Raw genomic sequence first — 57,671 nt, forward strand, 5'->3', positions numbered from 1 at the left:
CAGTTGGCAGAGGCATCGGGCGCATTGAAAGTCGAGGAACTTGATGTCGAGATAAGGGGCGCTATCCAGATTGTGTCCAAACGCGATGACGTTCATGGAACTTCTCCTGTTCGTAAGTGGATGTCCCAATAATATGACAGTCACCAAATGGGGCTGCAGGCTGCAGCCCTACCGACATCAGGTTGAAAAAACGACACATTCCTGCCGCCCGACCTATCCCGTCTTGTCTCAGGGTGTCCCGCCCGGTATTTTGCCCTGAAAGCCGTTCATGCATGCCGCAGCCGCCACTTTGACGGCGCATTTCCCATGCACGGGACATGAGTACGCAAGGAGCAATTCAGAGGCTACTTAGCAGGGAGCTGAAATGACAGACAGGGAACACGAAGGCAATTCTTTTATAACGCCTTTGTTAGGATTTGATCAATCCAACGGAAAGAACGTTGACAATATCGCGGCTGGTAGCCCTAGTGGTACTTCGCGGCCCTCCGCTCCGGTGGCCAATGATGGCTCTCGTTTTGATGAGAGCTGTTGTCGGAATGGTAAGTATACGGTTGGCGAAAAGGGTGATGAGAGACTATTCGTCAGCTATTCCAAAGCATTGGATTTCCTTCGATCCATGCCGGTCGCAAAGTGGCGTCGACCGAATGACGCGGGTAATTGGGGAATCGTCAGCGCTGCCTACTGGGAGGGAGAGCAACCTGAAGTAGAGCCACTAGCCAAATCCCCTTCACGTGTAGACAGCCAGATTGCTCCTCATATAGAGGAATCAGCAATGCAGCCTAAGGCGGATTTTATCGGCAGCGCACTCTCGAGATCCCGAGCAGGGTGTTGGTTAAAGGATTTTTTAGAAAGTAGGCATCAGGCTGGTCCCGATGGGCGGGCCTTGTACCTTTACCGCGTTGAGAGCGCTGAATATGATGCACTTCGCAGAGATTTGGCGGGTTCGAAGGTAGAGATTGAGCATCCGATTTACGGAGTATATTGGGCTGCGGCGTTTTGCCTTTTTGTTTCTGAAACTTACAGGCGTGATTACCCTGATTGGTCTTGGGCACCATTTGAAAGGCCATTGTCCATTGAATTAACCTCGGTTCAACACGCTAACATAGTCAAAAATGGTCTTTCATTTTGGCGACGTGAACTGAGAGTGCGGGATTCTGGGTCCCGCGATTATCTCGGTACCCTGTTTGACGAGGGCGGATTACCGTGGCGCCTCGTTCAGAGTGATAGTCACGGATTCGCGCGGGCAATTCGCGGCACCATTCGTCAATACTATACCAGCCAGCGCGATAACCGAGATCTGGTTTCAGTGGTGGCTGCTTACGCGCAATACTTCCCGCAAACCTTCCAGACGCTAGAGAAGTATCAGCTTATCGCTTCGGTTGCCCAGTGGATGGTCGGCTTGGCGGAAGAGCATCCCATTCAGGGCGAGGAAGACCCTGCCGATTATCTGGATAAGCACGCTCCTGAATGGCGAATTCGCTCTCCGTTGCCAGTGGGAGAAGAGAATGCCCGGCGTTTATTGAATGAATGGCTGAAGGATGCGGGTAAAGCCAAGGCCGAAAAGGCGTCGATGGAAGCCGATGCTCGCAATTATACCTGTGAGCACACCTTACTGGGCGACTACAGCGATTGGCATATCTCGACATTAGCCTTCTTGCCGAGTGAAATAAAAATCCAGCTTGAGGACTGCGGTATCAAAAGCACCCGGCTGGAAGTCGCCTTCTACGAGGGGGACTCACTTCTTTCCCGAGCAGGCATTTTGTATGGTCAGGTCAATGAAGATCGAACATCCATATCCGCTAAAATAGACCAACGCACAGTTGCTCTAGACCGCAAGCAGCCTGATCTTCCTCTCATTGTTCGATTTCTATCCAATGGCGATTGTATAGAGGCCTGCCATTTTGATGGCAGCGAAATCGACTATCATCATACGCCCCTCGTCTTCATCAAAGATGACGGGCAGGTAAAGCTTAGCCCAGTTTCTTCTGGAAGATTTCGAGGCGAAGCAGCCTTGGTTAGCATTCCGGAATCAATCAATATCATTTCTAGCGAGGGCTGTACTGAGCTTGGTCGTGACCAGTATCGGCTGACCTGGGTTGAAATTACCTCTAGCCTTTCTTTGTCGGGCAATGGCAGTACTTTCAATATGGAGCTCAGTCCGTTGGCTCCGGCGTTTGATCTGGCACTTTACGGTGCGCTTTCAGAGTTGAGGACACTGCCCAATGTGGTCTACCGAGGTTGGCCGCGTCTTGAGTCCTCTGGGTTGGACGTGAAGACCTTGTCGATAACGGCAAATGGAGAGCGTCTTGTCACAGCCGATTATCGGCTAGAGCGATTTGGGTGCTTCAATTGTGTGGTGCAACTTCCGGATTCAAGCGTTTTGATGCGTCGGAAGATCGGTGTACTGCCGCCGGATTTGAAAATTTCGACTGTCGCTGGTGCCCGAAATAAGCCAGTAAGACTTGTTCTTAACACCCGGTATCGTATCCATGCGGCGGTAGAGGATCACAGGGTTCATGTCAAGTGTCTTGCTGAGCCTGGCCGCATACAGTTTCTTTTGGAGCCCAAATTAGGAGGCTCTCTCCCCGACATCATCTCGGTGTCTGTTCGTGAGGTTAGGGATTCTACGCCTGGGGTCACTATTCGAGTGCCAGCCCCGGTAATTGGCGCTACCCTCCTGGATAATTACGGCAACTGTTTCAACGCTTCTAAATTACTGCTCGATAAGCTCATTGAAACTTCACTCCTTTTAACGCCTCGGCCTGGCCGTCGAGAGCAGTTCTTTTTAGATTTTGAGTTAGTCGGCGACGGCCAAGTAGGGATAAGACGCCACTATCAGCTCGAAATTTACGGGAATAGTCGTCAAATTAGCCTTTATTCCTATTTTGAAGACATCTGTCAGATGCTGGCGACGACCAATAATCAGGATGCTGCAATACGCTTAAGAGTAGAGACTGATGTTGAACACTTGCGCTTGGAAATAGTTAGACACAATGCATATCTTGATGGTCCAAATGAGGATAGCTATTCGCTGATTGGGGGGGCTGTTTCCTCTAGCCAGAATGAATTGCAGGTCCATTGCATTAAGCTCTCAGACCCGGCCTGTAAGCCCGTGATTATCGATGAAGTAGCCTCAGAGGGGGTTGGTATTGGCCGCTTCCAGATCCCTTATAAAATGATGAAGGAAGGGCCTTGGCTTTTGGTTCCTGAAAAGGGCAGCGAAATTCGCTTTCGGCCCGCCTTGTATCTGACGGAGGATATGAAGGAATTGTCGATTCAGACGGCAACTTCCCTACACGATGCGGCTAGACGATATCATCCAGTGCAGAATCCTTATGCGTTTGTGGATGCCGTCGAGCGAATGACGTGTGACTGGGGTGATAGCGGGTGGTCGTACTTATCGAGTATTAAGGATCGTTATAGTCATCTTCCTTTGTCATCCTTTGAATGTTGGAAGGCAATCGTAAGCAATGAACGCGCACTTGCTGGGGTGTGTTTTCGAATGGACATCGATACCCAATTTTGTGCCCGGATGGTGAACGAACTGTCTGTGATATGGGAGTCTGTCTCTATTGGATCCTGGCAGGCTGCGGCGGTACGTTACCGCGAGTATCTGAAGGAGAATGGTATCGACGATACGTTTGTAGAATCGCTTTTGGAGCGGCGGGTCGCGTTACTATCTTCATCGATACCTTGCTTTAAGTATCTTGCGAAACCTTTACTTTCTTCTGATTTTTCGGCGCTTCCTGCACCTCCCTTGGAGGTTGTACTGCCTCTTTGGTACCAAGGCTTGCGGCGTAGACATGCCGATGACCCCAGGTGGCCAACTTGGTTTGCCGATGAGCTAAATGGCTGGATTGCTGCATCTGACTTTCCACCTAAAGTTAAGACAATGGTTGATGTTCCATTCGCAATCGCAGTGGCTTGTACACCAATTTTTATGGCCTGCCTCACAGCAGGCGTGGTTCAGTTGAGTGACCTCGCCCCTGAAACTTCGGGGACGCGCTTCGCGATTAAAGTGCTTTCAGAATTTGACAGAGAGGGCTGGTTCGAACCGGTGTATTCAACCACTCTGTCAAATATTTTAATGAAAAGGATTTAGGGAATTTCATGAGCGGTCATTACAAGGATCTTATTAATCAGTCATTAGACAGGACCCGCGAAGCCACGCTCAGTATCTTGGGGGTTGGTGAGAAAGGCTTGCGAAGCCATCTAGGCAAAGCCATGCACAATCGCCTAGGCGAGGACGGCTGCTTTTTGGCCTCGCCGGTTTTCGAGCACACTTTCGGATGGCAGACTGCCGAAATAACGTTCGCAGACCTGCGCGGCAGCTTGTTGTCGCCTGAGCTTGTCGATGCATTATCGAATGCTGAGAACGGAGATTATCAGTTCAAGCCAACGATAAAGCCGTACGCGCACCAAATTCGAAGCTGGAAAACACTGCTGGCGAGCGAGCCTAAATCAGCAGTGATTACCACGGGTACCGGTTCAGGGAAAACGGAATGTTTTATGGTTCCGATTCTCCAGGACCTTATTGAGGAGCATAAGGCTTCACAACAGCCCCTCGTCGGCGTGCATGCACTTTTCCTTTACCCTCTGAATGCGCTTATCAACTCGCAGCGAGAGCGACTTCATGCTTGGACCGCCCCCTTTGGCGATAGCATCAGATTTTGCTTATACAACGGCAACACGGAAGAGAAAAAATCCAAGGTAAGAAAGGAGCAAAGTGAACGTAAGAATCAGATTCTGTCGCGGGAAGAACTGAGAGATAACCCCGCTCCAATCCTGATGACCAACGCTACCATGCTGGAGTATATGTTGGTCAGACAGGTCGACGACCCTATCGTCCAAAAATCTAAAGCCGCCCAGTCCTTGCGCTGGATTGTGTTGGACGAGGCACATACCTATGTGGGCTCCCAAGCTGCCGAGCTATCGCTTTTGCTACGCAGGGTTGTCGAGGCATTTGGAAAACAGGCCTCAGAAATTCGTTTTGTCGCGACATCGGCCACCATTGCAGACGAAAAGGCAGAAGCTCGCCTGCGGACTTATCTTGCTGGCCTTGCAGGCGTTCCTGAGAGCCAGGTAGAGGTAATAGGAGGTAAACGTAGTATTCCTCCTATTACACTAACTGGGCCTGAAAATGGATTATCTCTGGAGCAACTAACGGCTATCGATCGCGGAAACGCCGTTTCGAATGAACGATTTACTGCGTTGTCTGGGTCTATCATGGCTCGACGTATCCGTGACCGAATAGTGAATACCGATGAACGTGTCACGCTGGAGGACATTGCAAACGATTTAGGCGACTTGCTTACGGCTAGATCCTCAAGCGAGAAGCAGCAGGAACTGCTTAGCTGGATAGATTTGCTCACCGATACCAAGAAAGACGGTGACTCTGAGCCCTTCCTGAAATTAAGGATGCATTTGTTCCAGCGAATGCTGCACGGTCTTTGGAGTTGCATCAATCCTGAATGCGCTGATAAGCCAGCAGACCTTTCAAAATGGCCATTCGGCAATGTCCACCTTCACCAGCGTTCCCGTTGTGACTGCGGTGCACCCGTCTACGAGGTCGCGTTCTGTGACGAATGTAAAACGCCGCATCTGGTAGCTGAGCAGGTTCATCCCTATCTTAGACAATCCAGTCCGTATGTGAGTGACGAATTTTCACTCCAAGACGACGATGATAGTGAGGATTCAGCTGATAGCGGTACGAGTGTCGGGAAGACAAGGCGTCACCGCTTGGTTATTTCGCCAAGAGCTGACGAGGCGTACCACCGAGAAGGACTCGATCTGGATACAACAGAACTGGGTTCGCTGTTAAGTAAAGCCAGCATTGACATCTATCATTCAGAGGAATCAGGCAGCCGTTGTGTCGGATGTGGCAATGCGGGACACCGGCCGGCAGGTTTCTTGAGAAAGGCCTATTTAGGCGCTCCGTTCTATGTGGCGAATGCCGTTCCGACTGTCCTGGAGTTTTGCCCGGAGCCATCTAAGGACGACTGCGGCGGGAATGACCCCGTGACGCTGCCTGCTAAAGGTAGAAAGCTGATTACCTTTACCGATAGTCGTCAAGGTACGGCCAGAATGGCCGTTCGAATGCAGCAAGAGGCTGAGCGGTCGAGATTACGTGGGGTGCTTTATAGCAATCTTCGAAATGTTCAGGCATTAGAGGATAGTGCGCTTGGGGGTAACCCTCACGGTAGCGTGGAAGACAACCTGGAGCGGGCTGCTCGAATGGAGGCGGCGGGATTAAAGGACGACGCAGCCTATTTCCGTAAAATTGCGGAAGACCTTATTGGTAAAGCAGGCGAATCTAGTTCTGTAGCCATAGATTGGACCTCTATGGTAGAAAAAATTGCAGCTAGTGATGATATTCGTCATGCAATGCTCGATTACAACCGATACGCAAACCCGCAACTCTTCCATGGTGACGGAGGCGCCTTTACGCTTGCGAGGGTACTGCTAACCCGTGAGTTCGCTCGTCGTCCCAAGAATCAGAATAGTGCTGAAACCCTTGGTTTAATCAAAGTTGGCTATCGGGGCTTAAATAATATCAGCGTGATTCCTGATCGCTGGGGAGGAACCAAAGCACCTGCCGCTAGCGGTGAGGGTTCCAGCCTCCTCACATTGGCGGATTGGAAGGATTTTCTGACGCTGGCGCTGCACTTCTACGTAAGAGAAAACAGCTTCTTTAAACTAGACGATGCAGAGCGATCTTGGATGGGCACCCGTTTCGCACCGAAAAGGGTTTATGAGCCCGGCACGGAGGTTTCCGGACCAAGAGCTAAATCCTGGCCGCAAATTGGGTCGTCAGCAAGGCAGAGATTAATCAAGATTCTATCGATCGGGATTGGCCTCGATGTGGGTATTGAGATTAATAAGAATAAAGTCAACTCATGGTTAACCGCCGCGTGGAAGGCGTTGGTTGGCGCCCAAATTCTCCAGACTGATGGAGAGGGTTATGCATTGAACCGCGAGGCTCTCACGTTCTCGCTTCCATCGACCGGTTGGATATGTCCAGTAACTAATCGTTTCCTGGACACTACGTTCAGAGGGCTGACTCCCTATCTGCCAGATAGAGCTGATCGAGCGCTGTATCGATGTAGACCAGTTAATCTGCCTGACTATGTGTCGCTGTCCCCAACGGGAGAAAGTGTCGGTGCGGTCAGGGAGATTCGGGGACTGGTTGCTCGTAATGAACGGATTGCAGAACTAAGAGCGGAAAACCTCTGGACGGACATCTCAGACCGCACTGTAGAGGGAGGGTTTTACTACCGAACTGCCGAGCATTCTGCGCAGCAAGCATCAACTCGACTTGAGCGATACGAAGATGACTTTAAGCGCGGGAAAATCAATGTATTGAATTGCTCAACAACGATGGAGATGGGCGTAGATATTGGCGGCATATCAGCCGTTGTGATGAATAACGTTCCGCCACATCCGGCAAACTATCTTCAGCGTGCTGGCCGGGCGGGTCGGCGTAGCGAGGCTCGTGCGGTTGCTTATACGCTTTGTAAGGCAGATCCACACAATAATCGCGCATTTATGAATCCGAAATGGCCTTTCGAGACCGCTATTCCAGCGCCCGTCATAACATTGAGTTCTGGGCCGTTAGTACAGCGTCATGTCAATTCGCTTTTATTGGCAAAATTTCTTCAGGCTGAAATGGCTACAGAAGATGACCGGCTGAAGCTTAACGTACATTGGTTTTTCGGTGGTGCGCCGTCAAATAGTGAGCGATTTTGTGAGTGGTTGGACGAAACTGCAGTTGGAGATGAAAATGATCACACCGTGCTGCAGGGGGTTAGGAGGATTGCATCGAAAGATACTGCCCTGGGCACGGCCAGCATTGCATCGCTTTTGGGTGACGCCAAAGATGCAATTAAAGGTTTGGCAGATACTTGGCGAGATGAATATCGAAAACTAAATGATCGACATCTGAATACTAAAGATGGCGATCCATACAAAAAGGCGATTGAATTGGAGAGAAAGCGTCACGAGGAAGAATACCTGCTACGAGATCTCGCCGCACGCGCCTTCCTTCCTGGTTATGGTTTTCCAACCGGTGTTGTGAATCTGAATACTTATAATATCGAAGATTTCAAGCAATCGGCAAAGAGCAGAGAAAATAGATCCCGAGAGGACAATATTTATTCGCATAAAGAACAACCTTCTCGTGATCTTCCTGTAGCTATTCGAGAATATGCTCCGGGCGCGCAGATTGTTGTTGATGGTCGTGTCTATCGATCAGCTGGAGTTTTACTCAAAAATTACAGTAGTGGACAAGAAGGCGGCCAGCGTTTTGACTTAGCCTGGAGTTGTGGGCATTGCGGTGCGCATGGGTTTAAGGAGCTGGCCTATGTCAGTGGAGAAGAGCTCTCCTGCACTCAATGTCATATGTTAATTGGCCTCAATGAACGCAAGAAAGTACTGCGACCGCTTGGGTTTACCACAGATTTTTATGAGCCTACGAGTAATGATGTCTCCGCACAGAAGTTTATTCCTGTTGCAAAGCCTCAAATAAGTGTTAACGAAAATGTAGCGGCGCTTCCTGATGAGCGTTGCGGTTTTATCCGCTATGGCCAGAAAGGTACGGTTCTCTATCATTCTGGTGGCGAACACGGTACCGGATACGCGGTTTGCCTAGCGTGTGGAGTTGCGGGTTCAATGGCACAAAGTGGCGAAGTACCTGAGAGCTTGCGGCCTGATAAATTCCATCGCCCCATTGGCGGAGCATCTGGTAGCCACAAGGATAGAGAGTGCTCCGGTGAAAGCGTTGCGAGAGATATCTATCTCGGTTACCAAGCGCAGACCGATGTCTTGGAACTCGTACTGAGAAAACCCCGGTCAGGAGAGTGGATACCCGCTAATGAGGAAGGCGCTGTCATTGCGATGACCTTGGCCGTCGCCCTGCGAGATGTGATCGCTGACAAGTTAGGTATTTCCGCCAGCGAGATGGGTTTCGGAACACGTCAAGATCGAGATTTAGATACCGGAAGCATTCGCTACGTTATCCAGCTCTATGATGATGTAGCAGGTGGTGCGGGCTTCGTCTTGGCTGGCCTAGACGATATTTCTGCGCTCATGGGTGCAATGATTGCGAAGTTGGAGTGTCCCGTAGAGTGTCAAAATATTTGCTCATCTTGCTTGGCAGGCAAAGATAGTCGTGTCGAATTCAACGAGCTTGACCGCCGCGCAGCGCTGAATTGGATCAATGAGAGTGCTCTTCGTTCACATCTTCAACTACCTGCGCCGTTTTCCGCAATCGCTGGTGCAACATACTGGCCATACGATGCCCAGCGGTTTGTTAGGTCTGCGTTGAGCGAAAACGCTGCTGTTATCGTGCTCGCCCTTAGTGGTGATGCTATGGAGTGGGAGCTAGGAAGCCCAAGTTTTAGACGCCTCGTCATGGGCTGGAAGGTAATGCATCAAAAGCAGGTTGCAATTCTTGTTGAAAAATCAGCAATAGTTTCTGATGAAGTCAAGCAAGACTTAGCCTTGCTAGCGAGCTTGGGGGTGTTGATCGCAGAATACGATGGGAAAACACTCTATCCGGGTGTTTGTGCACCAGTGCAAGTCGGATACAACGATGGCTCAAGCAAAACCCTTCTGGGAGATAATTTAATTGCCGCTTGCCCTGGCAGTCACTTTCTTGAGAGTGATGAGCAGTCGATGTGGGTGACAACTGATCAGTTTTCAGGATATCGATTCCAGAAAATTGATACTGCGCAATGGCAAACGCAGCGAAATGGCGCTGAAGTGGTAGAAGTTCATACTGAATTGAATGGTGCAGCTCGAAATATGTCGTCGCGTTTTGTCAGTTTGCTCGAGCAAAAAGCGCCTTCCTTTATCAAAGCTATACGAGTTGAAAAAATCAGTCGGCTCGTTTACGAGGACCGATACCTAAAGTCTCCATCATCGGTCATTATTCTGGCTGCCATGCTTAGAGGTTTTGCTTTGGATGAAAATTGCGCTGTCGAAGTCCTAACTTCTAGAGCGACCACTGACAGAATGGGGCGTTTTAATTGGCATGATTGGCTGAACGAGGAAGATCAGCGGGTAGTCACCCAAGCATTTTTGAAACTGAGTTTAAGAGATAGCGAAGAGAGCGGCCCAAAGATCCATGTCAGCGTGGCTGATTCGGTTAAGGAGCTCACTCACAGGCGTGTGTTAACCCTGGAATTGACGTCCGGGGCTAAGTTTACGCTGGCGTTTGATCAGGGCGTTGGCTACTGGGCAACTAAGTCTGAGTATCGGTACAGGGGGTTCGATTTCACGGATGACCCAAAATCTCAAATTACTAGGATGCTGGAAATTGGTGCCGCCTGTGATGTTGTAAACTCGGGAGACTGGTCGACGGATATCACGATTTATTCGCCAGAAGTACGAACGTGATTCTGCCCGGATAGAAAGGATATTCACAAGCCCCGGAGCACTAGTTGTAAAACAACTAATCTCTGAGTCTTCGAGCGCCAAACTGGCCAGATTATGCTTACATTATCACCATGGTTTGTCCAAAACGGCCAAACTATGGTTACAAGAAAAATGTTCGTGTAGCCATAAGTTGGCCGGATTCTGATGGCATAGTTTGTCCGGCCCTTAAGGGGGCTGTTATTGCGGGTATGTGAGTGCTAACAATTGTCGATCTGATAACCTTTGAATTTCTATAGCCTCAGACAGTAACGGCAAGCCCCGCGACCCAGAGAAAAATCCAAGTCCATATTATGTTGAAGGTTGTTGAAGCTTTTCACATAAGTATCTAAAAAGGCTGAGTAATTGTTATCTAATTTTTAGTAAATAGTAATTTACTAATTATGATGTCCCGGTGTTTGTTATTTATGTAAAGGGCCCTGCTCATCAACAAGATCTGGAGTGAACAATAATGACCCAAAGGATTTTTCATAATAGAAGAGTGGAATGGCTGAGCAATGCTTGATTGCATGATGAAATAGCTTTTAGCAATTAAGAAGGATGCCGATTTTATCAATGTGTGTTTAATTGATATTAAATGTTAAGCGGGGTTGCCGCGGGTAGATTGTAGGCCAATATTTGTTTCCCCTTTTCGGGAGCCTCGTTTGATTCAATATTCTCATAGAAATGAGACCGATGAATCATGGAGGTATAAAGAATAACGGGTAAGCGGATTAAATGGTTGATCTTACCTTTGCATGAGAGTGAGACGGACCGGCATCTCATCGGATTATCTGGTTGATGCTTCACCTACTGCTGGTGCATGTTTCCTTCGCTAATTCCAGCAAGAACCCCACACGCCTCAACTTCCCGGTCATCGTTGCAGCTCGCTCTCAGTGAAACGAGTTGTTTCTCAAGCGCTTGCAGAGCGGTTATCTGCGACCGCACATGAGAGATGTGATCATCGAGCAAGGCGTTGACGGCGGTACAAGGCTGATGAGGGTCGTCCTGATAGCTCTGTAGTTCGTGAATCTCAGCCAGTGACAGGCCCAGGATTCTGCAGCGACGGATGAAGGCCAGCCCCTCACCATGCTTCTCGGTATAGACACGGTAACCGTTGTCCTGCCGATCAGGCGGCGGCAACAAGCCCTGCTGTTCATAGAAGCGGATCGTCTGTGTTTCGACCCCTACCAACTGCGCCAACTGACCAATGCGCATCAGCCTCCTCCCCAACGGATTCTTTACTCTATTGACCTTATAGTAGCTTTATAGTTTTAAATGGTACCACAACATTGTTCAAGTGGAGTCGTATCATGAGCAAATCCTGTGGTGGCGCCTGTGGCGGTGATGCAACGTCCGCAGCGGATACCGATATACAGGCCTCCTCCGAGGCGCCAGGGAGATGGGTCAGTGTTTATGCCGTGCCGAAGATGGACTGTCCATCAGAAGAACGAATGATTCGCCTAGCCCTGAACGGCTTTGAGGAGATTCGGGCGCTGTCCTTCGACTTGTCGAACCGCCGGCTGAAGGTCGTGCATGACGGCGAGGTCGAGCCCGTCACCTCGAAACTGAAGACCTTGGGGCTAGGCGCCTCGCTTCAGGAAACCGTCGCTGCAAATCCGGAGACCATCAAGGCCGCCGAGTTTTCGGCAGCTTCTGCTAAGCAAGAATCCGGGACCCTGCGCTGGTTGCTCGGCATCAATGCACTTCTGTTCGTGGTGGAAATGACTGCCGGTCTGATCGCCCGGTCCACCGGCCTGATTGGAGAATCCCTGGACAATTTTGCCGATGCGGCGGTGTACGGGCTTGCCCTTTATGCGGTTGGACATAGCGTGAAAATGCAGGTACGTGCCGCGCATCTTGCTGGTGTACTGCAACTGATCTTGGCTGTGGGCGTGCTCGTAGAGGTGGTGAGACGCTTTGTATTCGGTAGTGAGCCTGAATCGCTGGTGATGATGGCTATCGCATTCGTCGCATTGATTGCCAATACCAGTTGTCTGCTGCTCATATCCAAACATCGGGAAGGCGGGGCGCACATGAAGGCAAGCTGGATATTCTCGGCCAACGACGTGGTGATCAACCTGGGGGTCATCACCGCCGGCGCCCTGGTCGCGTGGACCGGTTCCAATTATCCGGATCTGATTATCGGCACCATCGCGGGGGGCATTGTACTTAACGGTGCCAGACGCATTTTGGCGTTGAAGGGTTAAATAATGCTCATTATTGGCAAAAAGCTCTCGCCGTATGCCCTATTGTCCATATCGGGCCTGCTGGCAGCGTCTGATCAGGCTGTAAAGTGGCTGGTGCAGCAATCAATGGCCTATGGCGAGTATGTTTCGGTGACCCCGTTCTTTAACTGGGTGCACCTATGGAACACCGGTGCCGCATTCAGTCTTTTTGCGAATGGTGGAGGCTGGCAGCGCTACTTATTTATCGGAATCGCGGTAGTGGTCTCGATTTTTCTGATCAAGCTGATCCTTGAAAATCGTCATAAAGGAGAAGCCATCGCTTACAGTCTTATCCTCGGTGGCGCCATGGGCAACCTGATTGACCGGGTCTTTCGCGGCTATGTTGTGGATTCCTTTGATTTCTATTGGCGAGACTGGCATTGGCCGGCCTTCAACCTGGCTGATATTGCAATTGTCCTCGGTGCCTTACTTTTCGTTTCCAGCAGCTTGTTGGGTAAAAAAGCAAACACCAATGCCGAGCCGGATGGATCTGACTGACACCTACGCCTATACAACACCATGACCGAACTTCCCGACAACATCCTTCACCTGCCGCAATACCAAGTACTGGGCTGCAAATCAACCGACGACGAAATGCACTTCCAGGTGGACGTGCCCGATCCCATCGCCTGCGAGGAATGCGGCGTGCAGGGTGAGTTCGTACGGTTCGGCAAGCGTGACGTTCCCTATCGTGATCTGCCCATCCACGGCAAGCGGGTCACTCTCTGGGTGGTCCGCCGCCGATACACCTGCCGGGCCTGCAAGACAACATTCAGGCCCCAGCTACCGGAGATGGTGGACGGATTCCGTATGACACTGCGGCTGCATGAGTACGTGGAGAAGGAATCCTTCAACCACCCCTACACCTTTGTGGCGGCACAGACCGGCCTGGACGAGAAGACGGTGCGCGACATCTTCAACGCCCGCGCCGAGTTCCTGGGGCGCTGGCACCGCTTCGAGACGCCCCGCATCCTGGGCATTGACGAGCTATACCTGAACAAGCGCTACCGCTGCATTCTGACCAACATTGAGGAGCGAACCCTGCTCGACCTGCTGGCCACCCGCCGCCAGGACGTGGTGACCAACTACCTGATGAAGCTGAAAGACCGGCAGAAGGTCGAGATCGTCAGCATGGACATGTGGAACCCCTACCGGGCAGCGGTCAAGGCTGTGCTGCCCCAGGCCCGTATCGTGGTCGATAAGTTCCATGTGGTGCGCATGGCCAACGATGCCCTAGAGAGAGTGCGCAAGGGCCTCAGAAAGGAGCTGAAACCGTCCCAGAGCCGGACTCTCAAGGGAGACCGGAAAATCCTGCTGAAACGCGCTCACGAAGTCTCAGACCGGGAGCGCCTCATCATGGAGACCTGGACAGGCGCGTTCCCGCAACTGCTGGCCGCCTACGAGCACAAGGAGCGCTTCTACGGCATCTGGGACGCCACCACACGGCTCCAGGCAGAAGCCGCCCTGGACGAGTGGATAGCCACCATCCCGAAGGGCCAAAAGGAAGTCTGGAGCGATCTGGTCAGGGCAGTGGGAAACTGGCGCGAAGAGACCATGACCTACTTCGAGACGGACATGCCCGTCACCAACGCTTACACGGAGTCCATCAACCGACTGGCCAAGGACAAGAACCGTGAAGGGCGCGGTTACTCCTTCGAGGTGATGCGGGCACGAATGCTCTACACCACGAAGCACAAGAAGAAGGCCCCGACTGCGAAGGTCTCTCCGTTCTACAAGAAAACCATCGGTTACGGACTGCCGGACTTCGCAGAAGAACTCAACTACGGGGTCGATCTATCAACCATCTGAGGATGATCTCAGGTTGGTGGGGTGGGGGTGCCCCATCAACCATTAAATCCGTATACCCGTTTGATCATATTGATCATGAGCTATTGCTCAAGGCTCTTGACCACCATTGCTCTGAATCCTGGGTGCTGCTGTATGTGAGGCGCTGGCTAACGGCACCGATGCAGACGAAAGATGGTAAGCAGGAACGACGGAACGTTGGCACACCACAAGGTGGCCCGTTATCGCCAGTTCTGGCAAACCTGTTTCTGCATTATGCATTGGATCGTTGGCTGACCGTTCGTCATCCGGATATCCCATTCTGCCGATATGCAGATGACGGAATACTGCGTTGTCGAAGTGAGCGTGAGGCTCAGTATCTGCATTCCCAGCTAGATATGCGTGAGGTGGACCCAATAGCTATTCACAGAGATGCCCAACAAACGAGTATACTGGCCTGTGTTTGTCCAGGCTGCTCGGATAAATCACCATCAGCTCCTTGCTAAGGCCAGGCTCACTCACGGGAATAGCCACCAGACTTCCATTTTGGACCTCCTCCCGTACAGAACTTTCAAGCACCAACGATGCGCCAAGTCCGACCTTAACCGCTTGCTTGACGGCTTCGGTGCTACCCAGCTGCATAGATACCGTCGGAAATGGCCCATGCTCACCGAAGTAGGTCGCCAAAAGCCGGCCAGTGCCGGTGCCGGGTTCGCCGCCGATCAGAGCCATGTTAGACAGCGTATCGCGGTCGATATCGGTTCGACGGGCTAACGGGTGACCAGGCGGAACGATTAGAACAACGGGCTCGTTACGCCACGCCTGAGCATGGAATCCGGGTAGATCATGCCACCACTCCATAATCGCCACGTCCAGCTCACCGTCCGATAAATGCCGTGCAATAGTCGGATTGGAATCTATTACCACATCCACCTCGGGCCCTACGCCCAGCTCCTTGTAACGACGGATGTAGGGCTGGAGCATATAAATCCCAATATTGGAGCTCGCCCCAACGCGAAGTCGAGCCTCCATAATGGAAGATCTCGCCTGCTCCTCCAGCCGGAGCAGACTTCGGGCAAAAGGCAACAAGGTTAAGGCAGCCCGGGTTGGCTCACAGCCAGAGCGCCCCCTGTGGACCAATAAAACGCCAAGTTGGTTTTCGAGTTTTTGAAGGTGCTGGGACAGTGTGGGTTGTGCGATGTCCAACTGGCGGGCTGCGGCCTGAAACCCGTTGTGGTCCAGCACCGCCACGAAACTCTTCAGCCAGACAAGATTCAGCATGGGCCGCTCTCGCGGCCACTGGGATCATTGATCGCATCACCCGGCCGCTCACCCCGAAGCACTTGCAGAATGTTCCGAGCAGCGCGTTGCTCGATAGCCAGACGCACCTGGCTGACTGCCGATCCGATGTGAGCAGTAAACAGCGTGTTGGGGTGGGCCCTGAGCCCCTGGGCGATCTCCCTCGGACGATCTTCTCTCGCCCAATCTTCCATCTCAAACACATCAGCGGCGTACCCCCCCAACTGACCGGATTGAAGCGCTTGCAGAACACTACCCTCATCCACCACAGATCCACGGCAGGGATTGATAAGGAATGCGCCCGGTTTCATTCCTGTTAGCGTTTCGCGATTAATGGTGTGGAGGGTTTGCTCATTGAGCGCCAGTGCCAGGATCACAATATCTGACTGGGCCAGCAGCATCTTGAGGGGAGTATGGGACAAACCCAGTGCCTGCTCATGCTGCACGGGTAAACGTTCCGGCTGGGAATAGATTAAATCCGCTCCCCATCCGTTCAGGCGCTGCGCCACCGCTTGGCCGATGGCCCCCATACCCACAATACCAATCCGTGAGCCTTCGATCCCCTGCCCATAGAAGCGTGGTGTCCAGCCAGTAAATTCACCGGATCGAACGAAGTGGTCCGCCGCCTTGACTTGTCGGGTGAGACTGATCGTCAGCCCGACCGTTAGCTCTGCAGTAGGCACGGTTAGCAAATCCGGTACAAATGTCAGCCAAACCCCATGACGCGTGCAGGCATCCACATCAAAGTTGTCATAGCCTTTCAGGGCTGCACCAATCACCTTCAAGCGCGGACACCCCTGTAGGAACTCCACTCCAACTCGGTCTGGCATGAACGCCATCATCGCATCAGCGTCTGCAACGCGCGCAGCCACTTCCTCCTGGGGCAACGTGGCGCCGGATTGGTTGGTGACCAGCTCGCAATCTTGGGCAAGTTCATCCAGAACACTGTCATGGACCTTATGGGTTATCACAACCTTGGGTTTCATCGACGCTCCTTATTTGAATTTCTTACGAAGGCGGCCACTGAGACTGTCCACGACGGTGACCATCAACAAGATGACAATGAGAATGGCGCTGACTTCCTGATACTGCATGATTCTCAGCGAGCCCATCAATTCGAAGCCAATACCACCGGCACCCACCATGCCCATTACGGTCGAGGCACGGAAATTGTATTCCCAGCGATAAATGGACACGTCCGCGAACTGAGGAAGTACTTGTGGCAGCACGGCGTGATAGAGCACCTGCAAGCGAGTAGCGCCGGCAGCATCGGCCGCTTCCACTGGCGCCTCATCTACATGCTCAATCGCTTCGGCAAAAAACTTTCCAACCATGCCAATGGAGTGAAGACCGAGCGCCAGTACGCCAGGCAACGCCCCAAAACCAACAGCAGCCACGAAGATGATGCCCATGATTAGTTCCGGGACTGAACGCAAACCGTTTAAAAGGGTTCGAGTTACTTGGAGCACCACCGGATGTGGAGAGGTGTTGCGCGCAGCCAGGAATGCCAGTGGCACAGACAAGGTTACTGCAATGGCAGTACCGGCAATACTCATCGCAAGCGTGTCGATTAACGGCGACACCCAGCTGGCCACATTGGTGAAGTCAGGTGGAAGAGATTCGCCAATGAGTGTGCCTATGGCTGGCACGCCATTGGCAAGTGTATTGAAATTGAGCAGCCCTACGTACCAACTTGCGACAAAAATGATGAGCAGCACTAACAGCGACTGTCCGAGTTTTTTCCGCCAGCCTTTCGCGTGCTCATCCAGCACGGAGGCCGACGGGGCCGGCGACAGAGTCGCCGGTTCCGTCGTTGTATAGCTCATGGGGCACTCCTCACATTTTTGCGAAATCAAGATTGAGCAGGCCACCCATAGCGCGGATGACATCGTAATCTTCGTCGGTAATTGCCGCGAATCCCTCAGCCTTCAGGTTGTCGAGAATCTCCGGGTCATCGATCTGCAGAAAGGCTTTCTGAATGTTGCTCTTCAGCTCAGGGGCCAGGTTCGAACGCAGGGCCCAGGGGTATTGAGGAAAGTCACCGCTGTAGCCCAGCACCTTGACCTTGCTCCGATCAATCAAGCCGCGGTCCATCACATGCTCGAAGATAACTTCGGACAACCCTCCGGCGTCGGCATTGCCATTGGCGACGTTAACCGCAACAGCGTCATGGCTACCGACGAAATGAGCCTCATAGTCCTTTCCGGCTTCGAGCTCTGCCTTCTCAAGGAGTACGGTCTTGGGGATCAGGTGGCTGGAAGTGGATGCGCGGTCACCGTAGGCCATTTTCTTGCCTTTGATATCCGCGAAGGAGCCAACGCCAGAGTCCGCATTGGCAATAATGATGGAGCGATAAGTCGGCTTCCCGTCTACCACCATGGCGGCAAAGGGTTCAATGTCACTCTTACTCTTGGCCATCACATAGGACAACGGACCAAAGTAAGCCAGGTCAATTCGGCCAAAACGCATGGCTTCGATCATGGAGGAGTAATCGGTGGTAACAATCAGTTCTACTTCCTTACCAAGAGTGGTTTCCAGGTAATCCTTCAAAGGTTGGTTTCGCTTGATCAGTTCTGACGCGTTCTCATCCGGCAGCAAGGCAACTTTCAAAAGATCAGGGTCTGTATCTGCGGCATGGGCTGGCCAATGGATGCCGAGCATCATTATCAGAGCCAGCAAAGAGTGAATCATTGTCTTCATTGTGCTATCTCCAGTACGTCTGTCGTTATCGGGGTGGTCTTAGGTTTATGGATGGCTGGTTTGCCTTCCGCAGCTACCACGCTGGGTGAACGGTGGTAAATCTCGTCCAGGTGTTTCGATTTCAGGTTTTCAGGAGCATCGTCAAAAACGATATGAGCGTTCGAAAGGCCGATGATCCGGTCTGCAAAACGCTGGGCGTATTCCAATTGGTGCAAGGAAATAACCGCGGTGATTCCATCTTCCTGACAAATATCGCGCAGTAGGCCGAGTACCTTTTCAGAAGTGGCCGGATCCAGGCTGGCAACGGGCTCATCGGCAAGAATCATGGATGGTTGCTGCACCAATGCTCTGGCGATTCCAACCCGCTGCTGCTGGCCGCCGGACAACTGATCTACTCGGGAAAGCGCTTTGTCAGCCAGACCTACGCGGTCGAGGCATTGCAGAGCCAACTCCAGGTCCTGCCGGGGCAGGGGAAGCAGGCTTCGCCAAGTACCGTGATACGCAAGTCTGCCTGTCAGCACATTCTGTAACGCGGTGTATCGTTCGATCAGCTGGTGATGCTGGAACACCATGGCGGTGCGGCTGCGGTGCTGTCGCAGGATTCTACGGTTGGTCAGTTCACCAAACTCGCCAGACACAACCTTCCCGGTTGTGGGCTTAACCAGGTGATTCAGTGAACGAAGCAGAGTGGATTTACCCGCGCCTGAAAGTCCCAGTAGCACGGTGAATTCGCCCTTGTGAAAGTGAACGTTGGTGGGTTTGAGCGCGAGGACGTTTCCCGGGTAGGTTACGCCCATACTCTCGACTCGAAGCATCACATTGGTTGATTGAGTTGGGGCCACAGGATCACCTTTTGCAATAAATAAGCTCGCCGTATTGCGAGTTACAATTGAACGGTAAAGCTGAGGGATGACACCGTCGTGTCACTGACGTGACAGGTTGATGAAGTGCTTTTGGTTCGCAAGGATTTTCCGAAGGGCTCTGTGAAATACATGGAGCTCAGCCAAAGTGGAACGTGAAGTGGACCCCATCCGTTGGACCACCTGACAGACGATTTAAGCTCTGACCGGACCATCATCAGGCGTCAGGCCGCCTGGGTCAGTGGTTGAGCGAAGTACACCTCATCGGGTGTCGCATCGTCCAGCCCTTGATGGGGCCGCTGACGGTTGTACCAAGTGAAGTACTTCCTCAGCTCCCGGCGTAGGTGGGCACCATCTTCGAAGGCCTTCAGATAGACGCACTCGTACTTCACGCTACGCCAGAGCCGTTCGACGAAGATGTTGTCCCGGTAGCAGCCTTTTCCATCCATGCTGATCCGGACGCCATGGGCCTTCAGTACCTCGGTGAACGCCTGGCTGGTGAATTGGCAGCCCTGATCGCTATTGAAGATGCTCGGCGGCCCATAGCGCTCCAGGGCCTCCTCCAGTGCGTCAATGCAGAAGTCCGTATCCAGGGTGTTCGATACCCGCCAGGCCAGCACACGGCGACTGTGCCAGTCCATGATGGCCACCAGGTACATGAACCCTCGCGCCATTGGGATATACGTCACATCAGTGGCCCAGACTTGGTTGGGACGATCGATGACGCGATCCCTGAGCAGGTAAGGATAGACCCGATGCCCCACGCCAGACTGGCTGGTGCGCGGCTTCGGGTACACCGCGTGCAGCCCCATCTGCCGCATCAGGCGACGGATCCGCTTGCGGTTCACCGTGTGCCCCAAGCGGTTGAGATGGGTCGTCATCCGCCGGGAGCCGTAGACCGGCGTCCGCAGATGCTCCTCGTCGATCAGCCTCATTAGCATCAGGTCCTCGGCGAGTAACTCACGGCGCTGGTAGTATAGCGATGAGCGACTGATACCGAGCAATTGGCACTGCCGGCGCAGGCTGGGATTGTCGGAGGATGGCGGCTCGATCAAGGCCAAGCGCTGAGCCCGGCTCAACGATCGAGCCTGCGCGACAAAAAATCGCGTTCCACCGTCAGCTTGCCGATCTCGCGGTAAAGCGTGTCGATCTCCTCCTGGCTCTTCTGGGCGGCTTTACCATCCTTGCCTTCGAAGACGCCCGTGGCGTTGTCCAGGAGTTCACGCTTCCACTGGCTGACCATGGTGGGGTGGATCTCGAAGCGGGCGGCGATCTCCGACGTTGTCTGATCGCCCTTGAGGGCTGCGAGAGCCACCTTGGCCTTGAAGTCACTGCTGTACTGCTTGCGTTTCCTGCTCATGATTATCGTCTCCAATCGTCATGATCAGAGCTTAACGCCTGGTCCTGATTTCGGGGACCACCTCACTCCTGGTCGCACTATGTCTCGCTTCAGTGGCGTTGTGGCTGCTATCCGCATTGGCAGGCGGGCTCGGGCTGCTGGGCACGACGCTATTGCTGATCCTTTGGGGTGGTGCAATTGCCGCTGTTCTGGTGGGATTCCAAACTTGGATTCTCAAGGAAGCGGGCGCTGACGCGCTGCCGGCCTCTGCAATCTATGTGGCAATCTTCAATGGCGCGATTGGTCTTGGCGCAGTGCTTGGGAGCTATGTTCTCACGCTGGCCGGTCTCTCACAGATCTTTTTGATCGCGGCCATGGCAACAGCAATGGGGACGCTAGCCATTTTGTTGTTAACTTATCCGGCTACAGTTCTTAGCTCTGTAGAATAGGCAGGCACGCTCTCTGACACTTCGAAAATCTGGACAAAGTAAGGAGGCTATGTGGCCTGCGAGCCCGCGAATATTCTCCATCTTCCGAAATACCAAATTCAGGGGACCAAGGTAGAAGAGCACGATCTCCATTTCCATTTAGAAGCTCCTCACCCTATAGCTTGTGAGGAGTGCGATGTAGAGGGAGAGCTTGCCAGATTCGGAAAGCGCGACGTCGCGTACCGTGATCTCTGAATCGCCACCAGTTTGCTAGACACCTTTCAGCCATCCAAAATGGCAACCAGAGAGGTATCTATGAGCAGCAAGCGCTATCCCGAAGAATTCAAGATTGAGGCGGTTCGTCAGGTGACGGATCGTGGTCACAGTGTGGCCCAGGTGGCTGATCGACTTGGCGTCACCACCCACAGTCTGTACGCCTGGATCAGGAAGTTTGGCCCGGATTCCGAGCAGCATCAGGCCAATGCAGATGACCAATCCGAGATCCGCCGACTCCAGAAAGAGCTCAAGCGCGTTACCGAAGAGCGAGACATCCTAAAAAAAGCCGCGGCGTACTTCGCAAGTCAGTCCGATTGAGGTACGCCTTCATTCAGGATCACAGCGAGCGGTGGCCAATCCGCTCACTGTGTTCCCTGTTGGACGTTCACCCCAGTGGCTTTTATGCCTGGCAGAAACAGCCTCGTTCAGCTCGTGCAATTGAGGACGAGCGCCTGTCCGGGCTGATCAAGCAGTTCTGGCTGGAATCCGGAGCGGTGTATGGCTACCGGAAGATCCATACTGATCTACGCGAGTATGGCGAGCGATGCGGGCCCAATCGAGTCCACCGCCTGATGCGCCACGCGGGAATACGAGCGCAGGTTGGTTATCGTAAGCCACGCCATAGGGCTGGGGAGCTACACAAGGTGACACCGAATGTCCTGCAGCGGCAGTTCAATCCGCAAGCACCAAACGAGAGCTGGGTAACGGATATTACCTATATCCGCACACATGAAGGCTGGTTGTATCTGGCGGTTGTTCTGGATCTGTTCTCAAGACGGGTGATCGGTTGGTCAATGCAATCCAGGATAACCAAGGAGCTGGCGCTGGATGCGCTTTTGATGGCTGTCTGGCGTCGCAAGCCTGAGGGCAAGGTGATTGTGCACTCCGACCAAGGCAGCCAATACACCAGCCACGACTGGGAGTCGTTTCTGAAGGCGCATGACCTGGAGGGGAGCATGAGTCGGCGCGGTAACTGCCACGACAATGCTGTTGCTGAGAGCTTCTTCCAGCTGTTGAAGCGAGAGAGGATAAAGCGAAAAATTTACAGAAGCCGGGACGCCGCCCGAGCAGATATTTTTGATTATATCGAGATGTTCTATAACAACCGGAGACGCCATAGTTCTAATGAGCAGTTATCACCAGTAGAGTATGAAAAGCGTCACCAAGAACGGCTGAGGCGTGTCTAGAGAACTGGTGGCGATTCAACTGGGCCTTCCAGAGCAGGGAAAACGAAGCTGATTACTGAACTGGTTGGTTTGTTGTGCGGCGAGATCGACTTTGAGCGGGACGGGATTCTTCCCGCTGTTATCGTCGATGCGGAAAACACCGGTCCTCATGGACGGTTTTCTACCAAAGCATTCACACTAAAGTTGCATCAGGCAGTCAGGCACCCCATTTATGGCAGCATAGGGGAGGAATTCAATGATGGGCCCGCGAATACCAAGGCTGAAAGGACCAATGAGCCCACGCTCCGTTTTGCACTGGAGAATGCCTTTCGCCTGAGAAAGACCCGATTCTTGTTTGTGGATGAGGCCCAACACGTCCGTTATGTAAGCAAGGATTCTCAGGGCGGCTACGCGGTAATGGACTCATGGAAATGCATGGCGAAAACCTGCGGGCTTGTGCTGGTTGTGGTGGGAGCCTATCCCATCCTCCAGGTAATAGGTCATTCACCGCATATGATCGGCAGGAAATCCCAGGTCCACCTCCCTCGATACTATGCAACGGATCATGATCTGGCGGAGTTTGGAAAAATCCTGGCCACCTACGACCAGATCATTGCGGACATTTCCTCAGAGCAGGTGCTGACTCATTCCGCTGAGATGCTATATCACGGTTCCCTTGGTTGTATCGGCCTCCTCCGCAATTGGCTTGGCCGTGCTGTTGCGCGTTCTCATGCAACGGGGAAGCAATTGTCACCTGCCTTGCTTAAGGAGGTCATGTTCTCCAAAGCTGATTTAGCTGCTATCTCCGAGGAGATCTACCAGGGTGAAAAGTTGTTCGAGCCAGCAGATGCACACTCGCAGTCATCCCGTGACCGAGCAATGAAGGTGATGCCACCAAAGAAAACGGGAAAACCATTTCAACGTAAGCCCAAGCGTTACGCACCGGGCAATCGGACAGGGGGAGATGGCTGATATGTTATTTCCAATCGAGCTAGAGGGTGCTGGAACCTGTGATGTTGAATCTCTGGCTTCCTATGTGTACCGGGTGGCGTATGAGCATGGAATATTCGTTGGCGAACTGCTGCGGCACATCAACAAACAAACGTCAGCGCTTACGCATCCTGATACTGAAACACAGCCTGTTCCCGCTTTTCTAAAAACCGCTGAGATGGTGAGAAATAATCGCTCCAGCGCAGCAATTCAGGGCGCTCTGGAGAAGCTGACTGGGCTGGAATTATCCCAGTCTCGACTCCTATTCATGACCAGCGATATTGGTAGGTCCCCCAATGAGGTTGCTCCAGGCTTCCGGTGGTGCCCTGAGTGCATGAGTGAGTGGCAGGCCCTGGGGCAGCAGCCCTTCTTCAAGCTGATCTGGCATCTGTCAGCTATTACTCACTGCCCGAGTCATCGCACCGAGCTGATATCCCAATGCGCATTCTGCAGTTGTAAGCAGACTGGCTACATAAGGAAAAGGGGGATTGGATTCTGTCAGCAATGCGGCAGCCACCTCGGCACCCGAAACCCGGACAAACCCGCGCCTGAAATTGCTCGTAGCTGGGAAATGAAAGGTGCAGATGTTCATCAGTTGTTCGTAGATATGGCGCAGTACCCTGTTTCAGATGATTTGATAGGCGGGATTTGGCGTTCTCTACGGGACTTGTTTGACCACTATTGGGGGAACGGTAAGGAGCTGGAGCTATATCAGGCATTCCCAAGAGATGAATGGATCAGCCTGTACCATAAACAGAAGCCCGTCAGCTTCAGTACGGCAAGGCGGCTTTGCTATGGGCTGGGGATTGATCTCTATACCCTGATATCAGGCAATGCGATCAATTCAACCCAGGTGCTGAGCCAGAAATGGCTGTGTGAGTTACCGGCGGGATTCTGCGAACGAAAGTCCAGGCAGAAGCGAAACCACGATGCGATTCAGTCCAAAATCCGTGGATACCTGGATCCCAGTGTCAGGCCGAAGCCGATGAAGGAAGTGGCGGCTGAGCTTAACGTCTCGGTTGGGTACCTTGAGTACCGCTACCCCACTGCAGTCAGTGCATTGGTCAAACGCCACCAATCGATGATTGCGGCCCAGCGACAAAGGACTCGAGAAAAGGCGCTGAATTCCGCCTTGCAGTATTTCACGGATTCATCCTACTCGGGGTATCCAAAATCCAGGAAGCAGGCCTACCTATACCTCAGGGAGGAAACGGGGCTGCCGAAGTTCCTGCTCAAGGGCGCGATTGGGGAGGTCTATTCGGTTCTCTATACATAGCTGTAGATATTGAGGAGCGGAATGCCCCTCAAAATACACGGATTAGCCCAGAGTTTATTTCAAAGACAGGCCGCTCAGAACTTCCCGGAAGCTGTTTAACCCAGCTTCCAGGTTTTCAATGATCTCTTCTGCGAGATCATCAGGCTCAGGCAAGTTATCCAGATCAGTCAGGCTTTTGTCTTTTAGCCAGAATAGATCCAGGCTGGTTTTGTCGCGTGCGAGCAATTCGTCAACCTTATATTTCCGCCAGCGTCCTTCGGGGTTCTTTTCCGGGTGCCAGGTCTCTTTGCGCTTGCTCGGACTTGCAGGGTTATAGCACTCTATAAAGTCAGCCAGATTCTCAAACCGCATTGGCTTTTTCTTTAGGGTGTGATGGATGTTGGTTCGGTAATCGTAAAACCAAACCTCTTTTGTCCATGCCTTGGGGCTGGCAGGCTGATTATCGAAAAATAACACGTTTGCCTTAACCCCCTGTGCGTAAAATATGCCAGTTGGTAAGCGCAGAATGGTATGCAGGGTTGTATTCTCTAACAGTTTCTTGCGAATCGTTTCACCTGCACCGCCCTCAAACAGTACGTTATCCGGCACGACAACAGCGGCTTTGCCAGTGGTCTTTAACATGCTACGAATATGCTGAACGAAATTGAGCTGTTTGTTGGAGGTTGTGGCCCAAAAGTCCTGGCGGTTATAAGTGAGCTCATCAGTCTCTTGCTCACCCTCTTCGTTGGTAAAGCTCATAGAACTTTTTTTGCCAAACGGTGGATTGGCGAGCACATAGTCTACGCTAACGGGGCTGGCCGCGATTAGCGCGTCATTAGGGGATACCAGACTATCGCCATCAATTTCCCCGATGTTGTGTAAAAACATATTCATTAAACACAGGCGGCGGGTATTGGCGACGATTTCATTGCCATGGAAGGTGCTGTGCTTCAGGAATTGCTTTTGCTCTTTGTCGAGAGAATAGTTTTCTGAATTGGTTAGAAAGTCGTAGGCTGCCAGAAAAAATCCACCTGTGCCGCATGAAGGGTCGGCAATGGTTTTGCCAGGTTCTGGCCGAACGCACTCTACCATGGCGCGAATCAATGCTCTCGGTGTGAAATACTGGCCCGCACCAGACTTGGTATCTTCAGCGTTCTTTTCCAGTAACCCTTCATAGATATCACCTTTGACATCTGTACCCATCATTATCCACTGGGTGCTGTCGATCATATCGATCAGGCGGTACAACTTGGCTGGGTCTTGAATCTTGTTCTGCGCTTTGGTGAAAATTTGGCCAAGCATGCCTTTCTGCTTGCCCAGCTCACGCAACAACTCCACATAAAGCACCTCTAGCTCCGCGCCTTTCTTACTGGTCAGCGCCTGCCAGTTGTACTTTGCAGGAATACCCACATCACGGGAATAAGGTGGCTTGGCGTATTCATCAGCCATCTTCAGAAAGATCAGATACGTCAGCTGTTCAAGATAGTCGCCATAGCCCACGCCATCGTCGCGAAGGGTAGTGCAGAAGCTCCAGACTCTGGAGATAATGGTTGATGTATTCATCTTTCTTGCTCTCTTATTAGTGGCATCAACGCCACTTAAATCTTTTATTCGATACCAACCGGTATGCCAATCTGGTTCGCAATCGGTGTGTATAAATCCACGTCAATATCTGGCGCATTAATTGATACGACCAGAGAGTACCTGATCCGTTGATCATATCGTTCAAGTACAGGTCTTGTTTTCCACCAACCCAGCGAGGGGTAAACTGCAATGGCACCTCGACTCGCTAGCTCTGCCGCACTGCCTTTCCAAATATCTGAATGCAGCGAACCTTTATGCCGGTTCTTCTTGCCAATTACCCAGCTAGGGTCATTGTCGTTTCTATTCACACGCTCTTCATCGTCTCTGGCAGCGGCATTGATTCGGGCGCGGAAGTCAGCCTCACTTTCCAGCGGGCGTTTTACATCAAAACGAAGGCCGTGGGACTCATACCGATAGCGCGAGGTCACGCCACGGGCAGAAGGGTTGGGCTCGATAAAGTAAGACAAGGTTACCCGCATTTCTACCTGCGCCTCACCTAACGCCTCAAGCTCTGCCAATGGCCATGGTAATTGGTGCAGGTTCATATCTCGTAGCTGCGGTTCTTTGCCCCGTTCGCGTTTGAATGGATGTAGAAATTCCTCGCAAATCATGGTCAACGAGTTGTCGGCGCTCCATAGGGCTCTATCGAGGTTTGGCTCCCCGAATCCACAGTGTCTCACCAATTCGATTGTTTGAGCCTTGGTTGGAGCCCCTCTTGCGGGTAGAAACATACGCTTCATCGCGTCAGTCCACTGCGCGGAATGCACGATCAGTCCGCGAATGCTTTCTGGCCAAAGGTTAGAGTATCTGGCCATTAACTGGGCCGCCATTCGTGCGCAAAGGGCTGAAGCGGCACTGGTGGCATTGCTCGTGGTCAGCAGGCGTTCAGCTGGATTTGCATGGGTTGTCAGCAGACTTAGGCTTGGCATCCAGGCGGCACCTAAACCGTCCTTTGCCACATTGCCACCTTCGAACACCACATCGGGCTTTAATGGCCAATGTGCTTGCCATGTTTGCGATGTAGTACTAAAAGGGCTTAATCCGCCAACTTCCGCTATAGGAGAGTAGTGATTCGCATCTGCCTCTGTGATTCTTGCCTGGTTGGTCATGGCACCCACAGTCAAAGCATTCCATGCCTGCGCCGGATCATGAATGCCGTCGGAGCCATTGCTGTGCGGGTATTCCATCCAGGCATTAGGATCTTTAATGTTACCGGCAGATATCACAAATAATTTTGACGTCTCGCCTTGTGCGTCTGCATCATAGGCAAGCCGATCGATGGTTGCGGACCAGGCAGAAGGCCGCCCCCGGTCGCGATTGTCTCTGGCGGTAATCGCCATACTGAAAACCCGTTTGCGGTGTGGCGCAGTAACCGCTGGCCGATCAACCGCCTCTGAGGTCAGGTAGCCATGCAGAATGGCGTCACCGCCATTGGCTCCATCTTCTGGCAACAACTTAACCGATTCCAAGCGATGAGAAACCGATACTGGCATCTGAGTTGAGAGCGCGTCGGTCAGATTGCCCAGCAGGGCAAGGCCTGCCATCTCTGTACCATGCCCCTCGCCATCATCTAACCCCCAGGCAGGTTCAACACTGTGTTTATCCGCATTAGTGATTGCTTGTTGCAATAACGGGTGGCCATTGTTTACCCCAGTATCAAGCAGGCATACATAGGGCACCTCAGCACCGTCAGCGGGCAAGGTTAAGCGGTCGTTTAACTCATTAATCCACTGTGGCTGTTCTTCTGGATTTAAAGAATCAAAAAATTCTGCTGTTTCTTTAGCTCGACGCAATTCTGCGATGCTGTTTAACGCCATCATCGAGCGCTTCATTTGACCGACCGAGCCATATACCAGCAGTACAGAGCGTTCTGGGAAAAAGAGCTCGCCAGGCGCAATGCGGAAGTTCAGGCCAGTTGCCGTTTTCCGGAACTGATTTACAACACCTTGGCGATCGCCTCGCGTCGGCAGCCACACCTCCCACCAGAGGTGTTCTTCGTCTGCCGTTGGCATAGCCTCGGGTGAATCAGTCCACAGGGCTTGCAATGTGGCCGCACGAATATCCGAAATAGCATTCAGTAACTTGCTATGTGCAGGGCCACTCTTTTTGTCCTTGCTGTCATCCAAATAGGAAGTAATGAGTTTCTCGAAGAACTCTAGCTTGCCATCAGGCACAAAGACCGTAGCAAATGTCTTATGGCCGTCGTGGCGGACATTGCGAAGTTCGATACCTGATCGTTCGCGGGCAAGGGATTCAAAAGCCAGCTCAACATCCGGGAAGCTTTCAAACTCAATTTGCAGACCGAATCCTTCGTCAATCCCAGCTTCTCGCTGTTGATCCGCCGCTTCGGCTAACACCGGCGTCAGTTGCTGTAGCTTACTCTGAAGGGCACTGCCATGGGCTGCCCGGTCTCTATCAGGTATCTGCTTACCACCACCGCCTTTTGAAGGCGATGTAAAGCTTTCGGTATGTGCGCTATTTTGAAAAATAAAATGCGGGTGGTTATTCGGCTCCCTTTCCGCCATGCGATATCCTTATCGTTAACTGCTTTTATTCAATCGGTTGGAAAGCCTGCGGCGTTCTTCCAGCGCTTGCGAAATATCTTGTTCGGATATTTTTTCTGCGCGCTCAATTAGCGCTGTTTTCAACACTTCATCAGCGGCACGAGTGAGCTCTGCATAGCTCAAGCCAAGTGCTTTATCGGCCAAACGTTTCCAAGAGGTATTTTTAACTGCCAGGCGGGATAGGCGCGATTTCAGCACACTGGCAATGTGTGCTTCATCCGGCAACTCGTAATGCAGCAGATCATCAAAGCGGCGGAACAGGGCGTTATCCAGAATATCCGGGTGGTTGGTGGCTCCAATGATCAGGCTATGCGAGTCATCTTGCTCAATCATCTGCAAAAAGCTGTTAAGAATACGACGCACCTCGCCCACATCATTTGCCAAACCCCGTTGCGAGCCGATGGCATCGAACTCATCAAAGAAATACACGCCGCGAGCATGGAGGGTAGACTCGAAGATCTGCCGCAGTTTGGCGGCGGTCTCACCCATAAACTTGGTGATCAGCCCGTCGAGACGCACCTGAAACAACGGCAGGCCCAGTTCACCCGCCAACACCGAAGCTGTCATGGTTTTGCCCGTACCGGGCGGGCCGACTAACAGCAGTTTGCGCCGTGGGGATAATCCGTGGGACAGGATCTCAGCCGCATGGCGCTGCTCGCGGATAATCCGCTCCAACTGCATGGCAAGTTCGTTATTGAGCACCATATCCCCCAGGCGAGATTTGGGGTAACTTACACTCAGCAAGTTAGCTAGTTCACCCCTTGGCTTGCTGATGGGCACCGCCTTGCTATCTGGACTATTCCCCGTCACGGCCGCCCGGCGGGATTTGGCCTGATCCACCAGCGCCCGCAACTCCTCGGCCAGCTTGCCGTGGCCACGCTTGGCCTCATGGGCTGCCACCTGCATGGCGACAGAATAAAAACGGTTTTCGTCGCCCTCCAGATGAGACTGGAGCAGCGCCTTTAATTGGTCTGCACTGGCCATTATGGGGTCCTCCTCAATATGAGGTTATTGTACCTTTTCGGGTTGCCGATCACGATCAAAAACATCAGGAGGCCACCTTGGGCTTTCGGCCCCGTTTGGTGCCTGACTTTGCAGCAGCCTTGGGTTTGACCGAAGCCTTCTGAGCGGCTTTCTCCGCCGCCTTTTCGGCTTGTATACGCTCCAGCAATTCACTGGCAGGCTCGTCGCTGGGATCTTGAGGAACTAACTGACCGGAGAAGGCTTTTTTCAGGATGGATTGGCGTAGGGTTTTGGCTCTTTTTAGCTCCTTAGATATGCAATCTTCAACCGAATCCAGTTCAGAATTAATAACATCAACTTTGTTAACGATTGCTTTTTGTTCTTCTAAACTGCAAATAGGAAGGATAATATTTACCATCCGAGTAAGACCAAGGTCTTGGTTACCAACGCCATGAGTGTATTTCTGTGATTGAACGTAGCAATCTGGTGAATTGAGCGCATGCTGCAAATAAAAAGGATTTACTGACTCTGTAACCTTTAATACGGCAACATGCACCCATACGTTAAATTCAATATCATAAGTATTAACGCGAGCAATGCCAGTAGTTCCGCCTTTCGTGTAAAGAATATCGCCGATAGCAGGTTTACATCGTTTTGATAATTCTTCATGAAGATCTTCAGAAATATATTTGACGTTTTCAAAGTCTATTCCTGAAGGTCTAACGTTTCCGCCAGTAATGAATGGTATTCCGGAATCACAATACTTCGGGCTATAGTGAGGACCGTCTTTTACTGACCACGTGAGTTGTCCAAGTTTTACCCATTGCCATGTGTTTGGACGTTCTGGGAAGAGTTCTAACTCTTCTTTAGTAGGATTTTCGGTTTGGCCTAGTGCTCTTGGCTTCCCCGGCTTTTTCCCTTCTTTACCATTCGCTTCCCACGCCTTCACAGCCGCTTTCCAGTCTTCCAGTTGTTGCTGGTAGCAGGTTTCGCGTTCTTGCTGAATGCGGGCGAGGAGTTGTTCGGGGGATTCCAGCTTAGCGGCATTCTCTTCACGCCACTTTGCAGTGAGCTTGCCTTCAAAGGCGTGTTTGAGCACGGCCTGGCGGTAGACATTGAGTTGTTCACGTGCTGTTTTTAACGCGGCAATGCCGTTGTCCAGTTCGGATAATAGCTCTTCGATTTTGGCGACGATGCGTTTTTGTTCGTTGGTTGGAGGTAGTGGAAAATGTGTTGCCTCTAAAAATGAAGTCGGCACGCGGCGCTGTCCTACAGCACCTGTCATATTGTGCTCAGCCTCAACACGAAACCACTTTGAAGATACGTAGTAATATAAAAGCTCTGGCGAGACTCCTACAGGAGCTCTGATGACATGAAATTCGGTAGAGCCGAAACCTAAATCATTTTTTAGCTTCGGAATTACTGCTACTTTTCCATTTTCCATGCAGGGTGTGATTTTCGCGAAAATCACGTCTCTTTCTAAAAATCCTGTATATCCCTTTTTGACTTCTTTGAAGTGTCTACAAATCGAGATATCTATACGACCAGATTCTGCTTCCACTGCTGGCATAGGAACAAAGGAAACGAGAGTTTCATCCTCAATATTCCTTTTGTCTATTGTAGGGTTTATGGCCGCGATCTCGCTGAGCGGGGTGACTTTCCATGAGTCTGGTAATTGTTCTTTGATCACGCCACCAACTCCCGATTCAATTCCTCAATCACCCAGTCCATCTTGTCACTAAACTGCTGGTACATGCCCATTAATCCGCCTTTGGCATCGAAGGGCGTCATATCCAGATCATCGCGTTCAAAGTGAAAGGAGCTGGCGATATGATCGCGAATGGCTTGCAGCCATTGCATTTGTTGTTCATTAAATTTTTCGGAATTACCTGAGTGGTACTTCATGATCCAATCCTGAAAATTCTTTCTTACGGTGCTACCAAAGGGCGTAATTGCGCTATCGATGCCGCACACTCGGCGAACCAGCGCCACCAAGGCGGTAAGCTCAGTCAGTGGATTCTCGCCCGTGTAATTATCGAGGTGAGCGTAAGCCTGCCAGATACGTAACGGTGCTAGCTTGGGGCGATCCTGCTTGAGCTTTTCCAACAGGGCTTTGATTTGCGGGTAGGTTACTTCGCTACGGCGTGCAGGTGTGTTGAAGTAGATGGCAAGCGCATCTACTTCATCTGCTTGTTCTTTCAAGTAGTCCGCAAACTCCTGCGTAAGCACCTTTGCGTTTTCGGTGGTTTCACCATCCCATTCCGCTTTTATCAGTTCGTCCAGGTCATCATGAACGATGATTTGTTCTTTATCGCGGCGGATGGAATCAATCAGTTCGATCAATTCCCCGTTAAACACATTGGCTACCTGACTGACCAGTTGTTGTTGGGCCTTATTGCGGGCATCGTCACCGGGGTTGGTTCCCACAGGTTGCCCAGCAATTTCCACTGCTTTTTGCTCTACGCGGTCGCCGTCGATGGCGTTGAAGAGTTCACCCACAATCATCAGGAGTGGCGTGCCACCGGCTTTTTCCGCAATGCGGGCTCGTTCTTTGTCATCCAGTTGTTTGTCTAGTCGTGCCAGGCGCCCGGCAAGTGAAGAAACCGTATCGCTGTCACTGGCCCCCATCATCACACCCATGGCCAGATCTTTCAGCGGCACGCTGGGTTTGGTGATCAGCGGTTGGCTGGCGGTCTTAACCGATTTGGTCACACCAATCGCATCAACTATGACGTAATGGGTTTTGGCGCTTTGCGCCGATGGTGTGACCTTTTGCAGGCTGTCTTTATCCAGTGTGCGGGTACCGCGCCCCTTCATTTGTTCAAAGTAGTTTTTGCTTTTGACATCGCGCATAAATAGTAGGCATTCCAGCGCCTTTACATCGGTGCCCGTGGCTATCATATCGACGGTGACCGCTATACGTGGGTAGTAATCATTGCGGAACTGGGCGAGCACGGATTTCGGGTCCTCACCTTTTTGAATGACGTTACCTTCGGCATCGGTTTTGTCATTGGCAACACGGTAGGTAACCTTTTTGCAAAACTGGTTGCTTTCGCCAAACTCCTCACGCACGGTTTGAATGATGTCATCGGCGTGGCTGTCAGTTTTGGCAAAGATCAGGGTCTTGGGTGCCTCTTTACGACCAGGGAAAATGGTCGGCAGTGCGTCCCTGAAGGTTTTAATGACGGTACGGATTTGGTCAGGGTTAACAATGTCGCGATCAAGCTGTTTGGCCGTGTAGGCTTCGTTCTGATCTTGTTGCTCCCAGCGTTTTCGGCGAGTTGTGCGCTCGCGTCGTTCTATCTGCTGTTTGGCTTCGATCTTGCCGCCTTGCTTGGTCTTTTCCGTTTCGATGACAAAGATCTCGTTACCGACGTTAACACCGTCGGCCACGGCTTTTTCATGGTCGTATTCACTAACAACATTTTTGCGGAAGAAACCATAGGTGCGATTGTCGGGCGTGGCGGTCAGACCAACCAGATAGGCATCAAAGTATTCCAGCACCTGCCTCCACAAGTTGTAAATTGAACGGTGACATTCATCAATGATGATCACATCGAAAAACTCGGGCGGGATCTTTTCGTTGTACACGACCGGCAGCGGCTCTTTGGGCTTTGTGAATTGCTCTGCCGGATTCTGTTCTTCGAGTGATTCGTCCAACGGCTCGTCTTTTAAAATGGAATACATGCGTTGGATAGTGCTAATACAGACTTGGGCATCTTTGGCGATGTATTGATTCTTCAGCCGCTGTACCGTGTAAAGTTCGGTGAATTTACGGTTGTCGTCATTTGGCACGAAGCTCATGAACTCTTGCTCTGCCTGCTCACCTAGATTCTTGGTATCCACCAGGAAGAGAATGCGATTGGCGCTCACGGGCTCGCGTAATAGGCGATAACTGGCTGTAATCGCGGTAAACGTTTTTCCGGAGCCTGTGGCCATCTGTACCAAGGCGCGGGGTTTGTCTTCCTTAAAGGATTCTTCCAGTTTAGTGATAGCTTTAATCTGGCATTTACGCAGACCTTCTTTGATCAATGGTTGGAAATCCTGCAAACGCCCCCGCAGACTTTTGGGCTCTTTAAGCCACTTAGCAAGCGTTTCCGGGCGATGAAAGTTAAACAGTTCGCGGGAACGAGGGTGTGGATCTAAACCATCAGTAAAGCGGGTAATGACTCCTGTGCTTTCATACACGAAGCGCAAAGGCTGGCTATTGTTTACCCATTTCAATGTAGCATTGGCATACCCTTGAGACTGATCTTCAACCGTTGTGATCTTCTCACCCCAGGCTTCGGGTTTGGCTTCAATTACGCCCGCTGCCTGCTTGTCTACAAACAGCACGTAATCAGCAGGGCCAACATCGGTTTGGTATTCGCGGACGGCCACACCCATGGAAGCAGAGAAATCGATTTCCTTTTTGTCCTGTACGACCCATCCAGCTTTCGCAAGCAGAGCATCTATCTGGTCACGGGCCTTTTGTTCAGGGTTCTGATTGACCATGATTCACTTCCCCCATTTACTGATTGGCGTTGAGCTTTGTTGTCTGATTCGTACGCTCTAGCAGCTCACCAATACCGCAGTCGAATAATTCACACAATTTATCAATGGCTTCCAGATCCACTTTCTGGGCGGTCTCTTTATAAAGCAGGGTTACCGTGGCCCGGCTTAACCCCGTTTCTCTGGCAACGTCGGCAATACGCATTTTGTGCTCGCCCATCATGCGGGCGAGATGGCAGCGGATCATGGCTGTGCCTCTGGTACTTTTGTTTTAGGGATAAAGCCCGAGAGTACCATGAAATGACAAATGGAGTGACAAATTGTCATTTTGGCTTAAATTATGGAAGGTGAGGGTTGTGGTTTGTGCGGATGTGAATGAGGGCGGACAAACTATGCCAACATTATCACCATAGTTTGTCCAAAACGGCCAAACTATGGTTACAAGAACAGCTAATTGTGCGTGGGAAAGAAATTGGTGGGCCCACCAGGACTTGAACCTGGGACCAATCGATTATGAGTCGACTGCTCTAACCAACTGAGCTATAGGCCCGAAAGAGTTGCCTGACGCCGGATGCTCGACGCCTGACGCTGCCACGCTGATGCGCGGGCAAGGATTATAACGTGTATTCGAAGCAGGGAAAGGTCGATCCTTTTTTATTATCAACCCGGGCTGCGCAGCAGCCCGGGTTGCGTCTTGCATCCGGCATCCAGCGTCCGGCGTAATATTTACAGATCGCCGTCCAGGAAGCTGCGCAGGTGTTCGCTGCGGCTCGGATGACGCAGCTTGCGCAGGGCCTTGGCTTCGATCTGACGGATACGCTCACGGGTCACGTCGAACTGCTTGCCCACTTCCTCGAGGGTGTGGTCAGTGTTCATGTCGATACCGAAACGCATGCGCAGTACCTTGGCTTCACGGGCGGTGAGGTTGGCCAGGACTTCGCGGGTGGCTTCTTCCAGGCCCAGCGAGGTGGCGGAGTCCACCGGGGATTCCATGTTGCCGTCTTCGATAAAGTCGCCCAGGCTGGAATCTTCATCGTCACCGATGGGGGTTTCCATGGAGATCGGCTCTTTGGCGATCTTCAATACCTTGCGGACCTTGTCTTCCGGCATTTCCAGGCGCACGCCCAGCTCTTCCGGGGTCGGCTCACGGCCCATTTCCTGCAGCATCTGGCGCTGTACCCGGTTGATCTTGTTGATGGTCTCGATCATGTGTACCGGAATACGAATGGTGCGTGCCTGATCCGCAATGGAGCGGGTAATGGCCTGACGGATCCACCAGGTAGCGTAGGTGGAGAACTTGTAACCACGACGGTATTCAAACTTGTCCACGGCTTTCATCAGGCCGATGTTGCCTTCCTGGATCAGGTCGAGGAACTGCAGGCCGCGGTTGGTGTACTTCTTGGCGATGGAGATCACCAGACGCAGGTTGGCTTCCACCATTTCTTTCTTGGCACGGCGTGCCTTGGCTTCACCGATGGAAATACGACGGTTGATTTCCTTGATGTCCGCCACCGGCAGACCAATGATGTCTTCGATGGTGGAGATCTTGCGCTGGGAGCGCTGGATGTCTTCCTTCACTGCGCCAAGCTTGTCGGCAATGGTTTTGCCTTTCTTGGTCTTCAGCTGGGTGTCCACCCACTCCATGTCGGTTTCGTTGCCGGGGAACTGCTTGATGAAATCCTTGCGGTCCATGCCGCCACGACGGATGGCCGCGGACATGATCTGACGCTCGAACTTGCGCACCAGGTCCAGGTTGTTGCGAGCGCCCACCAGCATTTCGTCATAAATGCGCGGTACCAGTTTGAACAGGGTGAAGTGCTCGGCCAGGGCTTCCAGCGCCTTGGCGCTGCTGGCGTGGTCGCGACCATTACGCTTGAGGGAACGCTCGGCTTTTTCATGGAGTTTTTTCAGCGTGTCGAAACGCTCGGCGGCCAGTACCGGATCCAGGCCGCCTTCATCTTCGTCATCATCATCGTCGTCGCTGTCGTCTTTGTCCTTGTCGTCAGCGTCTTCGTTCTTCTCTTCCTTCTTGGCTTTCTCCGCGAAGGTGGGTTCCTTGTTGGCGTTGGTGGCCGCAGCCCCATCGTCATTGGGATCCAGATAACCGGCGATGATATCGGTGAGTTTGCGTTCTTCGTTTTCCACGCGGGCGTATTCGTCGATCAGCATGTCGACAGCGCCAGGCCAGAAGGCCAGGGCATGCATCACTTCACGGGTGCCTTCTTCGATACGCTTGGCGATTTCGATTTCGCCTTCACGGGTCAGCAGTTCCACGGTACCCATTTCGCGCATGTACATGCGCACCGGGTCGGTGGTGCGGCCGGGCTCGTTCTCAACAGAGGCCAGCACGGCAGCCGCTTCTTCGGCGGCCACTTCATCGGTGCTGTCGGCGCTTTCATCGATCATCAACTGATCGGCATCGGAGGCCTTTTCGACCACGGTGATGCCCATGTCGTTGATCATCTGAATGATGTCTTCTACCTGATCAGTGTCGGTGATGGAGTCAGGCAGGTGGTCGTTCACTTCGGCGTAAGTCAGGTAGCCCTGTTCCTTGCCGAGGGCGATCAACAGCTTCAGCTGTGATTGTTGCTGCTGCTTTTGAGTCGTCATGCAATAAAGCCCGTCGTCGTGATGATGCCGTGGGGAAACGGCGTATTATACTCGCAGATGGGGGCTACGGCCAGTGATTGCAAGGGTTTGGGGCAGTGAACAGTTAACAGTGAACAGTTAACAGTTGATTGAAAATCAAAGGGTTGCGCTGCGGCGGCGCTCTCAGTGGCGTCGCGGAGGGGCTGTCGTTATTCCGGGGCCGCTAGTCGAAAGGCTTGCGGGCGTGCTGGCGGGCTTCGGCCAGGGCCTTGTGCAGCTCCTGCCAGTGGGCTGCGTCGGGGATGCCTGCCTGCTCCACTTCCATCAATGCCGCTTCCAGGCGGGCCACTTCCAGTTGCGAGAGGGCGTCCTGCCACAGTCGTGTGGCCATGGTTTCTTCCATGGGCGGCTTGAGGCTGGCCTTGAGCAGTCGGGACAGGGTTTCTCCCTGCTCCAGCGCCATCAGGGCGCCCAGCAGCGAGGCCGGGTGTTGGTGTTTCTGGCACAGCCCGGCCACCTGGATCAGCAGATCAATATGCGGCACCGGGAGCTGCTCCACCCCTTCCGGCAGGGGGTGTGTGTCCACCAGGGCAGGGTAGTCCAGCAGTACCAGCACCAGCCGTTCGGCCATGGTCAGTGGCCCCTTGCGGCGGCCGCTGTCCTGACGAGGGGTGGGGGGGCTATCCAGACTGCCGGGAAAGTCGTCACCGGGGTAGAAATCGTCATCACCCTGCGGCGGCATATCCGCCCAGTCCGGCGGTGGCGGTTGGTCATCGCCGACATAACCGTCATCCATGGCGGGGCGCTGCGGGGCATTCTGCGGTGCCGGTTGTGGCTTTGCGGGCTCCGGTTTGGCCGGTTTCAGCTGGATCAGCGATTCCTTGTCCAGTCGTGTCAGTTGGGCCAGCTCTTCGGTGAGCAGGGCGCGATAAACCGGGCCGGCGGGCTTGTCCAGATAGGGCAGGGCAAGGCGGGCCAGGCGGGCGCGGCCATCCACGGTGTTCAGATCCAGGCCTTCGGACAGGTGCCGAAACAGGTAGGTGGACAGGGCGTCGGCCTTGTCAGTCATGGCGCGCAGGGCTTCCGGGCCCTGGGTGCGTACCAGGGTGTCGGGATCCTCACCGTCAGGCAGGAACAGGAAACGCACCTGTTTGCCGTCATCCAAAGCCGGTAGCAGGGATTCCAGTGCCCGCCAGGCGGCGCGCACCCCGGCCTTGTCACCATCGAAACAGAGAATCACTTCATCCACCTGGCGGAAGAGCTTGCGGGCATGGTCCTCGGTGGTGGCGGTGCCCAGGGTGGCGACCACGTTGGGGACGCCGTACTGATGCAGGGCGATCACGTCCATGTAGCCTTCCACCACATAGAGGCGTTCGCTGCGGTCGCGGCTCTGGCGCCACTCCCACAACCCGTAGAGCTCTTCGCCCTTGTGGAAAACCGGGGTTTCCGGGCTGTTCAGGTATTTGGGCTTGCCGTCGCCCAGCAGGCGGCCCCCAAAGCCGATGGTGCGGCCACGGGTATCGCGGATGGGGAAGATGATCCGGTCGCGGAACTTGTCGTAAACCCGGCCCGTGTCCTCCCGGCGCACCAGCAAGCCGGCGGTAAGCGCCTGTTCCAGGCCGGCTTCGGTGAGTGAAAGGCCGCTGATCAGGTTGTCAAAACCGGGCGGAGCAAAGCCCAGGGCAAAACGTTTGGCGATTTCACCACTCAGCCCGCGGCCTTTCAGGTAGTTCACCGCCTTCTGCTTTTCCGGTGCCTGGCGCAACTGCTGGGCATAGAAATGTTCCGCCCGGCTGAGCAGGTCATAGAGTGATTGCAGTCGATCCTTGCGTTGACGGTCGGCGGCGGTTTCCGGACGACTCTCCGGCACTTCCATGCCGGCCCGGCTGGCCAGCTGTTTGACGGCCTCCGGGAAGCTCATGTGCTCGTAGTCCATCAGGAAGCCCACGGCGTTGCCCTTGGCGCCACAACCAAAGCAATAGTAGAACTGCTTGTCCGGGGCCACGGTGAAAGAGGGCGTCTTTTCCTGATGGAAGGGGCAGCAGGCGCTGTAGTTGCGACCGGTCTTTTTCAGGGGCACGCGGGAATCGATCAACTCCACCAGATCGGTGCGAGCCAACAGGTCCTGAATGAAATTATCCGGTATGCGCGCCATGGGAATGATTTTGCCAGAAGGCCGGCTATCTAAACAGAAACAGGAGCGGAAAGGCAGTTAATAGTTAACAGTGAATAGTTAACAGCGAAACCGGGAAGTCAGGATGTCGGGTGTTGGCGGCTTAGCTGTTCAGCTTGGCGCGAACTTTGCCGCTGGCGGCGCCCATGTCGGCACGGCCCTGGAATTTCGGCTTGAGAATACCCATGACCTTGCCCATGTCCTGCATACCGGATGCGCCGGTGCTGGAGATGGCCTCATCGATCAGAGCGTCGATTTCAGCATCGGTGAGCGGTTCGGGGAGAAATTCCTGGAGCACGGCGATTTCCGCTTCTTCCACTTCGGCCAGGTCGGCGCGATCGGCTTCACGGTATTGGGTCGCAGAGTCCTTGCGCTGCTTGATCAGCTTGTCGAGCAGGGCCAGTACACGCTCGTCATTGGGTTCGATGCGTTCGTCTACTTCAATCTGCTTGATCGCTGCCAGCGCCATACGAAAAACGCCAAGACGTGCTTTTTCTTTTGCACGCATGGCGTCTTTCATGGCTGCAGTGAGCTGCTCCTTGAGCGCACTCATCAGACGTCTCTACTCAGCAGTGCTTAGTAAAGGCGCTTGCGTGCGAGCTGCTCACGCTGCAGTTTTTTCAGGTGACGCTTGACGGCTGCGGCACGCTTACGCTTACGCTCTTGAGTGGGCTTCTCGTACTGTTCGCGACGACGCACTTCAGACAGGATGCCCGCTTTTTCACAGCCACGCTTGAACCGGCGCAGGGCCACGTCAAACGGTTCGCCTTCTTTCACCTTCACCTGAGGCATGAAGAATCACCTTCCTAGAAATTTGAGTTTATGGATTCGCTGCGGGCTCAGGTGTCCCATTTGCAGCGAGGGCGCGATTTTACCTAAGTCGCCGGGAAATGCAAATCAGCCGGTCGGGGAGTATTATGGCGGGCCACGTTCCACAGGCAGGCCAGCGGCCGGAGAGTAGCACCATCATGCGTGTATTGGGTATCGAATCAAGCTGTGACGAGACCGGCGTCGCCATCTATGACACCGAGCAGGGGCTGCTGGGACAGGCCCTGTTCAGCCAGGTGGATATGCACGCCCAGTTCGGCGGGGTGGTGCCAGAGCTGGCCAGCCGCGACCATGTGCAGCGGGTGTTGCCACTGATCAAACAGGTGTTGGCGGAGGCGGATACCGCCGCGGAGCAGCTGGATGGCGTGGCTTACACCGCAGGCCCCGGCCTGGCGGGGGCCTTGTTGGTGGGGGCCGGGGTCGCCCGTTCTCTTGCTTTTGGCTGGGGTATTCCTGCGGTGGAGGTCCATCACATGGAAGGGCACCTGCTGGCGCCTCTGCTGGAAGACCATGCGCCGCAGTTCCCCTTTGTGGCCTTGTTGGTCAGTGGTGGCCATACCCTGCTGCTGGATGCCAGCAGCCTGGGGGATTACGCGATTCTGGGCGAATCCGTGGACGATGCAGCGGGCGAAGCTTTCGACAAGGCCGCCAAAATGATGGGGCTGGGGTATCCCGGAGGCCCGCGCATTGCCAAGCTGGCCGAAAAGGGCACGCCCGGGCGCTTCCGGTTTCCGCGTCCCATGACCGACCGGCCCGGGCTGGACATGAGCTTTTCCGGCCTGAAAACCTTTACCCTGAATACCATCAACGATCTGGGCGGCAAGGACGCGCTTTCCGAGCAGGACCGCGCCGATATTGCCCTGGCCTTCGAAGATGCCGCCGTGGATACCCTGATCATCAAATGCCGTCGCGCCATGGAGCAGACCGGCTACAAGCAGCTGGTCATGGCCGGCGGCGTGAGCGCCAACCGTTCCCTGCGGGCCCGGTTGGGGGAGCAGATGAAAAAGCGCGGGGTAGAACTGTTCTACCCGGCACCGCAATATTGCACCGACAACGGCGCGATGATCGCCTTTGCCGGAGCGCTGCGGCTGCAGGCGGGGGAGTCTGCGGAGTTGCCCATCAAGGTAAGGGCAAGGTGGCCGTTGACGGAGCTGGCGGCGCTGTAAACCCAGTTGAAAGTTTAAAGTTCAAAGTTTAAACGCGGATCAGGCTGTCCTGCTTTGCCATACTCTGCCCGCAATTAACGGTAATGTCGTGGGCACGGCCTGCCCAAACCCGAGGCGCCTTGACGCGCTTTTCAACTTTGAACTTTCAACTTTAAACTGCGCTCAGTTCTTCTTCTTGAACCCCAACTCTTCCCCGCGCAGGATTTTTTGCAGGTTGCTGCGGTGGCGGAGGATCATGGCGATGGACATCACCAGAATCGGCCAGAAGGCCGGGTTGAGCCAGGCGAAGATGCAGGCCGGGGCGACCACGAAGGCGCTCAGGGAGGCGATGGAGGAAATCCGGTTGAGGGCGAAGACCGCCAGCCAGGTGCCCCCAGCGACCAGGCCGCTGGGCCAGTGCAGCGCAAACAGCAGGCCAAAGGCAGTGGCCACGCCCTTGCCGCCTTCAAAGCGGAAGAATATCGGGTAGAGATGGCCGAGGAAGGCACTGGTGCCGGCCAGGGCAGCAATCAGCGGCCCCAGGTTCAGGGCGTTGGCAATCAGTACCGGGATGACGCCCTTCAGCACGTCACCCAGCAGAGTCAGGGCGGCAGCGGGTTTGCCGCCGATACGCAGCACATTGGTGGCACCGGGGTTGTTGGAGCCCTGGGTGCGCGGATCGGGATAACCGAACAGTCGGCACACCAGAATGGCGCTGGAAATGGAGCCCATCAGATAGCCGGCCACGCACAAAGGCAACAGCCAGACCCACACGTCCTGTAATGTCCCTGCTTCCACCGGCTATAATCTCCCTTCATATCGCTGGGGCGGCCCCGAGGTCGGCCTTATTGTACACAGGGCGACAGCGTTGCCCGCGTTGCAAGCGTAACATCTGATTACTACCAATGGGATGCTGCCCAAGGCCATCCCGTTCCGGCGCCGAGGGCGAGTATGGACATCGTTTATATCAATGATTTGAAAGTGGATACGGTGATTGGCATTTTTGACTGGGAGCGCCGTATTCGTCAGACCGTGAGTCTGGATCTGGAAATGGCGGCAGATATCCGCAAAGGGGCTGCCAGCGATCACATTGACGATGCCCTGGATTACAAGGCCATTGGCAAGCGGGTGATTGCCTTTATTGAAGGCAGCGAGTTTCAGCTGGTGGAAACCCTGGCGGAGAAAGTGGCCCAGCTGGTATTGAACGAGTTCGATGTGCCCTGGCTGAAGCTGCGTCTGAGCAAGCCCGGTGCCCTGCGTGGTTCCCGCGACGTGGGGGTGATCATCGAACGGGGTGAACGTCCCAATGGATAGTAGCGACACACAGGTTTATCTCAGTCTGGGCTCCAACATCGACCGTGAGCACAACATCCGTTCCGGTCTGGATGCGCTGGAAGCCGTGTTCGGCGAGCTGGAGATCAGCCCGGTGTACGAGAGTGAGGCGGTGGGTTTTGACGGGGATGCCTTTTACAACCTGGTGGTGGGCATTCGCACGGCCATGACGGTGGCCGAATTGACCACCTGCCTGAAAGACATGGAAAGGGATCATGGCCGTGTCCGTGGTGAGAAAAAGTTTTCCAGCCGGACGCTGGATATCGATATTCTCACTTACGGTGATGCGGTGGGCATCATTGACGGGGTGCAGTTGCCCCGGGATGAAATCTTCAAGCACGCCTTCGTACTCAAGCCACTGGTAGACCTGGCACCGCAAGGGGTGCATCCGGAAACCGGTGAGCGTTACCAGCAGATTCTCGAGCAGTCCAACTTCGATAAGCAGAAGTTGTGGGTGGTGGCGTTTCCGCGATAATTAGCTACGAGCTACGAGCTACGAGCTACAAGCTACAAGCTACAAGCTACAAGCTACGCTTGATTCGATAGAAGCACCGGGAAAAGTTCCTGGGTTTTGGCTTTTCTACGAAGCCGCTGTAGGAACGTAGCGCAGCGGAGTAACGCACGCAGTGCGGCCCGAAGGGGGAGCGAAGCGAATAACTTCCCTTCCAGGGGACGAACCGAGCGACAGCGAGGAACTGAGCTGCAGCTGGCACGGTCCTTAGTTAGCACCAGTAGGAGCCTGCCTGCAGGCGATCCGAGCCCAAGCGAGGTAAGGATTCCAGAAGCGGGTTTCGAGGCAAAGCCCCTTCTACTCATATCGCTTTTGATTTTCGCAACTGGGTACTCGAAACTCTTCTCTGGAATCCTTGCCTCGCCAGGGCTCGGATCGCTCAGGCAAGCTGAGCTCCTACGCGGGGTATAGCGAGGGTTTTACCGATGCAAAAAGGCCCGCCCGGTTTACCGAGCGGGCCTTTTTGCATCAGGCATCAGGCATCCCGAATCAATACCGCTGGGGCTGCATGCCGTCTTGGGCCCAGCGGAAGAAATCGTATTCCATTCTCGACAGGCCGCCGGGGTAGAGGTGGTTGATCCGTTGCAGGGTGGGGCGGCGGTCGGTTTTTTCCAGGTCCTGTAGCAACTGGCGCAGGGTGCTGCGGCCAACCGGTTTCGACATCAGAAACGCCGTGGTGCCCCAGGCCACCGTGTAGGGGATCGCATTGAGCTGGTGAGCCATCTTGCGCCAGGCCTGATCATCCAGGGAAAGGTACTGGCGCAGGGTGATCAACTGCTGATTGTCGATCCAGGTCTGGATGCGGGCCTCGGCATCGGGCAGTGCGGTGACGACAGCCTGCCCATTGGGGAGAACTTTCAGGGTTTGGAAATACTGTGCCAGCCCTTCGTGCAACCATACCGGTGACGCCGGAGAGAGCTGGAACAGCAGTACGTGGCTGGACTCGTGCAGGATGGTCTGGGCTACCCGCTCATCGCTGGCACTCCAGCGCCATACCGCCACTTCATTGCTGGCGGGCAGAAAAACACCGGCGTAATTCGGGTTCCCCTTGGCGCCGCGGGCTTCCATCCATTCCACAAAACGGTCCTGTTCCGAGAATAGATACAGGTTCACTTCGGCCGTACCACGAAGATCCAGCCCCAGGTCCCGGCGATAGCGTTCATAAATATGCTTGATGGCGGTCAGGGTTTGCTCATGGAGGCCATTGTCCAGGGTAAATTCCTGATGGCGGATCTCGATTTTCAACCCCTGCGTGCCGGGGGATTGCACCCTGGGCGTGATCTGCTCAGCCGGTGCTTCACCGGGAGGTCGGTCGCCAAAATGCAACTTGCCGTTGGCATCTCGCCACTGATAGATCTCGGCCTGGCAGGGCATAGCGGCGGCTGCGATCAGGCACAGCATGGCGAGCTGGCGGGCTAGTAGTTGTCGCAATGCTCGTCAATCCATTGTTGCGTTTTGACTTTGTCGGCTTCCGCTTCTTCGGGAAGGCTGTCACGCTGATTGCCTTGCTCGTCAACATAGACAAAGGGGCGGTTGAGGATTCGCATCCTTTCACGGGCCTGCTGACACAGTGGAGCCAGATGTTTGCGGCGGGCCTCTTCTTCGCGTCGGGCCTGTTCCTGTTGCTGTTCCTGACGAGCCTGCTCGCTCTCGCGCAGCCGTTGAAGACGTTGGTGAATCTGCTGGACGTTTTCATCCTGGCCAAGTTTGGCCGGGGCCTGGACATCCACGGTGTCATGTTGGGTATCCGGTGCCCGGTCACCGAACTGCCAGTTACCGTGCTCATCTTTCCAGCGATAGATTTCGGCACTGGCGATGAGTGGTGTCAGCACCACGCCCAGCAGCAGTATCAATGGAAACCCGCGCAATAGCATGCGCCCCCCTGTTTGTTCTTCCCTGTGTTGTTGTTTTGTGCCCCGGGCGGTGCCGGGGCCAAAGTGGTCGGATCAGCTGCCCTGCAATGCCAGTGAGCGTCCGCCGTCCACCGCCACAATCTGGCCGGTGACAAAGCCCGCGTCCCGGGCCAGCCATGCTACCGCGCCGGCAATATCCTCGGGCGTACCACAGCGTTTCAGAGCGGTGGCATCGGTGATGGCATCCTGGTTCATCTGCCCGCTTTCCGGCCACAGGATCGGTCCCGGCGACACCCCGTTGACGCGAATCTCCGGGCCCAGCTCCCGGGCCAGGCTTTTGGTCATCATGGCAAGGCCGGCTTTGGCCATGCAATAGAGGGTGTGCTGGGAGAGCGGTTTTTCCGCGTAAACGTCGACGATATTGATGATGCAGCCATTCTGTTTGCGCAGGGCCGGGGCAAGTTGCTGGCTGAGGATAAAGGGGGCGCGCATATTGCTGTGCACCAGCCGGGTCCAGTCATCGTCGCTGGCAGTGTCCACCGGGGTGGGGTAGAAGCTGGAGGCGTTATTGACCAACAGGTCCAGTCGACCAAAGGCTTCTTGGGCCTGGGCAGCCAGCTTGCGTACCGCGTCGGGATCATCCAGATCCGCCTGCAGCAGCCGGGTGCTGTCCGGGCGGGTTTCTTCCAATTCTGCGGCAAGGGCTTGCGCCTCCTGCTGGCTACCACGGTAGTGAATGATTACCCGCATGCCATTGGCATGCAGGGTGCGAACAATGGTGGCTCCAATACGGCGGGCACTGCCGGTGACCAGGGCTACAGGTTCCATGATTCCTTGTACTCCTTGAGGGCCTGAATGCGCGCCCGGGTAATGGCCTCACCCAGTTCCGGGCCGCTGAAACCTTGTTGTTGCAGGGCCTGCACATCCACCTTTTGGGCGGCCTCGGCGGAGCCCAGCAGATAACGGGCCTGGGGGTAATCCCGGTCTTCAAAACCGGTACGACCGCGGGCATCCGCCTCGCAGGCCCCCACAAAGGTGGCCAGCCGCTCCGGGCGGCGCAGCACATCCAGGCTTTTCAGCAGTTTCCAGACGGTGGCAGGTTTCAGCTCCAGGGCGCGATGACAGTGGGTATGGTATTCGCCCACCAGTGAAGCCAGCGTGGCGGTTTCTCGGGGCACCTTGAGTCGTTTGGAGACGGTCTGGCTCATGCGGCTGCTGCGAATCTCATGGGCAATATGCCGTGGCCATTCTTCCGGCGGTGTCTTGCCCTTGCCCAGGTCGTGGCAGAGTATCGCGTAGCGCCCATCCAGATTCAGGCCCATGCGGCTGGCCTGTTCCAGACACAGCCATTGGTGTACCAGGGTATCGATTTCCGGGTGGTGCTGTTCCGGTTGGGGGACACCGTCCAGTGCGGCCAGCTCCGGGAACAGTTTTTCCAGTGCACCACAGGCATGGAGTACCTGAAAGAACACTTGGGGATCTCTTTCCATCAGCGCGCGGCTGGTTTCCTTCCAAACCCGCTCCGGCACCAGATAATCCAGCTCACCGCTGTCACTCAGCTGACGCATCAGCGCCAGGGTGTCGTCAGCGACCCGGAAGCCCAGCCAGTGATAGCGGGCGGCAAAGCGGGCCACCCGCAATACCCGCAGGGGATCTTCGGCAAAGGCGGGGGACACGTGGCGCAGCAAGCGGGCCTTGAGATCCGCGCGGCCGTTGAACGGATCCACCACCGGGCCACCTTTCTCACGGGCCATGGCATTGATGGTCAGGTCACGGCGCACCAGATCATCTTCCAGGGTGACATCGCTGGCCGCATAAAAGGTAAAGCCGCCGTAGCCGTGGCCGGACTTGCGTTCGGTGCGCGCGAGGGCGTATTCCTCTTTGGTTTTCGGATGGAGAAAGACAGGGAAATCCTGCCCCACCGGCTGATAGCCCTGCGCCTGCATCTCGTCGGGGGTGGCGCCGACCACCACCCAGTCCTTTTCGGTGACGGGCAGTCCGAGCAGGTTATCCCGCACCGCACCGCCCACCAGATAAATTTTCATCTTGTGCGCCTTTGCATTCTTGAGCAGAATGTTCTCATGCTTTCTATCGTACTGAAACTCAACAGCCTTGTGATGGTCATCGATCGCTGTGCACGCAAATGGCGTGCGCAGGGACGGCGGCTGTGTGACTGATAGTTTCAGTTTAGCAAGAAGGCCGCAGTGTCCCCGACCTGCGGCCTTTTTTATGGGGCCGCTTCACGCAACAGGCTCCACGCAACAACGCGAATAATCGCAAACCGGAGCCTTGAGGCAGTGCCCGCGCCCATAAGTTTGAGCGCGGGCAGAGAGGCGGCAAATCAAAGGCAACGATGAGCGCGTTGATGCGTGTTGCGTGTAGCTTGAAGCGGAGAAAATCATGCCAACCCTGGCAGCGTATTTGATCGTGGTGGCGGTGTGGGCGACTACCCCGCTGGGGATTAAATGGAGTGGTGAGGCCATGGCGCCGCTGGCGGCGGCCGGTGTGCGTATGGGTATCGCTGCGCTGCTGGGTCTCATGTGGCTGCGATGGAAACGCCAGCCGTTGCCGCTGCATCGCCAGGCTCGGCTCAGCTATCTGGCAGCCCTGCCGGGAATCTTCGGGGCCATGGGTTGCAGCTATGTGGCGTCCACCTATCTGCCTTCCGGCCTTATCTCGGTGATCTTCGGCCTGGCGCCGTTGTTGTCCGGTCTGATGATGCAGTGCCTGCCCGGCAGTGTGCGCCTCAATAGCTGGCACTGGAGCGCCTGCGTCATGGGGCTGCTTGGCTTGATGCTGGTGTTTGATGACAGCCTGTCGGTGTTGGTTGCTGGTGGCGATATGGGTGATCGTGGCATTGGGGTGCTGTGGATGCTGACGGCGGTCACCCTGTTCTCCGGCAGTGGTATTGCCGTGCAGCGGGTCGGCGCCGGGCTCAAACCCATGCAGCAGACCGTGGGCGGATTATTACTGTCATTGCCCTGCTATGGGCTGGCCATTGTGCTGGCCGGGCAGTCGCTTACATGGAACGGTGATGTCCGCGGCCTGTCCGCGATCGTCTATCTGGCGGTGTTTGGTTCCCTGCTCGGGTTCTACAGCTACTTCCAGATTCTGGCGCGGCTGCCGGCGGCCACCGTGGCCCTGGTGACCCTGATCACGCCGGTGCTGGCACTGACCCTGGGCAGTCTTTTCAATGGGGAAAGGCTCGGGGGCATGGTGTTGGCGGGTGCCCTGTTGATTGTTGTGGCGCTGGGACTGTTCATGTTCGGCGATCATCAGGTGCGTCGTTCCCTGAAGGTGATTCCCAGGGGAGGGGCGGCCTGACGCCACTGGCGGAGATCCCCTGCCGGGGATTTCCGCCCTACATGACGGTGATGGGTTCCTGGGTTGGCGGCATGGAATAGCGGCTGATCACGCTGCCGTTTTCCACGCTTTCAAGATGCACATCGAACTGCCACAGACGATGCAGGTGGCGCAGTACCTCATTGGTGCTGTGCTCATCCAGCGGTCGTCCTGCGCTGCGCTGGTGGCGCAGGGTCAGGGCGCGGTCGCCATGAATGTTGGCGCTGACAATCTGGATGTTCGGTTCCTGAATACTCAGGTTGTATTGTTCGGCCAGGGACTCGCGCACCCGGCGGTAGCCCTGTTCGTTGTGAATGGCGCCCACTTCCACATAGTCATTGCGATCATCATCGCTGATCTGGAACAGCTTGAACTGGCGGATCATCTTGGGTGACAGGAACTGCTGGATAAAGCTTTCATCCTTGAAGCTCTGCATGGCGAACTTTACCGTTTCCAGCCAGTCACTGCCGGCGATTTCCGGGAACCATTCACGGTCCTCATCGTCCGGGTTTTCACAGATGCGGCGAATATCCTGGAACATGTTGAAGCCGATGGCATAGGGGTTCATGCCGTTGTAGAAGGAAGCATCGAAAGGTGGCTGATAGATCACCTGACTATGGCTCTGCAAAAATTCCAGCATGAAACCATCGGTGACTTTGCCCTCGTCATACAGCGCATTGATCAGGGTGTAGTGCCACAGGCAGGCCCAGCCTTCATTCATTACCTTGGTCTGGCGCTGGGGATAAAAATACTGGGCCATCTTGCGTACGATCCGGATAATCTCCCGCTGCCAGGGCTGCAGTAATGGGGCATTCTTCTCAAGAAAATAGAGCAGGTTTTCCTGTGGCTCTGCCGGAAAGGTGGCGGGGGCTTCCCGGGTCTTGATGGCCGGCTGCAACTCGGGGAAGGTGCGCCACAGTTCTGAGACCTGTTTCTGCAGGGCGTTTTCCCGTTCGCGCTGACGTTTGCGTTCCTCTACGGCAGAGATAGGCGACGGCCGCTTGTAGCGATCCACCCCGTAGTTCATCAGTGCATGGCAGGAATCCAGGGTTTCTTCCACGGCGGTGACGCCATGGCGCTGTTCGCATTCCGCAATATAGTTTCGGGCGAATACCAGATAGTCGATGATGGAGGAGGCGTCGGTCCAGGTCTGGAAAAGATAGTTGCCCTTGAAGAAGGAGTTGTGGCCATAGCAGGCGTGGGCGATCACCAGCGCCTGCATGGTGATGCTGTTCTCTTCCATCAAATAGGCAATGCAGGGATCGGAATTGATCACGATCTCATAGGCCAGTCCCATCTGTCCGCGCCGGTAGCGCCCTTCCACTTCCACAAACTGTTTGCCGAAGGACCAGTGGTTGTAACCCACCGGCATGCCGACGGATGAGTAGGCATCCATCATCTGTTCGGAGGAAATGACTTCGATCTGGTTGGGGTAGGTGTCCAGACCAAACTTGTTGTGGGCCAGGTCGGCAATGGCCTTGTCGTAATCGGCCAGCAGTTCAAAGTTCCAGTCTGAGCTTTCGGATAGATAGGCCATCAGCTTTCCATCCTCTTTTTGAATAGTTGGCGGAACACCGGATAAATTTCGCCGGGTTCATCAATTTGCGCCATGGAAAAAGCCGCAGGGTGGCGCTGCATAATGGTTTCATAATGATCCCACAGGGCCTGATGCGCGCGGGGCATCACTTCCACGTAGGAGAAATACTGCAGTTTGGGCAGCAGCTCATCTTCAATCAGCTTGGCACAAGCGGGAGAATCGTCATTCCAGTTGTCGCCGTCAGAGGCCTGGGCGGCATAGATGTTCCACTCATCCACCGGGTAGCGCTCGTTGATAATGTCCCGGGTGAGTTTCAGGGCACTGGAAACGATGGTGCCGCCGGTTTCCCGGGAGTAGAAGAACTCTTCCTCATTCACTTCCTTGGCGCTGGTGTGATGGCGGATAAACACCACTTCAATCTGGTCGTAATTGCGTTGCAGGAACAGATACAGCAGGAGGAAGAAGCGCTTGGCCAGATCCTTCATGTCCTGATTCATGGAGCCGGACACATCCATGATGCAGAACATCACCGCCCGGCTCACGGGGACCGGCTCCTTGACGTGATGGTTGAAGCGCAGATCCACGGTATCAATGTACGGGATGCGTTCCACCCGACGTTCCAGTTTCTGGATCTGTTCATCCAGCTCCTGCAGGCGCGCCTGGCGCTGGGGGGATTGTTCTTCTTCCAACAGGACATCGCGTTCGTGCTTGAGGTCGCGAATGCGTTTACGGGTAGCCGCAGTCAGTGCTCGCCGGCGCATGGAGGCCTGGCGCATGGAGCGGACAATATTGATCTTGGCAGGCATCCCCTGGCTGACAATGCCGCCGTGGCGTGTCTTGAAAACCTGGGCGCCTTCCAGGTGGCGCTTGACCAGATTGGGCAGCTCCAGATCCTCAAACAGAAAGTTGAGGAACTCCTGCTTGTCGATCTGAAAGGCGAACTCGTCCTGGCCTTCGCCGGAATCGCTGGCGTCACCGTCACCGGCGCCCTGGCCGCCACCGCCTTCCGGGCGCTTGAAGCGGTCGCCCTGATTAAACTCCTTGTTGCCCGGATGCACGATGCTGCGCTGCCCGCCCTGACCATGATGAAACACCGGCTCTGACAGATCTTTCTGGGGAATGCTGATCCGTTCGCCTTGTTCCATATCCTTGATGGAACGGCGATTGACTGCATCGTTGACGGCATCGCGAATGTGTTTCTTGTAGCGACGCAAAAACCGTTGCCGATTGACGGTGCTCTTGTGCTTGTCATTCAGACGACGGTCAATGATATAACTCATGGCTTCCTCCGGAAGCGGCAACACGCTTCACGCAACATGCAACAACGCGGGATCGGATAAAGTGGGTTTGGGCGTTCTCGCCGCGATTCGTGTGGGCGCGGAGAGAACAATACATAACGCTATACCCCTGATGCCGTGTTGTTGCGTGCAGCGTGTTGCATGCTGCGTCTCCTACTGTGCCTTTCTCACCCGCAGATACCATTCCGACAACAGCCGTACCTGTTTTTCGGTATAACCACGGGAGACCATGCGTTGCACAAAGTTGTTGTGCTTGCGCTGGTCGTCTTCGCTGCCCTTGGCGTTGAAGGAAATCACCGGGAGAAGATCTTCGGTGTTGGAGAACATCTTCTTTTCGATCACGTCCCGCAGCTTCTGGTAACTGAGCCAGCTGGGGTTCTTGCCGTGGTTGTTGGCCCGGGCGCGTAGCACAAAGTTGACCACTTCGTTGCGGAAGTCTTTCGGGTTGGAAATACCCGCCGGCTTCTCGATCTTTTCCAGGTCCTCATTGAGCGCTTGCCGATCGAAGATCTCGCCGGTATCCGGGTCGCGGAACTCCTGGTCCTGGATCCAGAAGTCGGCGTAGGTTACATACCGATCGAAAATGTTCTGCCCGTATTCGGAGTAGGATTCCAGGTAGGCGGTCTGGATTTCCTTGCCGATAAACTCCACGTAACGGGGCACCAGATATTCCTTGATGAACCGGCGGTATTGATCGGATTTTTCCTGTGGATATTGTTCCTGCTCAATACGCTGTTCCAGTACATGAATCAGGTGTACCGGGTTGGCGGCGACTTCGGTGTGGTCGTAGTTGAATACCTTGGAAAGAATCTTGAAGGCAAAGCGGGTGGAGAGCCCGTCCATGCCCTCGTCCACCCCTGCCATGTCCCGGTACTCCTGCATGGATTTGGCGTGGGGATCCACATCTTTCAGGTTCTCGCCATCGTAAACCCGCATCTTGGAATAAATGCTGGAATTCTCTGGCTCCTTCAAGCGGGTAAGAATGGAAAACTGGGCCAGCATGTGCAGGGTGTCTGGTGCGCATTGCGCTTCACGCAGGCTGGAATTTCTGAGCAGCTTGTCATAGATCTGTATTTCTTCGGTGACGCGCAGGCAGTAGGGCACCTTGACGATGTACACCCGGTCTATGAAGGCTTCGTTGTTCTTGTTATTGCGGAAGGTGTGCCACTCCGCTTCATTGGAGTGAGCCAGCACAATGCCGTCATAGGGGATGGCGCCAAGGTGTTCGGTGCCGTTGTAGTTGCCTTCCTGGGTGGCGGTGAGCAAGGGGTGCAATACCTTGATCGGCGCCTTGAACATTTCCACAAATTCCAGCAGCCCCTGGTTGGCCCGGCACAGACCACCGGAGTAGGCATAGGCATCCGGATCATCCTGGGCGAAGTCTTCCAGTTTGCGGATGTCCACCTTGCCCACCAGGGCAGAAATGTCCTGATTGTTTTCGTCGCCGGGTTCGGTCTTGGCAACGGCAACCTGATCCAGAATGGACGGGTAGCGTTTCACCACCCGGAACTGGCTGATGTCGCCGCCGAATTCGTTGAGCCGTTTCACCGCCCAGGGGGACATGATGGTGCGGATGTAACGGCGGGGGATGCCGTATTCCTCTTCCAGTATGGGGCCGTCTTCTTCCGGATCGAACAGGGAAAGTGGCGAGTCGTTAACCGGGGAGCCCTTGATCGCGTAGAAAGGGACTCGCTGCATCAGGGCTTTCAGTTTTTCTGCCAGGGAGGACTTGCCGCCGCCCACCGGGCCCAGCAGATAAAGAATCTGTTTCTTCTCTTCCAGTCCCTGAGCTGCATGCCGGAAATAACTGACGATGTTTTCAATGACTTCTTCGAGTCCGTAGAACTCATCGAAGGCGGGGTAGCGGCGGATCACCTTGTTGGAAAAAATGCGTGACAGACGTGGGTCTTGGGAGGTGTCGACCATTTCCGGTTCGCCAATGGCCATCAGCATACGCTCGGGTGCGGTGGCGTAGGCGCTTGGGTCGCGTTTGCACAGGTCCAGGTATTCCTCCAGCGACATTTCTTCCTGCTGGGTCGCTTCGAAGCGGTCCTGGTAGTGGCGGATAATGCTCATGCCGGCTTCCTCCTGCGGAACCAAAAATTGTCACAACACAACTACATTCAGGGTGTTTCCTTGTTGGTGAAAAAAACGTGTAAATGAATGGGAAAAGTGCGTTGGTGATACTGCCATTCAGTAGCACCGTACCGCTTTAGGATGTAACCAAACAACAGAACAAGTCAAAGGGAAGCGAAAACAAATTCGCCAAAAAAAGGATGAAGTGTAGGGATGCCGCGCCAGACGTTATCTTTGCGGATACATCCGGTGGCGGCGAAGTAAAATGACTTTCAGTGGGTTACGGGCAGTGGCACTGGAGTCGCACCAGATCATTCAGCCGCAGTGCTGTCAGGCTGCCACCCCATACGCATCCCGTATCCAGTGCTTCCACGCGGTCAACCCCGGTATGCCCTTCCAGGGCGGCCCAGTGGCCGAACAGCAGGCGGGTATCGGTGACCTGGCGCTCGGGGTGCAGGAACCACGGCATATAACCCTGGGGCGGGGCGTCGGCTTCGCCCTTGGTGGTCAGATCCAGAGCCCCGTCTGCGTCAACAAAGCGCATGCGGGTAAAGTGGTTGGTGATGACCCGCCAGCGGTCCGTGCCGGTCAGGCTGTCGTTCCAGCCTGCGGGTTGGTTGCCATACATGTGGGCAAAGAAGTCGCCACTGCGGTCATCCTTCAACACGGCTTCCACCTCACCGGCGCGGCTGCGTGCCTGATCCAGCGTCCACAGAGGCGGAATGCCGGCATGGGTCATGACGGCCTGATGTTCAGGGAGGTCGATCAGCAACGGGCATTGTTGCAGCCAGTCCAGTAACGCCGTGCGGTCCGGTGCCTCCAGGAGAGCGGCGAGGGTGTCCTTGCGTTTGCTACCGGTGGCGCCATGGGCCACCGCCAGCAAGTGCAGGTCATGATTGCCCAGCACGCAATGAACGTTATCGCGCAGTTCAAACACCCGCCGCAGGGTTCCCAGCGAATCTGGCCCCCGGTTGATCAGATCCCCGGCCAGAAACAGCCGGTCTTTATCCGGATTAAAGGCAATCTTGTCCAAGAGGCAGTCGAACGCGTCCAGACACCCCTGCAGATCCCCAATCGCGTAATCGCTCACGATACCGCTCCTGCTGGCACGGCCAGGCGTCGAGCATCAGGCATCAGTCGTCCACCGTCATCAATGCAACGCATGGGGTACCGCAAGGGTGAAAGTGGGAATGTCGGCTTCGAAGTGAATGCCATCTTCGCCGATCATCTGGTAACTGCCGCGCATGCTGCCGACTTCGGTTTCCAGAATGGCGCCGCTGGTGTATTCGAAATGCTGACCCGGGGCGATGTGCGGTTGTTCGCCGATCACGCCCTCGCCATGCACTTCCTGTACCCGCTCCTTGCCGTCAGTAATGACCCAATGGCGGGTGAGCAGGCGGGCACTGACGCTGCCCTCGTTGCGGATGGTGATGTGGTAGGCAAACACCCAGCGGTCACTGGCCGGATCGCTCTGATCGGCAAGGTATTCGGTGGCCACGGAGACCCGGATGTTGTGGCGTGGGTCGGGGGTGGTCATACGCTGGGATTCTCCTGCATTACGATGGGGTGTCGGTATTCGGGCGGCTGATATTGGCCAGGGCCACGTAGTCTGCCACGCTGAGCTGGTCCGGGCGTAATCCGGCATCGATGCCGGCCTGCTCGAACTGCGCCAGGGTGACAAAGGATTTTAAACTATTGCGGATCGCCTTGCGTCGCTGGGTGAAGGCCTGGGCCACCAGGCGGCGCAGGTGGTCTTCATCCTCCGCAGGGTGGGGCGGAGTAGCATGGGGAATCAGCCGAACCACGGCGGAATCCACCTTGGGCGGTGGGCTGAAGGCTCCCGGTGGGACGAAGAACAGGTAATCCGCCTGACAATGGTACTGCACCATGATCGACAGGCGCCCCCAGTCCCGGGTGCCGGGGCTGGCGGTGAGGCGGTCCACCACTTCTTTCTGCAGCATGAAGGTCATGTCGCTGATGGCCTCTGACTGCGATAGCAGGTGGAAAATCAGCGGGGTAGAGATGTTGTAGGGCAGGTTGCCGATCACCCGCAGGGGCTTGTCCGCCGGCTTGAGGGTGCGGAAATCGAACTTCAGCGCATCGGACTCATGAATGGTCAGCCGGTCCGGCGTGTTTTCCTCACGGAGCAGGGCAATCAGGTCCCGGTCCAGCTCTACCACGTGCAGATGGGGAATCTCTTCCAGCAGCGGGTAGGTGAGGGCGCCACGGCCCGGCCCGATTTCCACCAGGGTGTCCCCTTGCTGCAGGCCCAGGGTACGGATCATGCGGTCGACCAGGTTGCGATCGTGCAGGAAGTGCTGGCCAAAGCGTTTGCGGGTGCGATGTTCTGTCATGTCATGCGTCCTCAAGGGCGGCCAGGTTCAGTGCCAGCCGGGTGGCAGCCACCAGACTGCCGGCCTTCGCCATGCCGGTGCCGGCCAACTCAAAGGCGGTGCCGTGGTCCACGGAGGTGCGGATAAAGGGCAGCCCCAGGGTGATATTGATGGCCTCGCCAAAGCCGGCGCACTTGAGCACGGGTAGCCCCTGGTCATGGTACATGGCCAGCACCGCATCGTGCTTTTCCAGTAAATGGGGCTGAAAGGCGGTGTCGGCGGGGAGGGGGCCGGTGAGCTCAAAACCCTGGTCCCGTAACTGTTGCAGGGTGGGTATGATCACCTCCAGCTCTTCCCGGCCAAGATGGCCGCCTTCCCCGGCATGGGGATTGAGCCCCAGCACCATGATACGGGGCACCGAAATACGGTACTTGTCCACCAGGTCGTCACGCAGAATGGTCAGGGTGCGAATCAGGCTGTCCGGAGTAATGGCCGCCGGCACCTGGCTCAGCGGCAGGTGGGTGGTGGCCAGGGCGACGCGCAGATCCTTCGCGGTGAGCATCATCACTACCCGGTCCACGCCGGCCTGTTCGGCCAGAAACTCGGTATGCCCGGTAAAGGCCGGATAGCCGCCGTCGCAGAGGATGTTCTTGGCTACCGGTGCGGTGACCATGGCGGAAAAGGTGCCGTCCATGCAGCCTCGCGCGGCCCGGGTGAGCATCTCGATGGTGCCGGATGCGGTGGCCGGGTCCGGCTGTCCGGCGGTCACCGCTGCGCCGGCAGGGGTATGCCAGACGGAGACGAAATCGGAAGTCAGCGGGTCGCGAATGGCGGGCTCACCGGGTTGCCAGTCCCACAGGTGTGGCGTCATGCCGAGTAGCTTTGCTCGCTGCTCCAGCACCTGGCGGTCGCCAATGATTACCAGCGGTTTGCCGGGAAACAGCGCCGGCAACGCCAGCGCCAGGTCCGGGCCAATACCGGCAGGGTCACCACAGGTGATGGCGATGGGGGAGGGGGGCGTAGCAGGCATGCCTAGACGCTTGCCCTGGTCTCGGCACGGCGCAGTCTGGCACAGCCAGGCGTCAGGCATCCGGCGTCAGGCATCAGGCGTCTCACAGCCTCACATCCACATAGGATTCGCTGCGCTGTTCCTGCACCCAGATTTCCAGTTCTTCCTCGAAGCGGCGCTTCTGCAGGGCCTGGGTGGCCTGCATGCGACGGAATTCGTCGCTCATGTCCGCATCGCGAACAGCATCCACGCGCAGGAAATGCCAGCCGAACTGGGTTTCGAACACTGGTGACAGCTGGCCCTGGGGTGTGTTGAGCATCATTTCTTCGAATTCCGGCACCATCTCACCCTTGCTGACCCAGCCCAGCTCACCGCCGTTACGGGCGCTGCCGGGGTCGTCGGAGTATTCCGCAGCCACCCGGGGGAATTCCGCCTCGCCGTTGGCGATGCGGTCATGCAGGCGGTTGGCCTGAGCCAGGGCCTGCTCATTGCTGGTCAGGGCGTCGGTCTTGATCAGCACGTGCCTTACCTGATACTGGGTGACCACCTTTTCGGCGCCGCCACGGCGGTCAATCATCTTGAGCAGGTGGAAGCCGGCACCGGAACGGATGGGTGAGGAAATCTGGCCTTTGTCCAGGCTCATCGCGGCTTCAGAGAACAGGGTGGGCCACTGGGCGGCCGGGCGCCAGCCCAGGTCGCCGCCTTCCAGCGCCTTGGGACCATCGGAATTGGCCACGGCCAGCTGGGCGAAATCCTCGCCCTGCTGCAGACGATCCTGGATATCCTCCACTTTGCGGTTGGCTGCCTGAATGTCTTCCGGGGTGGCGCCAGAGGGTACCCGAACCAGGATATGGCCCAGGTGGAAGTCTTCCTCGAACATCTGTTTGCCCATTTCCGAGTTCAGGAAACGGTCCACTTCACGGTCCGTCACCCGGATACGGGATGCCACGCTGCGCTGCTGCAGGCGGGAGATGATCATGTCGCCACGAATCTGTTCGCGGAACTGGGGCCAGTTGTAGCCGTCCTGCTGCAGGGCGGCGGCAAATTCTTCCAGCGTCATGCCGTTCTGACGGGCGATACCGGCCAGCGCCTGGTTCAGGGTGGCTTCATCCACCTTGATGCCGGCACGGTCGGCCAGCTGCAGTTGCACGCGCTCCAGAATCATGCGGTCCAGCACCTGTTCGCGCATGATGGCCGGCGGCGGCAGGGGCTGGCCATTTTCCTGGAACTGCAGCGCGATGATATTGATGCGCTCATCCAGCTCGCTGGCCATGATGGCGCCATCGTTCACCACCGCCACAATCCGG

The 57,671-nt window shown here is 54.9% G+C and carries 43 protein-coding genes, 1 tRNA gene and 1 pseudogene (1 of these 45 only partly in view); 14 read left to right on the forward strand and 31 right to left on the reverse strand.

Annotated features, from left to right (window positions below; all coding sequences use genetic code 11):
- The first annotated feature begins 364 nt into the window (after positions 1-364).
- Positions 365-4,102 (forward strand): STY4851/ECs_5259 family protein, encoded by a 3,738-nt coding sequence (locus tag HF945_RS02800; protein ID WP_290524254.1) that lies wholly within the window; start codon positions 365-367, stop codon positions 4,100-4,102.
- A gap of 8 nt (positions 4,103-4,110) precedes the next feature.
- Entirely contained in the window at positions 4,111-10,395 is a 6,285-nt protein-coding gene (locus tag HF945_RS02805) for a DEAD/DEAH box helicase (protein ID WP_290524255.1), read from the forward strand.
- Positions 10,396-11,220: 825 nt separating this feature from the next.
- Here the strand turns inward: HF945_RS02805 and cadR are convergent.
- Positions 11,221-11,628, reverse strand: coding sequence for a Cd(II)/Pb(II)-responsive transcriptional regulator (cadR, locus tag HF945_RS02810; RefSeq protein WP_004364961.1), 408 nt, complete (start codon positions 11,626-11,628; stop codon positions 11,221-11,223).
- A gap of 95 nt (positions 11,629-11,723) precedes the next feature.
- Between cadR and HF945_RS02815 the strand changes: the two genes are divergently transcribed.
- From HF945_RS02815 to HF945_RS17350, 4 genes are read left to right on the forward strand one after another with little or no spacing between them, the layout of a single operon-like run.
- Positions 11,724-12,620: a cation transporter gene (locus tag HF945_RS02815; protein ID WP_004364974.1), complete on the forward strand. Its 897-nt coding sequence runs from the start codon at positions 11,724-11,726 to the stop codon at positions 12,618-12,620.
- Between the two features lie 3 nt (positions 12,621-12,623).
- Positions 12,624-13,136 (forward strand): signal peptidase II, encoded by a 513-nt coding sequence (gene lspA, locus HF945_RS02820; protein WP_008740521.1) that lies wholly within the window; start codon positions 12,624-12,626, stop codon positions 13,134-13,136.
- Between the two features lie 21 nt (positions 13,137-13,157).
- Positions 13,158-14,447, forward strand: a complete 1,290-nt coding sequence (locus tag HF945_RS02825; RefSeq protein ID WP_004574636.1) for an ISL3-like element ISPpu12 family transposase — start codon at positions 13,158-13,160, stop codon at positions 14,445-14,447.
- Between the two features lie 2 nt (positions 14,448-14,449).
- Positions 14,450-14,929 carry a reverse transcriptase domain-containing protein gene (locus HF945_RS17350; protein ID WP_155132451.1) on the forward strand — a complete coding sequence of 160 codons (480 nt, stop codon included), beginning with the start codon at positions 14,450-14,452 and terminating at the stop codon, positions 14,927-14,929.
- Here the strand turns inward: HF945_RS17350 and HF945_RS02830 are convergent.
- The 6 genes from HF945_RS02830 to HF945_RS02855 all read right to left on the reverse strand — a co-directional run bounded on the left by HF945_RS02830 (position 14,844) and on the right by HF945_RS02855 (position 20,642).
- Positions 14,844-15,704 carry a LysR family transcriptional regulator gene (locus HF945_RS02830; RefSeq protein WP_011783503.1) on the reverse strand — a complete coding sequence of 287 codons (861 nt, stop codon included), beginning with the start codon at positions 15,702-15,704 and terminating at the stop codon, positions 14,844-14,846. The genes HF945_RS17350 and HF945_RS02830 overlap by 86 nt on opposite strands.
- Entirely contained in the window at positions 15,698-16,708 is a 1,011-nt protein-coding gene (locus tag HF945_RS02835; RefSeq protein WP_026949874.1) for a phosphonate dehydrogenase, read from the reverse strand. Before HF945_RS02835 ends, HF945_RS02830 begins: the two co-directional genes overlap by 7 nt.
- Positions 16,709-16,717: 9 nt before the next feature.
- The gene (gene phnE / locus HF945_RS02840) at positions 16,718-17,548 is read right to left on the reverse strand and encodes a phosphonate ABC transporter, permease protein PhnE (RefSeq protein ID WP_026949875.1); all 831 of its coding nucleotides are present in this window, start codon (positions 17,546-17,548) and stop codon (positions 16,718-16,720) included.
- A gap of 10 nt (positions 17,549-17,558) precedes the next feature.
- Positions 17,559-18,413 carry a phosphate/phosphite/phosphonate ABC transporter substrate-binding protein gene (phnD, locus tag HF945_RS02845; protein WP_230457867.1) on the reverse strand — a complete coding sequence of 285 codons (855 nt, stop codon included), beginning with the start codon at positions 18,411-18,413 and terminating at the stop codon, positions 17,559-17,561.
- Positions 18,414-18,418: 5 nt separating this feature from the next.
- Positions 18,419-19,237 (reverse strand): phosphonate ABC transporter ATP-binding protein, encoded by an 819-nt coding sequence (phnC, locus tag HF945_RS02850; protein ID WP_020833797.1) that lies wholly within the window; start codon positions 19,235-19,237, stop codon positions 18,419-18,421.
- Positions 19,238-19,506: 269 nt separating this feature from the next.
- Positions 19,507-20,642, reverse strand: a protein-coding gene (locus HF945_RS02855; protein WP_155132457.1) for an IS3 family transposase whose coding sequence is annotated in 2 segments (ribosomal slippage) — positions 19,507-20,372 and positions 20,372-20,642 — 1,137 coding nt in all. Because the reading frame shifts where the segments join, the coding sequence is not laid out codon by codon here.
- Between the two features lie 92 nt (positions 20,643-20,734).
- Here HF945_RS02855 and HF945_RS02860 point away from each other — a divergent pair.
- The 4 genes and pseudogenes from HF945_RS02860 (at position 20,735) to HF945_RS02875 (ending at position 24,757) form a co-directional block, all read left to right on the forward strand.
- Positions 20,735-21,070 carry a hypothetical protein gene (locus HF945_RS02860; protein WP_026949879.1) on the forward strand — a complete coding sequence of 112 codons (336 nt, stop codon included), beginning with the start codon at positions 20,735-20,737 and terminating at the stop codon, positions 21,068-21,070.
- Positions 21,071-21,364: 294 nt separating this feature from the next.
- A protein-coding gene (locus HF945_RS02865; protein WP_290524256.1) for an IS3 family transposase occupies positions 21,365-22,512 on the forward strand; the annotation gives its coding sequence in 2 pieces (ribosomal slippage) (positions 21,365-21,602 and positions 21,602-22,512; 1,149 coding nt in all).
- 30 nt (positions 22,513-22,542) lie between these two features.
- Positions 22,543-23,463, forward strand: a pseudogene (locus HF945_RS02870) (hypothetical protein); the annotation flags it as partial.
- On the forward strand, positions 23,456-24,757 hold the full coding sequence (locus HF945_RS02875; RefSeq protein ID WP_290524257.1) for a TniQ family protein: 1,302 nt from the start codon (positions 23,456-23,458) through the stop codon (positions 24,755-24,757). The pseudogene HF945_RS02870 and the gene HF945_RS02875, both read left to right, overlap by 8 nt.
- Before the next feature lie 54 nt (positions 24,758-24,811).
- Here the strand turns inward: HF945_RS02875 and HF945_RS02880 are convergent, their stop codons facing one another.
- From HF945_RS02880 to rpsU, 11 genes are all read right to left on the reverse strand, one after another.
- Complete coding sequence (locus HF945_RS02880; protein ID WP_290524258.1) at positions 24,812-26,299, reverse strand: class I SAM-dependent DNA methyltransferase; 1,488 nt, start codon at positions 26,297-26,299, stop codon at positions 24,812-24,814.
- A gap of 44 nt (positions 26,300-26,343) precedes the next feature.
- Positions 26,344-28,845, reverse strand: a complete 2,502-nt coding sequence (locus HF945_RS02885; RefSeq protein WP_290524259.1) for a S8 family peptidase — start codon at positions 28,843-28,845, stop codon at positions 26,344-26,346.
- A 15-nt stretch (positions 28,846-28,860) separates the two neighbouring features.
- A complete protein-coding gene (locus HF945_RS02890; protein ID WP_290524260.1) occupies positions 28,861-29,868 on the reverse strand; it encodes an ATP-binding protein in 1,008 nt (335 codons plus the stop codon).
- Between the two features lie 64 nt (positions 29,869-29,932).
- Positions 29,933-31,537: a restriction endonuclease subunit S gene (locus HF945_RS02895; protein WP_290524261.1), complete on the reverse strand. Its 1,605-nt coding sequence runs from the start codon at positions 31,535-31,537 to the stop codon at positions 29,933-29,935.
- Entirely contained in the window at positions 31,534-34,341 is a 2,808-nt protein-coding gene (locus HF945_RS02900) for a DEAD/DEAH box helicase family protein (RefSeq protein ID WP_290524262.1), read from the reverse strand. Before HF945_RS02900 ends, HF945_RS02895 begins: the two co-directional genes overlap by 4 nt.
- A 16-nt stretch (positions 34,342-34,357) precedes the next feature.
- The gene (locus HF945_RS02905) at positions 34,358-34,585 is read right to left on the reverse strand and encodes a helix-turn-helix transcriptional regulator (RefSeq protein WP_290524263.1); all 228 of its coding nucleotides are present in this window, start codon (positions 34,583-34,585) and stop codon (positions 34,358-34,360) included.
- Positions 34,586-34,811: 226 nt separating this feature from the next.
- A tRNA-Ile gene (locus tag HF945_RS02910) sits at positions 34,812-34,888 on the reverse strand.
- A 176-nt stretch (positions 34,889-35,064) separates the two neighbouring features.
- Positions 35,065-36,948 carry an RNA polymerase sigma factor RpoD gene (rpoD, locus tag HF945_RS02915; RefSeq protein ID WP_290524264.1) on the reverse strand — a complete coding sequence of 628 codons (1,884 nt, stop codon included), beginning with the start codon at positions 36,946-36,948 and terminating at the stop codon, positions 35,065-35,067.
- Positions 36,949-37,150: 202 nt separating this feature from the next.
- Positions 37,151-39,082: a DNA primase gene (dnaG, locus tag HF945_RS02920; RefSeq protein WP_290524265.1), complete on the reverse strand. Its 1,932-nt coding sequence runs from the start codon at positions 39,080-39,082 to the stop codon at positions 37,151-37,153.
- Positions 39,083-39,203: 121 nt separating this feature from the next.
- Positions 39,204-39,653, reverse strand: coding sequence for a GatB/YqeY domain-containing protein (locus HF945_RS02925; RefSeq protein WP_290524266.1), 450 nt, complete (start codon positions 39,651-39,653; stop codon positions 39,204-39,206).
- Between the two features lie 23 nt (positions 39,654-39,676).
- The gene (gene rpsU / locus HF945_RS02930; protein ID WP_007148705.1) at positions 39,677-39,892 is read right to left on the reverse strand and encodes a 30S ribosomal protein S21; all 216 of its coding nucleotides are present in this window, start codon (positions 39,890-39,892) and stop codon (positions 39,677-39,679) included.
- Positions 39,893-40,068: 176 nt separating this feature from the next.
- On the opposite strand from rpsU, the gene tsaD reads away from it, so the two are divergent.
- Positions 40,069-41,094, forward strand: a complete 1,026-nt coding sequence (tsaD, locus tag HF945_RS02935) for a tRNA (adenosine(37)-N6)-threonylcarbamoyltransferase complex transferase subunit TsaD (protein WP_290525381.1) — start codon at positions 40,069-40,071, stop codon at positions 41,092-41,094.
- Positions 41,095-41,256: 162 nt separating this feature from the next.
- On the opposite strand, the gene plsY is transcribed toward tsaD, so the two are convergent.
- The gene (gene plsY / locus HF945_RS02940) at positions 41,257-41,871 is read right to left on the reverse strand and encodes a glycerol-3-phosphate 1-O-acyltransferase PlsY (protein WP_290524267.1); all 615 of its coding nucleotides are present in this window, start codon (positions 41,869-41,871) and stop codon (positions 41,257-41,259) included.
- 153 nt (positions 41,872-42,024) lie between these two features.
- Between plsY and folB the strand changes: the two genes are divergently transcribed.
- On the forward strand, positions 42,025-42,387 hold the full coding sequence (gene folB, locus HF945_RS02945) for a dihydroneopterin aldolase (RefSeq protein ID WP_290524268.1): 363 nt from the start codon (positions 42,025-42,027) through the stop codon (positions 42,385-42,387).
- Positions 42,380-42,880, forward strand: coding sequence for a 2-amino-4-hydroxy-6-hydroxymethyldihydropteridine diphosphokinase (folK, locus tag HF945_RS02950; protein ID WP_290524269.1), 501 nt, complete (start codon positions 42,380-42,382; stop codon positions 42,878-42,880). The genes folB and folK overlap by 8 nt, the downstream gene beginning before the upstream one ends.
- Before the next feature lie 525 nt (positions 42,881-43,405).
- Here folK and HF945_RS02955 read toward each other — a convergent pair.
- The 4 genes from HF945_RS02955 to HF945_RS02970 form a co-directional block, all read right to left on the reverse strand.
- The gene (locus tag HF945_RS02955; RefSeq protein ID WP_290524270.1) at positions 43,406-44,347 is read right to left on the reverse strand and encodes a DUF4124 domain-containing protein; all 942 of its coding nucleotides are present in this window, start codon (positions 44,345-44,347) and stop codon (positions 43,406-43,408) included.
- Entirely contained in the window at positions 44,332-44,790 is a 459-nt protein-coding gene (locus HF945_RS02960) for a DUF4124 domain-containing protein (RefSeq protein ID WP_290524271.1), read from the reverse strand. The genes HF945_RS02955 and HF945_RS02960 overlap by 16 nt, the downstream gene beginning before the upstream one ends.
- 72 nt (positions 44,791-44,862) lie before the next feature.
- Positions 44,863-45,600, reverse strand: a complete 738-nt coding sequence (locus tag HF945_RS02965) for a pteridine reductase (RefSeq protein WP_290525382.1) — start codon at positions 45,598-45,600, stop codon at positions 44,863-44,865.
- Positions 45,585-46,814: a multifunctional CCA addition/repair protein gene (locus HF945_RS02970; protein WP_290524272.1), complete on the reverse strand. Its 1,230-nt coding sequence runs from the start codon at positions 46,812-46,814 to the stop codon at positions 45,585-45,587. The genes HF945_RS02965 and HF945_RS02970 overlap by 16 nt, the downstream gene beginning before the upstream one ends.
- A 355-nt stretch (positions 46,815-47,169) precedes the next feature.
- Here HF945_RS02970 and HF945_RS02975 point away from each other — a divergent pair, with 355 nt between their 5' ends.
- Positions 47,170-48,093: an EamA family transporter gene (locus HF945_RS02975; RefSeq protein ID WP_290524273.1), complete on the forward strand. Its 924-nt coding sequence runs from the start codon at positions 47,170-47,172 to the stop codon at positions 48,091-48,093.
- Positions 48,094-48,130: 37 nt separating this feature from the next.
- Here the strand turns inward: HF945_RS02975 and HF945_RS02980 are convergent, their stop codons facing one another.
- The 8 genes from HF945_RS02980 to HF945_RS03015 form a co-directional block, all read right to left on the reverse strand.
- Entirely contained in the window at positions 48,131-49,648 is a 1,518-nt protein-coding gene (locus HF945_RS02980; protein ID WP_290524274.1) for a SpoVR family protein, read from the reverse strand.
- Positions 49,648-50,928, reverse strand: a complete 1,281-nt coding sequence (locus HF945_RS02985) for a YeaH/YhbH family protein (RefSeq protein ID WP_290524275.1) — start codon at positions 50,926-50,928, stop codon at positions 49,648-49,650. The genes HF945_RS02980 and HF945_RS02985 overlap by 1 nt, the downstream gene beginning before the upstream one ends.
- Before the next feature lie 171 nt (positions 50,929-51,099).
- Positions 51,100-53,022, reverse strand: coding sequence for a PrkA family serine protein kinase (locus tag HF945_RS02990; protein ID WP_290524276.1), 1,923 nt, complete (start codon positions 53,020-53,022; stop codon positions 51,100-51,102).
- 280 nt (positions 53,023-53,302) lie between these two features.
- Positions 53,303-54,112, reverse strand: a complete 810-nt coding sequence (locus HF945_RS02995; RefSeq protein WP_290524277.1) for a symmetrical bis(5'-nucleosyl)-tetraphosphatase — start codon at positions 54,110-54,112, stop codon at positions 53,303-53,305.
- Between the two features lie 60 nt (positions 54,113-54,172).
- Entirely contained in the window at positions 54,173-54,559 is a 387-nt protein-coding gene (apaG, locus tag HF945_RS03000) for a Co2+/Mg2+ efflux protein ApaG (RefSeq protein WP_290524278.1), read from the reverse strand.
- Positions 54,560-54,578: 19 nt separating this feature from the next.
- A complete protein-coding gene (rsmA, locus tag HF945_RS03005; protein WP_290524279.1) occupies positions 54,579-55,376 on the reverse strand; it encodes a 16S rRNA (adenine(1518)-N(6)/adenine(1519)-N(6))-dimethyltransferase RsmA in 798 nt (265 codons plus the stop codon).
- Position 55,377: 1 nt separating this feature from the next.
- Entirely contained in the window at positions 55,378-56,385 is a 1,008-nt protein-coding gene (gene pdxA, locus HF945_RS03010) for a 4-hydroxythreonine-4-phosphate dehydrogenase PdxA (protein ID WP_290525383.1), read from the reverse strand.
- 82 nt (positions 56,386-56,467) lie between these two features.
- Positions 56,468-57,671, reverse strand: the 3' portion of a protein-coding gene (locus tag HF945_RS03015) for a peptidylprolyl isomerase (protein WP_290524280.1). 122 nt of this gene lie beyond the right edge of the window; 1,204 of the gene's 1,326 nt are visible here — the last part of the coding sequence; its start codon lies off the right edge, out of view; it ends in the stop codon at positions 56,468-56,470.

This window comes from Alcanivorax sp. (assembly GCF_017794965.1).
Lineage (GTDB): Bacteria > Pseudomonadota > Gammaproteobacteria > Pseudomonadales > Alcanivoracaceae > Alcanivorax.

Excerpts from the sequence above, each read along its gene's own strand:
- HF945_RS02800 (WP_290524254.1), top strand. The coding sequence starts at position 365 with ATGACAGACAGGGAACACGAAGGCAATTCTTTTATAACGCCTTTGTTA.
- HF945_RS02805 (WP_290524255.1), top strand. The coding sequence starts at position 4,111 with ATGAGCGGTCATTACAAGGATCTTATTAATCAGTCATTAGACAGGACC.
- cadR (WP_004364961.1), bottom strand. The coding sequence starts at position 11,628 with ATGCGCATTGGTCAGTTGGCGCAGTTGGTAGGGGTCGAAACACAGACG.
- HF945_RS02815 (WP_004364974.1), top strand. The coding sequence starts at position 11,724 with ATGAGCAAATCCTGTGGTGGCGCCTGTGGCGGTGATGCAACGTCCGCA.
- lspA (WP_008740521.1), top strand. The coding sequence starts at position 12,624 with ATGCTCATTATTGGCAAAAAGCTCTCGCCGTATGCCCTATTGTCCATA.
- HF945_RS02825 (WP_004574636.1), top strand. The coding sequence starts at position 13,158 with ATGACCGAACTTCCCGACAACATCCTTCACCTGCCGCAATACCAAGTA.
- HF945_RS17350 (WP_155132451.1), top strand. The coding sequence starts at position 14,450 with ATGATCTCAGGTTGGTGGGGTGGGGGTGCCCCATCAACCATTAAATCC.
- HF945_RS02830 (WP_011783503.1), bottom strand. The coding sequence starts at position 15,704 with ATGCTGAATCTTGTCTGGCTGAAGAGTTTCGTGGCGGTGCTGGACCAC.
- HF945_RS02835 (WP_026949874.1), bottom strand. The coding sequence starts at position 16,708 with ATGAAACCCAAGGTTGTGATAACCCATAAGGTCCATGACAGTGTTCTG.
- phnE (WP_026949875.1), bottom strand. The coding sequence starts at position 17,548 with ATGAGCTATACAACGACGGAACCGGCGACTCTGTCGCCGGCCCCGTCG.
- phnD (WP_230457867.1), bottom strand. The coding sequence starts at position 18,413 with ATGATTCACTCTTTGCTGGCTCTGATAATGATGCTCGGCATCCATTGG.
- phnC (WP_020833797.1), bottom strand. The coding sequence starts at position 19,237 with ATGCTTCGAGTCGAGAGTATGGGCGTAACCTACCCGGGAAACGTCCTC.
- HF945_RS02875 (WP_290524257.1), top strand. The coding sequence starts at position 23,456 with ATGGCTGATATGTTATTTCCAATCGAGCTAGAGGGTGCTGGAACCTGT.
- HF945_RS02880 (WP_290524258.1), bottom strand. The coding sequence starts at position 26,299 with ATGAATACATCAACCATTATCTCCAGAGTCTGGAGCTTCTGCACTACC.
- HF945_RS02885 (WP_290524259.1), bottom strand. The coding sequence starts at position 28,845 with ATGGCGGAAAGGGAGCCGAATAACCACCCGCATTTTATTTTTCAAAAT.
- HF945_RS02890 (WP_290524260.1), bottom strand. The coding sequence starts at position 29,868 with ATGGCCAGTGCAGACCAATTAAAGGCGCTGCTCCAGTCTCATCTGGAG.
- HF945_RS02900 (WP_290524262.1), bottom strand. The coding sequence starts at position 34,341 with ATGGTCAATCAGAACCCTGAACAAAAGGCCCGTGACCAGATAGATGCT.
- HF945_RS02905 (WP_290524263.1), bottom strand. The coding sequence starts at position 34,585 with ATGATCCGCTGCCATCTCGCCCGCATGATGGGCGAGCACAAAATGCGT.
- rpoD (WP_290524264.1), bottom strand. The coding sequence starts at position 36,948 with ATGACGACTCAAAAGCAGCAGCAACAATCACAGCTGAAGCTGTTGATC.
- dnaG (WP_290524265.1), bottom strand. The coding sequence starts at position 39,082 with ATGGCGCGCATACCGGATAATTTCATTCAGGACCTGTTGGCTCGCACC.
- HF945_RS02925 (WP_290524266.1), bottom strand. The coding sequence starts at position 39,653 with ATGAGTGCGCTCAAGGAGCAGCTCACTGCAGCCATGAAAGACGCCATG.
- rpsU (WP_007148705.1), bottom strand. The coding sequence starts at position 39,892 with ATGCCTCAGGTGAAGGTGAAAGAAGGCGAACCGTTTGACGTGGCCCTG.
- tsaD (WP_290525381.1), top strand. The coding sequence starts at position 40,069 with ATGCGTGTATTGGGTATCGAATCAAGCTGTGACGAGACCGGCGTCGCC.
- folB (WP_290524268.1), top strand. The coding sequence starts at position 42,025 with ATGGACATCGTTTATATCAATGATTTGAAAGTGGATACGGTGATTGGC.
- folK (WP_290524269.1), top strand. The coding sequence starts at position 42,380 with ATGGATAGTAGCGACACACAGGTTTATCTCAGTCTGGGCTCCAACATC.
- HF945_RS02960 (WP_290524271.1), bottom strand. The coding sequence starts at position 44,790 with ATGCTATTGCGCGGGTTTCCATTGATACTGCTGCTGGGCGTGGTGCTG.
- HF945_RS02970 (WP_290524272.1), bottom strand. The coding sequence starts at position 46,814 with ATGAAAATTTATCTGGTGGGCGGTGCGGTGCGGGATAACCTGCTCGGA.
- HF945_RS02975 (WP_290524273.1), top strand. The coding sequence starts at position 47,170 with ATGCCAACCCTGGCAGCGTATTTGATCGTGGTGGCGGTGTGGGCGACT.
- HF945_RS02980 (WP_290524274.1), bottom strand. The coding sequence starts at position 49,648 with ATGGCCTATCTATCCGAAAGCTCAGACTGGAACTTTGAACTGCTGGCC.
- HF945_RS02985 (WP_290524275.1), bottom strand. The coding sequence starts at position 50,928 with ATGAGTTATATCATTGACCGTCGTCTGAATGACAAGCACAAGAGCACC.
- HF945_RS02990 (WP_290524276.1), bottom strand. The coding sequence starts at position 53,022 with ATGAGCATTATCCGCCACTACCAGGACCGCTTCGAAGCGACCCAGCAG.
- apaG (WP_290524278.1), bottom strand. The coding sequence starts at position 54,559 with ATGACCACCCCCGACCCACGCCACAACATCCGGGTCTCCGTGGCCACC.
- rsmA (WP_290524279.1), bottom strand. The coding sequence starts at position 55,376 with ATGACAGAACATCGCACCCGCAAACGCTTTGGCCAGCACTTCCTGCAC.
- pdxA (WP_290525383.1), bottom strand. The coding sequence starts at position 56,385 with ATGCCTGCTACGCCCCCCTCCCCCATCGCCATCACCTGTGGTGACCCT.